Below are 56,962 nucleotides of genomic sequence, written 5' to 3'. Positions count from 1 at the left end.
CCACCATCGTGGTACGGATCATGCCCGTGCCGTACTCCGAGGCGGTCGTCAGCACGCCGAGCGTGATGATGCACATGCTGCCGAGCAGCAGCCCGAAGAAGCCGAGGGACAGCGCGTTGCCGTCGGACAGGTCGCCGGACGAGGAGGAGCTGCTGACCAGCGCGCCGGCCAGCAGACCGATGCCGACCACCAGCAGGACGAAGACGCCGAGCGTCCAGATCGTCGAACGCACCGATCTGATCTTCGTCCACTCGGAGGTGATCGCGTGCCCGAGACGGGTGCGCACCACCGGGATCGGCGAGACGTAACCGGGGTACGGGCCGCCGGGCGCCGCCTGCCACTCGGGTGCGGCCGGGGCTGCCTGCGACAGCGGAGGCTGGTGGGTGCTCATCGGGCGTCCTCGGGCTTGGTCAGGTCGGCGGGAGCGGGAGCGGGAGCGGGGGCGGGAGCGGATACCGGGGCGGGCGCGGGCGCGGCGGCGGGCGCGGGAGCCGGCATCGGAGCCGGCGCGGGCGTCGGCTGTGCGTAGGGGTTCGGAGCGGCCTGGGGAGCCCCGTACGGGCCCTGCGGGGCGCCGTACCCGGCTGCGGGCGCTCCCGGTGCCCCGTACGGCCCCGCGAACGCTGTGCCGCCCTGCTGGGGCGGCGGTGGGGCGTACCAGCCAGGCTGGCCCTGCCCGGGTACCGGCATCGGCGGCTGGGCACCGGGCGGCAGGGGCTGCTGGAGGCCGGCCTTCTGGTCGATGGTGGAGCGGTAGTCGACGGCGCCCTGCGTCATCCGCATGTACGCCTCCTCCAGCGAGGCCTGGTGCGGGGACAGCTCCCACAGCCGTACGTCCGCCTCGTGCGCGAGGTCGCTGATCCGGGGCAGCGGCAGCCCGGTCACTCTGAGCGCCCCGTCCTGCTCCGGCAGCACATGGCCGCCGGCCTCGGTCAGCGCCGAACTGAGCTTCTCCCTCAGCTGCGGCTCGGTGTCCGGGGTGCGGACGCGCGCGAAGTCGGCGGAGTTGGCCGAAATGAAGTCGGTCACGCTCATGTCGGCGAGCAGCTGGCCCCGCCCGATGACGATGAGGTGGTCGGCGGTCAGCGCCATCTCGCTCATCAGATGGGAGGAGACGAAGACCGTACGGCCCTCGGCGGCCAGGGACTTCATCAGGTTGCGCACCCAGAGGATGCCCTCGGGGTCGAGGCCGTTGACCGGCTCGTCGAAGAGCAGCACCTGAGGGTCGCCGAGGAGCGCGGCGGCGATGCCGAGGCGCTGGCCCATGCCGAGCGAGAAGCCCTTGGAGCGCTTTCCGGCCACGCCCTGGAGGCCCACCACGCCGAGCACCTCGTCGACCCGGCGGGCCGGGATGGCGGACAGCTGGGCCAGGGAGAGCAGGTGGTTGCGGGCGGACCGGCCGCCGTGCACCGCCTTGGCGTCGAGCAGCGCGCCGACGTGGCGGGCGGCGTTCTGGAGCTTGCGGTACGGGTGACCGCTGATCGTCACCGAACCGGCGGTCGGGTTGTCCAGGCCCAGGATCATCCGCATGGTCGTCGACTTGCCCGAGCCGTTCGGCCCGAGGAAGCCGGTCACGGCTCCGGGGCGTACCTGGAAGGAAAGGTTGTAGACGGCGGTCTTGTCGCCGTAGCGCTTGGTCAGGCCGACAGCCTCGATCATGCTCCGCACCCATCGAAAGGATCAGGACAGCGGGGCAGACGCCCCCCGTAAGGGTTAGGAGGATATCGGGGAGCTGACGGTTCCGCCCAAGAGCATGTAAAGACTTCCGGCCGCGGGCCGGCTCACTGGGCGTCGCGCCGCTTCAGCAGGACGTACCCGCCGGCCAGCGCGGCGATCACCCACAGCCCCATGATCCCGAGCCCGCCCCAGGGTCCGTACGGGACGTCGTCGCCCGCCCTGGGCACCACCTGCATGATGTGGCTGCCCGCCTGGTCCGGCAGGAACCGGCCGATCTTCCTGGTCGCGTCGACGTTGCCGAGGATGTTGGAGACCAGGAAGAAGAACGGCATCAGGATGCCCAGCGAGAGCATCGGCGAGCGCAGCATCGCGGCCACGCCCATGGAGAACATCGCGATGAGCGTCATGTAGAGCCCGCCGCCGACCACCGCGCGCAGCACCCCGGGGTCGCCGAGGTGGGCCCGGTGGGAGCCGAGCATCGCCTGCCCGAGGAAGAAGGCCGCGAAGCTGGTGACCATGCCGACCACCAGCACCAGGGCCGCGGCCACCGCGATCTTGCTGAACAGGAAGGTGGCCCGCTGCGGCACGGCGGCCAGCGAGACCCTGATCATCCCGGTGCTGTACTCGTTGGAGACCACGAGCACCCCGAACACGATCATCGCCAGCTGGCCGAGGGTCATCCCGGCGAAGCTGATGTTCGTCGGGTCGAAGGAGAGCCGTTCGCGGGCCGGCATGGTGGAGAACTGGCTGTTCGCGAGCGCGGACAGCAGCATCCCGAGGGCCACGGTGACCACCACGGCCAGGGAGAGCGTCCAGACCGTCGAGGCGACGGACCGGATCTTGGTCCACTCGGACCGTACGACCTGGGTGACGACGGCCATGTCATGCCCCCTTGTCCCAGCCGGCGCCCCAGGCCTGCGGCACCGGGGGCGAGTCGGCGTGCGCGTGGTACTCCACGGACTCCGCCGTCAGTTGCATGAACGCCTCCTCCAGCGAGGCCTGCTGGATGCTCAGCTCGTGCAGCACGACCCCGTTCTGCGCGGCCAGCTCCCCGATCGGCTCGGCCTTGCCGCCCTCCACCTCAAGGGCCCCGGTGCCGGTCTCCACGACGGTGATCCCGGCCCCGTGCAGCACGTCGAGCAGCCGCTCGCGCTGCGGGGAGCGGACCCGCACGTACGACCGCGAGTTGGTCCGGATGAACTCCGCCATGGAGGTGTCGGCGAGCAGCCGTCCCTGTCCGATGACGACGAGGTGGTCGGCGGTCAGCGCCATCTCGCTCATGAGGTGGGAGGAGACGAACACGGTCCGGCCCTGGGCGGCCAGCGACTTCATCAGGGTCCGGATCCAGTGGATGCCCTCGGGGTCGAGTCCGTTCACCGGTTCGTCGAACATCAGGATCCGCGGATCGCCGAGCAGCGCCCCCGCGATCCCGAGCCGCTGCCCCATCCCGAGCGAGAACCCCTTGGCCTTCTTCCTCGCCACCGCCGTCAGCCCGACGGTGTCCAGCACCTCGCCGACCCGCGCCCTCGGGATCCCGTTGCTCTGCGCGAGGCACAGCAGGTGGTTGAAGGCACTGCGCCCGCCGTGCACGGCCTTGGCGTCGAGCAGGGCCCCCAGGTACGTCAGCGGATCCCTGAGCTGCTCGTACCGCTTGCCGTCGATCCGTACCCGGCCGGCCGTGGGGTGGTCGAGCCCGAGGATCATCCGCATGGTGGTGGACTTCCCGGCACCGTTGGGCCCGAGGAACCCGGTCACGATCCCGGGCCGGACGGTGAACGTGAGGTCGTCGACCGCCGTCCTGTCGCCGTAGCGCTTGGTCAGACCCGCCAACTCGATCATGCGGCCACGCTAGGACGGGGGTGCAGGGGGTGCCACCCGAGGCCGTCGGCCGGGTGCGGATCGGTGGGGGCTGATCGCGCAGTTCCCCGCGCCCCTGAAGGGGCGCCGGCCGCAGTGCCCTTCTTTTAGGGGCGCGGGGAACTGCGCGAGCAACCACACACGGCCCGCACCCGTACGACGAAGGCCCGCACCCCCCGAAAGGAATGCGGGCCTTCGATGTCGCTACTGCTTGGCCGGGACTGCTTACCGGGACTGCTGGGCCGGAACTCCACGGGAGATCGGCTCGTCCTCGGTCGGCGAGCTGGCGGCAGCCACCGCCGCACCGGTCAGCGTGGCCAGCATCTCGCGGACGTTGGTCAGCTGGGCGTTGATGCTGTCGCGGCGGTTCGTCAGCGCGGCGAGCTCACGCTCGGATTCCGACCGGATCCGGTCGGCCTTCGCGTTCGCGTCGGCGACGATGTCCTCGGCCTGACGCTGAGCCGTCTCGACGGTCTGCCGCGCACGGCGCTCCGCGTCGGTGCGCAGCTTCTCCGCCTCCAGCCGCAGCTGCTCCGCGCGGTGCTCGATCTCCGCGAGGCGCTTCTCGGCCTTCTGCTGGCGGGACGCCAGGTCGCGCTCGGACTGCTCGCGACGCTTCGCGAGGTTCGTCTCGAAGTCGGCGGCGGCCTGCGCGGCCTTCGCACGGGTCTCCTCGAAGAGGGCGTCCGCCTCCTCGCGCTTGGACTGCGCGTCCTTCTGGGCCTCGGAGCGCAGCTGCGACGCGTCGCTCTTGGCCTTCTCGACGATCCGGACGCCCTCGTCCTCGGCCTTGGCCTTGCGCTCCGCAGCGAACGATTCTGCGTCGTTGCGCACCTGCTGGGCCGCCGACTCGGCGAGCTCACGGTGCTGCTCGGCGGCGCGACGGGCCTCCTCGCGCAGGTCCTTCGCCTCCTCCTCGGCGAGGCGGAGGATCTTCTCGACACGCGCGCCGAGACCCGCGTACGACGGCTCCGCGTCGGTCACGGCGGCCTGGGCGTTCTGCGTTTCGAGGTGGAGCTCCTCGATGCGCTTTTCCAGAGCGGTGATGCGGGCGAGAGCACTGTCACGGTCGGAGACGAGCTTGGAGATGCGTTCGTCCACCTGAGCGCGGTCGTACCCACGCCGCACAAGCTCGAAGCCGTAGGGGGAAGTGTCGCTCATGGGTTTCCTGTCGAGTGAGACCGGTGAGGTGATAGGTGGAATCCTAGGGGCCGATGCGGTGTGTCATCGAGCGGATGCGTGTTTGATCTGGAGAATGACACCACTTTTGGGTGGCCGGCTGTGAGAACGCTTGCCAAAGCCTCTGCCAAAGGTCCGGTCAAAAGCCCCAGAACAGTACAGAAACGGTCCTAGGACTCTAACCTTCTGACGGCTTGCCACCCGATCGGGGGGCGCCCACCGAACTGCCCGCCTTGACTCCGCCGTCCTTGGCGGACGACGGGGTCTCGAAGGACTCCAACGCCTCCAGGACGTCCTGGACACGGGAGATCTCGCCGTTGATGTTCTCCCGCCGGCGCTCCAGGATCTCCAGCTCGCGCTTGCCGGCGTCGACCGTGGCCCTGGCCTCGCGGATCGCCTCGGCCTTGAGCTCCTCGGCCTCCCGGACCAGCGTGGCCTTCTTCAGCTCGGCCTCCTTGAGCAGCCCCTCGGCCTTCTTGACGGCGGCGATCCGCACCTTGCCCGCCTCGGAACTGGCCTCCGAGACCAGATCCTTGGCCTTGGCCTGGGCCTTGGCGAGCTGCTCCTCCGACGCCTTGATCAGCGCGTCGCAGCGGTCGCCGGTGGACTTCATGGTCTCGGCGGCCTCGCGGCGGGCCCGCTCGTGCAGCCCCTCGATCTCGGAGGTGATGCGCTCGCGCAGCTCCTCCGCACGCTCCCTTATGGCGGTGGCGTCCCGGCGCGCGCCGACGAGCAGCTCGTCCGCGTCCGTACGGGCCTTCTCCACCATCGAGTTGCCCTCGACCGTGGCCTCGGACACCAGCCGGTCGGCCTCCTTGCGGGCCGCGCCCACCATGGTGTCGGCCTGCGACTCGGCGTCCGCGGTGGTCTTCATCGCCTGCTGCTGCGCCTCGGTGAGCAGCTTGTCGGCCTCCGCGGCCGTCTCGTTGATGAGCGTGTCGACCTGCTCGGCCACGTCCTGGCGGCGCTTGTTGGCGTCCTTGCGGGACTCGTCGAGGGTCCGCTCGGCCTCCGCGCGCGCGGAGTTCAGCATGCGCTCGACCGCCGCCTCCGCGTCCCCCTTGAGCCGCTCGGCGTCGGCGCGGGTCCGGTCGGCGTGCAACTGGGCGGAGCCGACCGTCTCGGCGGCCTCGGCACGCAGCCGCTCCGCGTCGCCGGTGGCGTCCGCGATCAGCTTCTCCGCCTTGGCGATGGCGTCGGCGCGGACCCGGTCGGCCTCGGCGATGGTCTCGTTCTGGAGCCGCTCGGCCTCGTTGCGCGACTCGGTGATCAGGGTGTCGACCTGGGTCGCCGCGTCCGAACGCATCCGGTTGGCGTCCTCGCGCGCCTCGGCACGGGTACGCGTGGCGTCCTGGTCGGCCTGGGCGATGGCGTCGGAGGCCTCGGTGCGCACCCGCTGGGCGTGCGTGGACGCCTCGGACCGCAGCCGCTCCGACTCGGACATCGCGTCGGCGACGGTCCGCTCGGCGAGCGCCTTCGCCGCCTCGGACGCCTCGGCCGCCTCGCGCCGGATCCGGGTCGCGTCCTCGCTGGCCCGCTCCCGCTCCGCGTAGGCGTCGGCGCGGACCCGGTCCGACTCCTCCTCGGCCTCCCGCCGGGTACGGTCCGCCGCGTGCTCGGCGGCCGAGCGCAGCCCGGTGATCTCGTCCTGCGCCTGCTCGTGCAGCCCGGAGACCGAGTCCCGTACCTGCTGGGCGTGGAGCTCGGCGGCCGACACCATCTCGGTGGCCCGCCGGTCCGCCTCCTCGACCAGCCGTACCGCCTCGGCCTGCGCCTCCTCGACGCGGTTGCGCGCCTGGGCCAGCAGGTCCTCGCTCTGCTCGCGGGCCCGCTCCCGCTCCTGGCCGGCCTCCTCGCGCGCCGAACCGAGCAGTTCCTCGGCCTCCCGGCGGCGCCGGGAGGCCTCCTCCTGGGCGGCGGCCAGCGTCTCGGACGCCTCGGTGGACAGCCGCTCGGCGGCCGCCTGCGCCTCGGCACGCACCCGGTCGGCGGTGTCCTGGGCCTCCTGCTTGAGCCGCTCCGCCTCGGCCGCGGCCTCGGACCGCAGCCGTACGGCGACGGTCTCGCCCTCCGCGCGCGACGCCGACGCGTCGGCGGCGGCCTCGTCGCGCAGCCGTTCGGCCTCGGTCTCGGCCTGCTGCTGGAGTGTCCGGATCCGCTCGGCGGCCTCGCCGCGCAGCCGGTCGGTCTCCTCGCCGGCCTCCCGGCGGATCCGGCCGGCCTCCTCGCGCGCCTCGGTCAGCGACCGCTCGGCGGAGGCCAGCCGGTCCTCGGCCTCGGTGTGCAGCCGGGTCAGCTCCCCGGCGGCCTCCGCGCGCCGGGCCTCGACGCCCCGCTCGGTCTCCTCGCGCAGCTCGGCCGCGGCCCGCTCGGCGTCCGCCTTGAGCCCCTCGGACTGCTCCAGGACCTCCTCGCGGTGCCGGTCGGCCTCCTGCCGGGTGCGCTCCAGGGTCTCCTCGGCCTGCCGGCGCAGCGTGGTGGCGCGCTCGATGGCCTCGGTGCGGACCTTCTCGCTGTCCGTGGTCGCGGTCTGCCGCAGCTCGTCCGCGTCGGCCTTGGCCTTGGCGAGCAGTTCCTCGGCGGACCTGGCCGCCTCCTCGATCGTCTGCACGGTCTCGCGCCGGGCCTCGGCGCGGATGGACTCGCCCTCGGCGACCGCGTCGGCGCGCAGCTGCTCGGCCTCGCCGCGCAGCCGGCGGGCCTCCTCCTGCAGCTCGACCGTCTTGGCGCGGTACTCCTTGGTGTCGTCCTTCGCCGTGCCCTTGAGCTGCTCGGCGATGTCGTGCGCCTCGGCGCGCAGCCGGTCGGCCTCGGTCTCCGCCTCGGTGCGGATCCGCTCGGCCTCCTCGGCGGCGGCCTTGGTGGTGCTCCTGGCCTCCTCGGCGGCCCTGTTCAGGACGTCCTCGGCGGTCTTGGCGGCCTTCGCCAGCTGGGAGGCGCTCTCCTCGGCGGTGAGGCTGCGGGCCTTCTCGGAGGCCTCCGCGGTGATCTTCTCGGCCTCGGCGCGGGCGTCCTCGACGATCTGCTCGGCGCTCGCCTTGGTGGCCTCCGCCTCCTTGGTGGCCTCGCTGACCAGCCGGGCGACCTGCTCCTTGGCGGTCTGGGTGCGCTGCTGGTTGGTGGCCTCGGCGCTGGAGAGGGCCTTCGTGGCGCTCGCCTCGGCCTCGGTGACCAGCTTCTCGGCCTCGGACTGCGCCTTGCGCAGCGCCTCCTCGGCCTGTGCCATCCGCTCCTCGGCGGCGCGGCTCAGCTCGCCCGCCTGCCGACGGGCCGAGTCCGACTCCGTCGCGGTGGAGCTGCGCAGCTGCTCCGCGTGGTCGGTGGCCTCCTGGGCCTGCGTGGACGCGGCGTTCAGCAGGCGCTCGGCGTCCCGGCGGGCGCGCAGCAGGATCTGCTCGGCCTCGCCGCGGGCCGCCTCGGTGTCACCGGCCAGCCGCTGCCGGGCCTCGTCGGTCAGCCGCTGGGCCTCGGTACGGGCCGCGGCCATGGCCTGCTCGGCCTCGGCCCGCGACTCGTCGAGCAGCCGGCGGGCCTGCGACTCGGTGCGCGCCCGCAGCTGCTCGGCCCACGACACGTTCTCGTTGACGTGCGACTCGACGGTCTGCCGGCGCTCGGCCAGCTCCTGGTCCAGCTGCTGGCGGCGACTCACCGCCTCCTGGTGCAGCTCGGCCTGGAGCCGCGAGGCCTGCTCGGCGTGCTCCTGGAGGATCCTCTGGGTCTGCGCCCGGGCCTCCGCGGCGACCCGCTCCGCCTCCTGGCGGATCTGGTCGGCCTGCATCTGGGCGTTACGGAGCAGCTGCTCGGTGTGATAGCCGATGTCACCGCCGTCGTACGCGGGCCGGGACATGATGGTGCGGCGCGCCTCGTGCAACTTGGCGCGCAGCACCTCGACCTGGTAGCCGAGGTCCTCGGCATGCTGGATCGCCTTTTCCCGCTCGGTCTTCAGCCGTTTCATCTCGGCTTCGAAACGAGTGAGGTGGTCGACGTCAGCCGCCGGCTCTCGCTCCTGGCTCTCGTAGCCCCGCACTGCGCGGTCCCATCCGTCCCCTGGTCGCAACCTTTTCCGAACGAGCTCCGTTCTTCCGCCGAACGGGGCCCCCGGGGAATGGTGTCAGATCAACGGCGGAGCACGGGCTGCTGCCCCGACGCTCGTCCCCCGAAACCCGGACCCCGGCATGCGGCCGCCCCGGCCCTGCGAACCTGCGAAGGGACGACCGCCCCCAACCCTACCGGCCCATATGTACGAGGGTCAGTGCTCAGGTGACTCAACAGCCGCCGAAGTGACCAGTTCTGTCAGTACGCCGTGGCAGTCCTTCGGGTGCAGGAAGGTGATTCGCGACCCCATGGAGCCGATCCGTGGCTCCTCGTACAGAACGCGTACGCCCTTGTCGCGGATGCCGGCCGCGTCGCCGTCCACATCCGCCGTACCGAAGGCGATGTGGTGCACACCCTCGCCGTTCTTCGCGAGCCACTTCCCGACCGCCGAGTCCTCCCGGGTCGGTTCGAGAAGCTGCAGGTAGGAGGCGCCGCCGTCGGACGTCTCGTTGATCTTGAGCATGGCCTCGCGCACGCCCTGCTCCTCGTTGACCTCGGTGTGGAACACCTCGAAGCCGTACGTGGCCCGGTAGAACTCGACGGTCGCGTCGAGGTCGTGGCAGGCGATCCCGATGTGGTCGATTCGCGTCAGCATGGATTCAGTGCAGCGCCATGGCGGTGGTTACGCAACGTGCCAGCGATCACACTGACGGCCCGATGACGGCACGGAGTGCCACGCAATACATTCGAAGTAAACCCTCGTTCACTCCTCGGCAGTGCAGCCGGTAAGGGGATTCGCAGCTCATGACCTCTGGAACCTCTGGAACCACCTCGGTGATCGTCGCGGGCGCGCGCACGCCCATGGGACGACTGCTGGGCTCGCTGAAGTCCTTCTCCGGGGCCGACCTCGGCGGCTTCGCGATCAAGGCCGCCCTCGACCGTGCGGGGATCGGGGGCGACCAGGTGCAGTACGTGATCATGGGGCAGGTGCTCCAGGCCGGCGCCGGGCAGATCCCGGCCCGCCAGGCCGCCGTGAAGGCCGGCATCCCGATGAGCGTCCCGGCACTCACGATCAACAAGGTGTGCCTCTCCGGCCTCGACGCCATCGCGCTCGCCGACCAGCTGATCCGCGCCGGCGAGTTCGACATCGTGGTCGCGGGCGGCCAGGAGTCCATGACCAACGCCCCGCACCTGCTCCCGAAGTCCCGTGAGGGCTTCAAGTACGGCGCCATCGAGATGCTCGACGCGATGGCGTACGACGGCCTGACCGACGCCTGGGAGAACATCCCCATGGGCGAGTCGACCGAGAAGCACAACACCCGCCTCGGGATCCTGCGCCCCGAGCAGGACGAGATCGCCGCGCTGTCCCACCAGCGGGCCGCCGCCGCCCAGAAGAACGGGATCTTCGAGGCCGAGATCACCCCGGTCGAGATCCCGCAGCGCAAGGGCGAGCCGGTCGTCTTCAGCCAGGACGAGGGCATCCGCGGCGACACCACCGCGGAGTCGCTGGGCAAACTGCGCCCGGCCTTCACCCGCGACGGCACCATCACCGCCGGCACCTCCTCGCAGATCTCCGACGGCGCGGCGGCCGTGGTCGTGATGAGCAAGGCCAAGGCCGAGGAGCTGGGCCTTCAGTGGCTCGCCGAGATCGGCGCCCACGGCAACGTGGCCGGGCCGGACAACTCGCTCCAGTCGCAGCCGTCCAACGCCATCCAGCACGCCCTGAAGAAGGACGGCCTGGAGGTCTCCGACCTCGACCTCATCGAGATCAACGAGGCCTTCGCCGCGGTCGCCGTCCAGTCAATGAAGGACCTCGGCGTGTCCACCGAAACGGTGAACGTCAACGGTGGTGCCATCGCCCTGGGCCACCCCATCGGCATGTCCGGTGCCCGGCTCGTCCTGCACCTGGCCCTGGAGCTCAAGCGCCGGGGCGGGGGCGTCGGCGCGGCCGCGCTGTGCGGTGGCGGCGGCCAGGGTGACGCGCTGATCGTGCGGGTGCCCAAGGCCTGAGTGGCTTTCCCTTCGTGAACGGAGCTGTGATGCAGGACGTCTCCTCGCTGGTGGCCGGGGCGAGAGAGGGCCGACCGCGTGCGGTGGCCCGCCTGATCTCCTTGGTGGAGGGGGCGTCCCCACAGCTCAGGGAGGTCATGGCGGCGCTGGCCCCGCTGACCGGGAACGCGTGTGTCGTCGGTCTGACGGGCTCGCCGGGCGTCGGCAAGTCGACCTCCACCTCGGCCCTGGTGGCCGCCTATCGCAAACAGGGCAAACGGGTCGGCGTGCTGGCCGTCGACCCGTCCTCGCCGTTCTCCGGGGGCGCCCTGCTCGGCGACCGCGTCCGCATGTCGGACCACGCGTCCGACCCCGGCGTCTACATCCGCTCGATGGCCACCCGCGGCCACCTCGGCGGCCTCGCCTGGTCGGCCCCCCAGGCCATCCGGGTCCTCGACGCGGCGGGCTGCGACGTGATCCTCGTGGAGACCGTCGGGGTCGGCCAGTCGGAGGTCGAGATCGCCTCCCAGGCCGACACCTCGGTGGTCCTGCTCGCCCCCGGCATGGGCGACGGCATCCAGGCGGCCAAGGCCGGCATCCTGGAGATCGGCGACGTGTACGTCGTCAACAAGGCCGACCGGGACGGCGCGGACGCCACGGCCCGCGAACTGAACCACATGCTCGGCCTCGGCGAGTCCCGCGGCCCCGGCGACTGGCGCCCCCCGATCATCAAGACGGTCGCCGCGCGGTCGGAGGGTATCGACGAGCTGGTGGCAGCCCTGGAGAAGCACCGCGCCTGGATGGAGGAGCACGGCGTCCTCGCCGAACGCCGCCTCGCCCGCGCCTCCCACGAGGTCGAGACGATCGCGGTGACAGCCCTGCGCGAACGCATCGGCGACCTCCACGGCGACCGCCACCTGGGCGCACTCGCGGAACGCGTCGTGGCCGGCGAGCTGGATCCGTACCAGGCGGCGGACGAACTGGTGGCGGGGCTCACGGAGGGCTGACGGCTGGCCCGGCCGACGTCGTGGGGGTACGTGTCATGGTGCGGGCGCGGGCCGCGGGGGGTTGATCGCGCGGTTCCCCGCGCCCCTCACGGGGCGCTACGGCAAACGGCGGACGAGACCTGAACCCTCGTCCGCCGCCTTCAGCTGCCGTCTGTCGTCACGGGCGCCCGCGCTGCCCCCGCAGGTGTTCCGCGATCGGCTTCAGGCCCTTGTCCAGTTCTGTCAGGGTCTCCGGCGACAGCAGATCGATGAAGTGCCGTCGCACGGAGGCGACATGATGTGGCGCCACCTTCTTCATCGTCTCCATGCCGTGCTCGGTGAGGACGGCATACAGTCCGCGGCGGTCGGACTCGCAGTTCTCGCGGCGGACCAGGTTCGCGTTCTCCATACGGGTGATCTGGTGGGAGAGCCGGCTCTTGGACTGGAGGGTGGCGGAGGCGAGGTCGCTCATCCGCATCCGGTAGTCCTCCGACTCGGACAGGTTCACCAGGATCTCGTAGTCGTTCATTGTCAGGCCGAACGGCTGGAGATCCTTTTCGAGCTGGTACGTCAACAGCCTGTTGACCTCCAGGTGGGTGCGCCAGGCGCACTGCTCCGCATCGGTCAGCCAGCGCGTGGCCGTCTCGGTCTCCATGAATGAAGTCTACCTAAAATGTTGAAAGGCGAACTAGTGAGGGTGGTGTGACGGTGCGCACGCGTTCGATGTCACACTCCGCAGACTACCGCTCACAGCCCGAAGCGACGCTGGAGGTCCCCCAGCTGTCCGGGAAGGCGCGGTGCGCCCGGTTGCTGTGGACGGCCTGTGGAGGGGCCGCCTCCGCCAGGCACTCCGGGCTCGTGCGGAACCGCTCCCGTGGCCTGCTCCGCCATCAGGGTCTCGGTGGACTGGAGCAGGACCGTGCCGGCCCCTACGAACTCGAACTGATGCTCCTCTCCGGAGGCCCCGCCAAGGCCTGTCAGTGCACGTAGACCGCCCATGACGCCGGTCATGTACCCATGGTCGTAATGGTGACAGGGGGAGGGGCAGTCGGCCCACCCCACCAGTGCCTGCGGGTCCACCCGGACGGGGGGTTCCATGAACACCACCGGACCGTTGGACGCGGCCACAAACTTTCCGGTTCCGATAAGGGTCAGAAAACCGGGAACGATTGATTGCTTCAGCGCGAGACTTGGCTGAAAAGCGAGCAGGTTGCCGGAGCGAATGGTCAGGTTGCCGTCGTCCAGGTCGTACGAGTTCACATCGAACGCCCGGTCGGCGAGGAGCATCCGGCCCGATCCCTCCGCCACCACCCAGTCGCTCGCGTGCAGAGGCGAATGGAACGACGTACGGACAAGTCGGTCCAAACGGCCGTGCCCGATGCCGTTGAAGTCGATCGAGCCGTAGTAGGCGATCATCTTCCCCTTCTGCAGGAACCACTGACTGCTCTTGAGCTCCACGCAGAAGGTGTACTTGTTGACGTTGTCGTCGACGGGGAGGGTCATGGGGTCGTACACCACCGGCCCGGCGGCTCCGGGGGCTCCGTATGCGCTCACAGCTTCTCCTCCGACGCCTGCACGTACACCATGCCGTTGCCGCTGAGCTCCAGCTGGAACGCCTCGCCGGAGCCGCGGCCCACCATCTCCCGCCACCCCAGCGCCGACGACAGCTTGTTGCGCACGTCGCCGTGGTGGGCGACGTAGGCCTGCGGGTCCACGTGGACCGGGCGCTGCGGAGTGACCGGGATCTCGAAGACCCCGCCGTGGGCCATCACGGCGACCGCGCCGTGCCCCTTGAGGGTGGTGGTGAACAGGCCCTGGCCGGTGACCTGGCCGCGCACCATGCCCATCACGCCGCCCTGGGAACCCATGAACATCGTCCCCTGCTGGAGTGTGCCCTCGAAGGCGAGCAGCCGGTCCGCCTCGACGTAGAGGGTGTCCCCGGTGAGGGTGATGACCTGGACGTGGTGGCCGCCGTGCCCGAAGAAGACCGTGCCGCTGCCCTCGACGGTCATCAGGGGGGTCGCCTCGCCGGCGACCCGGCGGCCGAGCATGGACATCAGCCCGCCCTGGCCGCCCTGGATGTTGGGCGTGAAGGACACCTCGCCCTTGTACGCGAGCATCGCCCCGCGCTGGCTGTAGAGCCGCTGCCCGGGGACGACGGTCGCCTCGACCATCTTCGCGTTCACCTCGCGCAGGGCCATGTCAGACGTCCCCCGCGATCGTGTTGCGCTCGCTCGGCTGTACGTACACCAGGCCGTCCCCCTCGAACCGGATCTGGAAGGCCTCCCCGCCGCCCTCCCCGAAGAAGGTGCGGAAGGTCACCCCCGACTGGAAGGACTGGCGGAGGCTGCCCTGGTGGGCGATGTAGGCGCCCGGGTCCACGGTCAGCGGGTACTGCGGGCTGACTCTGAGCACCACCGCCGGGCCGTCCGACATGATCGCCGCCTGGCCGTGGCCCTCGACGGTGGTGGTGAACAGGCCGTTTCCCTGGGAGGCGCCGCGCAGGCCGGTGAACGTCGTGCCGGTGCGCAGGCCGGCGTCGGTCGCGAGCAGGTTGCTCGACTCGACGTACAGCTTGTCGCCCCGGAGGCCGACCAGGTTGATCTCGGACGCCCGGTCCGCGAACCAGCACGTCCCGTGCCCCTTCACCTCCATCACCGTCATCTGCTCGCCGGTGAGCCGCCGGGTCACCATCCCGCGCAGCCCCTCGCCGCCACCGCTCAGCTTCTTGAACGCCATCTGCCCGTCGTACGCGACCATCGAGCCGTTCTTCGCCTTCACGGCGTCCCCGGTCATCTCGACGGCGAGCACCTTGCTGCCCTGAAGTCGGAACATCGCCACGCTGCGAAGGTAGTCGCAGGCAGACGGCGGCGACAGGTCCCACGGGTGGACGTCACCCCGGATCCGACCCCTAGGGGTGCGGCCGCCGCTCACCGGGGAGGCGTATCACGGCCGTTCCCACCGTCAGGTCGACCCTGGACCTCGGCGGCGCGCCGTCCTCCTCGTCGTCGCGCAGCACCAGCGCGCTCTGCCGCTCCTTGAGCTCGTGCCGCTTGCCCGGGAAGAGCGCCGCGTGCAGCTGCTCGAAGCCGGTCGCGGAGATCTGCCCCTGCCGCGCCGCGTTCCGCCACGGCAGCATTCCGGCCCGCCCGGCCCGGCCTCCCACCCCCGCGCCGGGTCCGCGCGGCCCCTTTGCCACAATGGCTGAACGTTTGTGCTCGCGTTCACAAAGAGTGGACGTCTCTCCCACCGAAGGTGACTCGTGGACATCAAGACCGCCACCGCCATCCGCCGCCTGCGCCTGGTCTCCGCCCCGGAGGCCGTCTCCTTCCTGATCCTCCTCGTCTGCTCGGTGCTCAAGCGGACCACGGACTTCAACGCGGTGCCCGTGATGGGCGCGATCCACGGCGTCCTGTTCATCCTCTACGTGATCTTCTGGGCCGACGCCTGGAACCGCACGAAGTGGTCGGCGAAGACCGCCGCCTTCTACTTCGTCCTCTCCGTCCTGCCGACCGGCGGCTTCTTCGCGGAGCGCAAGCTGCGCCGCGAGGCCGAGGACGCGGTCATCGCGTCCCGCGCCCGCCAGGAAGGGACCGTGAACGCATGATTGTCGCCTTCTCCGTCACGCCGCTGGGCGTCGGCGAGGACGTGGGGGAGTACGTCGCCGACGCGGTCCGGGTGGTCCGCGAGTCGGGGCTGCCCAACCGCACCGACGCCATGTTCACCTCGATCGAGGGTGAGTGGGACCAGGTCATGGACGTCGTCAGGCGCGCCGTCGCCGTCGTCGAGGAGCGCGCCCCGCGCGTCTCCCTGGTCCTCAAGGCGGACATCCGGCCCGGCATCACCGACGGACTCACCAGCAAGGTGGCGACGGTCGAGCAGTACCTGGCCGAATAGCCCCGGCAGCCCCGGCAGCCCCGGCAGCCCCGGCAGCCCCGGCAGCCCCGGCAGCCGGGTCCCCGGGGCTCGGCCTGCTGATGTGCGCGCTGCCGGTCGGCACGGTCGCCGGGGAGCTGTACGCCGGCGCCCGGCTCGGCGTACACGCCGGGCCCGGACCAGCGGTTCGTCGGGCCGTGCCCGTGGAACTGCGCGGCCGGGCCATGACCGTGCTCAGTGCCGGGCTGATGACCGTCCAGGGCATCGGCATGACGCTGGCGGGCGTGGCCGCGGAGGCGGTGGGGGTGCGGACCGCGGTGGCGGGCGCCGGAGTGCTGGGAGCGGCCTGCCGCTGTGCCCTCGCCGCGGCAGCCCGGCGTCCCCCGCCGGCTCCCGTGGCGGGCCTGGTGGCGGGGGCGACGCGCAGGTGACCGAAAGCCGAGACACGGCTGACCGCTATATGACCGGCCGGTAGGGTCGGTGGCGTGTCCAAGCCTCTCAGCCTTCCCTTCGACCCCATCGCCCGAGCCGACGACCTCTGGAAGCGGCGCTGGGGAAGCGTCCCGTCGATGGCCGCGATCACCTCGATCATGCGGGCCCAGCAGATCCTGTTGGCCGAGGTCGACGCGGTGGTCAAGCCGTACGGGCTGACGTTCGCGCGCTACGAGGCGCTGGTGCTGCTCACCTTCTCGAAGGCCGGCGAACTGCCGATGTCGAAGATCGGTGAGCGGCTGATGGTGCACCCGACCTCGGTGACGAACACCGTCGACCGGCTGGTGAGGTCCGGCCTCGTCGACAAGCGGCCCAACCCCAACGACGGACGCGGCACGCTCGCCACGATCACCGAGAAGGGCCGCGAGGTCGTCGAGGCGGCCACCCGTGACCTGATGGCGATGGACTTCGGGCTCGGGGTGTACGACGCCGAGGAGTGCGGGGAGATCTTCGCGATGCTGCGGCCGCTGCGGATCGCCGCGAGCGACTTCGACGAGGATTGAATCCTCCCCTCCCTGAAGGGAGGGGATTCCTGGCTCAGGCCGCCTCCTGGAGCAGCGCTCCAGGAGGTCTTGCGCCATCGGCACCAGCCGGGTCGAGACCAGCCCGGACGAGCATCACGCGTGCGGAGTTCCTGTCCCTGGGGGACACGGTCCGGCATGCGGTGCAGGTGTAGGTGCGCTCACCCAGCGGCAGTGCGTGCTTGGCTCTCGCTCCGCAGTGCGCGCAGTCCATCGTGGTGTACGCGGGGTGGACAAGGCGGATGTCCCGCCCGTGCTTGCGGCCCATCTCGACCAGAGCCGCCTTGGTGGCGCCGATGGCGGCGTCAGCGGCTTTACGCGCCATGGTGGTCCTGGCCAGGAACCTCGGCCTGAAGTCCTCGACGGCCGCGGCGTCGTGGTCGCGGACCACCTTCTTGGCCCACTTACGGCCGGTGTCCTCCCGCTGCCGGGCGACCTTCTTGTACGACTTCGCGCGCAGCCTCTTCGCCTCGCCGTAGCCCTTCGATCCCGGCTGTCCCTTGTCCGGTCTGCGGCGGGCCATCATCCGGTCGTACCGGGTCAGCTTCGCCTGAGCCTTCCTGCCGTGCCCGGCGTGGACCAGGTCGTGGTCATCGGACGTGGTGGTGGCGGTCTGCCTGACGCCCCAGTCGACACCGATCACCTGACCAGTCTTCGGCAAGGGTTCGGTCTGGGCGGCGACGACGAACGAGGCGTACCAGTGCCCGAGGCTGTCCTGGTACACGCGCACCGAGGACGGCTCGGCCGGAAGGGCCCGCGACCACACCACCGTCACGACGATGCCGCCCGCCAGATGCAGCCTGCCGTGACGCAGCCGGAAGCCACGCCGGGTGTAGTTCAGGCTCGCCCGCGCCTCGCGCTTCTTCTTGTGCCGCGGCATACCGGCCCGGCGCGTCATCGGCAACCGCTCCCGGATGTCCTTGTGCGCCTTGGCGCGGGAGCGTCCGAAGTCGCGGATGACCTGCTGCTGGGGAACCGACGAGCCTTCACGTAGCCACGGTGTGCGAGCGCGGGCTTCGGTCAGCATCCTGTCGAGCTGCGCCGGGCCGCACGTGGCCTTCCGCCCGGTGGCCTTGTTACGCAGGTGTACGGCCCCGGATGTAGCGACGCATTCGTTCCATACCCAGCGGCACCGGTCCCACTCCGCCGCCAGGGCACTGCGGGTGACAGAGGACACGCGCAGCCGGTAGGTGTACCGGGCATGGCCTGCGATATCGGTCCCCGCTGCTTCCGCCATGCCGAACCCCCCACCCTCGTACTCGTCATGCCCCCTGCTCTCACACGACCATACGAGCGAGATTCGCACGCGCACACCGACCTACCGCCACGGCCATCCTTATCGGCGAATACAGGCACATGCGTTCGCCTTCGCTCGGCTCGGCCGGTCGGACGCGGTGGCGCGCCGAGTCCACGGGCCGGATGCGGTCACGCTCCACGTCGCTGCCACCAGGTGAACCTGCTGCCTGCCGAGCGGTGACCCGCGGCAAGATCTCCCGGAACGGGTGGTTACGCTCGTCTCCATGAAAAAGAGCGTGCTGACCCGCTACCGCGTCCTGGCCTATGTCACCGGTGTCCTGCTGGTGCTGCTGTGCCTGAGCATGATCGCCAAGTACGGGCTGGACATCGACGGTGCGGCCGACGTCACGCGCGTCGTCGCCATCGCGCACGGCTGGCTCTACGTCGTCTACCTGGTCTTCGCCTTCGACCTGGGCTCCAAGGCGAAGTGGCCGGTCGGCAAGCAGCTGTGGGTGCTGCTGGCGGGCACGATCCCGACCGCCGCCTTCTTCGTGGAACGCAAGGTCACCCGCGAGCTCGACGCCAAGGTCGCCGAGGGCACTCCGGTGGCCGCCAAGGTCCAGGCCTAGGGCGCAGGCCCCGGGCCGTACCGCCGTACGGACACCCGTACGGCGGTTCTCCGTCGACATTTACTTGGACGTCCTAGTAAATTCGATGGTATGGACGCTGACGCCATCGAGGAGGGCCGCCGACGCTGGCAGGCCCGCTACGACGCGGCCCGCAAGCGGGACGCCGACTTCACCACGCTCTCCGGTGACCCCGTCGAGCCGGTGTACGGACCCAGGCCGGGTGACACGTACGAGGGATTCGAGCGGATCGGCTGGCCGGGGGAGTACCCCTTCACGCGCGGGCTGTATCCGACCGGCTACCGCGGGCGGACCTGGACCATCCGGCAGTTCGCCGGGTTCGGCAACGCCGGGCAGACCAACGAGCGCTACAAGATGATCCTCGGCCACGGCGGCGGCGGTCTGTCCGTCGCGTTCGACATGCCGACCCTCATGGGGCGCGACTCCGACGACCCGCGCTCGCTCGGCGAGGTCGGGCACTGCGGGGTGGCCGTCGACTCCGCCGCCGACATGGAGGTCCTGTTCAAGGACATCCCGCTGGGCGACGTCACGACGTCCATGACGATCAGCGGGCCCGCCGTGCCCGTCTTCTGCATGTACCTGGTCGCCGCCGAACGGCAGGGCGTCGACCCGTCGGTCCTCAACGGCACGCTGCAGACCGACATCTTCAAGGAGTACATCGCCCAGAAGGAGTGGCTGTTCCAGCCCGAACCCCATCTGCGGCTGATCGGCGACCTGATGGAGTACTGCGCGGCCGGCATCCCCGCGTACAAGCCGCTGTCCGTGTCGGGCTACCACATCCGCGAGGCGGGTGCGACGGCCGCGCAGGAGCTGGCCTACACGCTCGCGGACGGCTTCGGTTACGTGGAGCTGGGGTTGAGCCGCGGCCTCGACGTGGACGTGTTCGCGCCCGGACTCTCCTTCTTCTTCGACGCGCACGTCGACTTCTTCGAGGAGATCGCCAAGTTCCGCGCGGCGCGCCGGATCTGGGCGCGCTGGATGCGGGACGTCTACGGCTCCCGGTCGGACAAGTCGCAGTGGCTGCGCTTCCACACCCAGACCGCCGGGGTCTCCCTGACCGCCCAGCAGCCCTACAACAACGTGGTGCGGACGGCCGTGGAGGCGCTGGCGGCGGTGCTCGGCGGGACCAACTCGCTGCACACCAACGCCCTGGACGAGACCCTCGCGCTGCCGAGCGAGCAGGCCGCAGAGATCGCGCTGCGCACCCAGCAGGTGCTCATGGAGGAGACCGGGGTCGCCAACGTGGCGGATCCGCTGGGCGGTTCCTGGTACGTCGAGCAGCTCACCGACCGGATCGAGGCCGACGCCGAGAAGATCTTCGACCAGATCAAGGAGCGGGGGCTGCGCGCCCGTCCGGACGGGCGGCACCCGATCGGGCCGGTCACGTCCGGGATCCTGCGGGGCATCGAGGACGGCTGGTTCACCGGCGAGATCGCCGAGTCCGCCTTCCAGTACCAGCGGGCGCTGGAGAAGGGCGACAAGCGGGTCGTCGGCGTCAACGTGCACACCGGGTCCGTCACCGGGGACCTGGAGATCCTGCGGGTCTCGCACGAGGTGGAGCGCGAGCAGGTGCGGACGCTCGGTGAGCGGAAGGCCGCGCGGGACGAGAGCGCGGTGCGTGCCGCGCTGGACGCGATGCTGGGGGCGGCGCGGTCCGGCGCCAACATGATCGCCCCGATGCTCGACGCGGTACGCGCCGAAGCGACCCTCGGTGAGATCTGCGGGGTGCTCCGGGACGAGTGGGGGGTGTACACGGAGCCGCCGGGGTTCTGACGGAGGGCGCGTCGATATGTGATGTACACCTCACGATGACGTTCTGTGCCGGCCGCGGGGAGACGGCGAAGGCGCGCCGCGCAAGGCTTGCACAGGTTGTGTCGCCGATCTTCCCCGCCGGGCCGTCGGCGCCGTGGTGACCGTAGGTGAGCGGGCCAGGCAAAGGGCTCTTGATATGTAGGTCAAGCCCATGTCTATGGTGACCTGGGCGCCCGGCCGGATCTGACCAGTCCGCCAGGCCGTGACGCCCTCATCTCGGCGCGCCTGGGGGAGCGCCACGCATCCGTGACGCCGGCTGTGGCCGTGACGTGCCCTGCTTCCTCCCCTCGGCGTGCCGTCGGCACCCGCCACTTCCGAGGGGGAAGCAGTGCGCACATCAGCGCGGTCCGAAAGAGCACCGCGTCACAGACGACGGTTTCGGCAACGCCTCACCGCGGCCACCGTCCTCACCGTCTCGACCTCCGTGGTCGCCGGCCTGATATCCGTTGCTCCCGCGTTCGGCGCCCCGCGCGCCGCCGACGAGCCGGACACCGGCTTCTACCGCAACAGCATCGGCGAACAGGCCCGACTCGACCGCTGCACCGCCGGATTCGCCCTGCACGCCGGTGGTCCGACGATGAAGGCAAAGGCGATCGAGGGCCTGACGGCCGGCGACGGCCAACTCCACGCGGTCATCGGCACCCCGGCCGACGGCTACGCCCAGATGGGCACCGCGATGGACACCGACCGGGATTCCGTCTCCACCTATCTGGACCGTTCCCGCAAGCGCAAGTCGGATCTCGAAGCGGCCAACAAGGTCTACGCCCAGACCTCCGACAGCGACGAGATCACGCTGATCGCGCCGGAGTTCGACAAAGCGGTCACCGACTTCACGGTCGGCGCGGGCCTGGACCTGCTCAAGAGTTTCGGGCAGGACGGCCACGCCGTGCCGAGCAAGGCCGCCATCGACCAGGCCACCGCGGTCTACAACGCGAACAAGGGCAAGGACACCTGGAACGACCAGGCCGCCGCGGACACCCTCAGGGACGCCGGCCGGCCGGCCTACCGCGGCACGACGGCCTCCGACCTCGCCTACTACCTGCGGCACGGCGGCTATCCCGACCAGGCGCCCGCGGCGGACACCGCCGAGTTCCGGGTGGAGGTCGAGGCCCTCAAGGGCGCGTTCGGAGCCTGCGACAGCCTCAACCCGGTCGACGCGCGCAGGGTCATGAACCAGGTCGTTCTGACCGCCGGCGCCGAGTGGGAGCAGGAGTACGCGGCCCAGGCCGGGCAGCGGGCCACGATCATCACGGCGGAGTCGGACGCCTCGAAGGCCGTGCGGGACGCCACCGACGCGATGATCGACTCCGTCGGACAGGCCTGGCTCGCCGAGCAGATCCTGCTGTGGCAGAAGTACTGGGCGGGCCGGCCGGCCGACGACATCCTGCGCCCCGCCAAGAGCGTCTTCGACAAGGCCGGCAAGGATCTGACGAAGGCGCGTGCCAACGCCGCCGCGGCCGCCGACAAGGCGGTCAAGCTGGCCGCCGCGGCGAAGGCCGCCGCCGGGCGTGCCGACACCGCGCAGGGCGACGCGTACAGGATCGCCGACTCCCGTCAGGAGCCGCGCGGGCGCGGTCTGGTGTACGCGCAGCAGTCCGTGCAGGTGGCCAAGGCGTCGTCCGCCGCGGCCGAGGCGGCCTCGCAGGCGGCCCAGGCGGCGTCCAACGCGGCCAGGGCCACCGCCAAGGACACGGCCACCCTGCTCGGACTCGCGCAGACCAAGGCGCACGCGGTGAACACCGAGTTCCGCCGGGTGGCCGCCGAGGAGGCCGCACGCCAGGCCAGGAGCGCCGCGGACTCCGCCGAGGCCTATGCCGCCAAGGCCGCCCAGAACGCGACCACGGCCAAGAACGCGCAGAAGACCGCCGCCGAGCAGAAGGAGATCGCCCGTCAGCAGGCCGAGAACGCGGCTGCCAAGGCGGCCACGGCGGAACGCGAGCGGGCCAACGCCGCCGCCTACCGTGCCACGGCCGCCTCGGAGCGCGGCAAGGCGGAAGCCTCGGAACTGCGGGCCCAGGGGCTGAAGAACTCGGCGACCGGTGCCCGCGGTGACGCCGACAGCGCGGCGGACACCGCCTCCGCGAAGCGGGCCGCCGCCGAACAGGCCGAGTCCGACGCGGAGTTCGCCCGAGACAAGGCGTACGAGGCGGAACGGACCGAGAAGGCCTACGAGTCCCGTGCCGCCGCCCTGGAATCGGCCGCCGCGGCTGCCGTGGGCACCGATGCCGCCGCCGACGCCAAGAAGGCCGCCACCGAGGCGCGTTCGGCCGCCGACCGGGCCGCCGCCGACGCCGCCGGTGCCCGCAGCGCCGCCGCCGACGCCACGACGGCGGCCGTGAACGCCCGTGCCGCCGCTACCAAGGCCAAGGCGAGCGCGGCGAAGTCCCGCCAGGCCTCGGACGAGGCCTGGGACTCCTACTGGGGCGCGTTCAGCGCCGCGCAGACCGCGCACGCCGCCGCGGCCGACGCGATCGAGGCCGCCGGGGAGGCCGCCGACAACGCGCGGAAGGCCGGAGAGGAGGCGGCGAAGGCCAAGGAGCAGGCGAAGGTCGCCCACGACAACGCCGTCGCCGCGCACGACGAGGCCCTCAAGACGGCCAAGTCGGCGGCGGAGACCGTCGGCGAGGCGTACGCGACCACGCAGGCCGCGCTCGCCGCGCGCGACTCGGCCGACAGGGCACGGGCGCCGGCGACGACGGCGATCTCCATGGGCACGGCATATCAGGAGACCGACTCCGCCGCCGCGTTCGCGGTCCTCACCGGACAGCAGGCCCTGTCCCTCGCCGAGCAGCAGGCCAAGGCGGCCGAGGCCAAGTCCGCCGAGGCCCAGCGCATGGCCAAGGACGCACAGGCTCTCGCGGACAAGGCGAGCAAGGACGACAAGGCCGCGGCCACCGCGTCGGCGCAGGCGGCGAAGGACGCCTCGCGTGCGGCGACCGCCTACAAGAACGCGCAGGCCTCGGCCAAGGAGGCGCGGACGGCCGCCGACGCGGCGACGAAGCTCGCGGGCGACGCCGACGGCTACGCGGTCGCGGCCGGCGGCAGCGCGGTGAACGCCACCCTGTCGGCGAACAGCGCCGAGGCGGAGGCAGCGGCCGCCGACAACGAGGCGACGCAGGCGGAGAAGAGCGCCGCCGGGGCCCGGCAGGCCGCCAAGGACGCCACGGACCAGGCGGACGCGGCGGACTTCTCGGCGCGCAGCGCGGCGAGTGACGCCGCCGGTGCGCAGGACGCCGCCGACAACGCCGACAAGGCGGCAGGCGACGCCCAGAAGGCGGCGGATCGCGCGGAGGAGGCGGAACGCCGACGCCTGGCCGAGGAGCGCCGCAATGCCATGGAGAGCGGTGACACGGGTGTCTCCGGCGCCGACGCCCGGCTGACCGCCGACGACCGTGCCCTGCTGCTGAAGACCTGCGGACAGGCGTGCGTGGACGACTGGGACGCGGCCAGTGCCGCGGTCGCCGCGTCCGTCATCGACTGGATCAAGAAGAACGGCGCCGACGTCCTCCTGGAGGTCATCGGTGTCAACGACGCCAAGCGCTGCTTCGGGCAGGGCGACGTGGAGAGCTGTCTGTGGACCGTGGTCAACGCGGCCAGCCTGGTCGCGCTGGTGGGCAAGCTCCCGGCGGTGACGAGGGCGATCGCCCTGATCGGCGCGAAGATCGGCAAGTTCTTCGAGGAGGCGGAGTGGGGCAAGCGCACGCTGGACCAGCTCCGCAAGGCCATCGAGGCGGCGAAGAAGGAGCCCGACAAGGGCTCGATCGGCAAGTCCAGCACGCCGTGCAGTCATTCCGGGGCCGAGAGCTGCAAGAACGTCACGTTCCCGGACAAGGGCCGGCCGAAGCTCGGATCCGACGGCAAGTACCACCTGAAGGAGGGAGACTCCGAGGTCCAGATCGACAACCCGACCGATCTGAGTGACACCATCGGTGACATCGACCTGGTCAAGGACGGTGTGCTGTGGGAGAACAAGACGGCCACGCGGGTCACACTCACCCAGGAGCAGATGCAGAAGTGGGTGAACAAGCACGTCGGCAAGAAGGTCGACTCCTACCTACGGGCCCGCCCCTTCCTGCGCGGCTACGAAGGCGCCCCCATCGGCATCCGCTTCGAGGATCCCGCGATCAACACGATCAACCCCGGAATGAAGGCCCTGGTGGAGAAGCGCATCGCTGAGCTCCGCCGGATCCACCCCGACCTCGACATCCGATTCTGGTGGCCGAATTGAGTTACATCTTCACCCTGAGCGACACCGACGAGGACGTCTGGGAACCGGCCCTGGCGGTCGGCCAGCTCTTCATGGGCGGTGTCAACGCCCTGGGCTCCCTGGTCCTGAAGGTGCCGACCGGGCTCGACGACGTCTCCGGTGACTGGGTGACGGTGGACACCGGCCAGTACGCCGTGTTCGTCGGAGCCGCCCTGAAGAGGCGCGGTTCCACCGGTCACCACGAGTTCATGACCCTGCTGGACGGACTGCTCCCGGTGATGATCATGCTGGCCGACCGGAGTGGCATCGAGATCACCGGAGCCGGCCCTGCCGAACGCGCCTACCTGGAGTGGGCACGCGACCGCGACCGCGTCCTGCGCGGGCACGTCGTGGAACAGCAGGACGGCGCAGTCCACTTCTGGGGCGACGGGGCATGAGAACCACCGCGGGGATCACGGCGGTACTCGTCGGGGCCGTCCTCGTCGCCACGGCCGCCTGCGGTGCGGACGCGGACCGGGACAGGGCAGGAACGGAGCCGGCGAACGGGTCGGCGCGCACCGCGCCCGGTGGGGCGGCCCTCGGCAAGGGCGCCCTCGACAAGGCCGCCCTGGTGGGCACGGTCGCGGGTTACCGGGTGACCAGGACGGCCGCCCGGGACATCCCGCCCGAGGGCGGGTATGCCGTGAACCGCAAGGAGTGCGCGCCCATCGGCGCACTGATCGGCGGTCACCTGCCGGTGCAGCCGGCCGCGGAGGTGTTCCGCACGGTCGAGCCGGTCGACCCGAAGGACGCGACCGTCGGGAACATCTGGCTGTCCTCGTACGGCGACGGCCGTGCCGCCCGGGCGCTGGCCGCGGTCGACACCGCCGTGGACAGGTGCCGGGGCTCTTTCACGACCGTGGGACTCACCTACCACTCGGTCCGGCGCGTCAAGTCGCCCGGATCCGGGGAGGCCGCCTTCCGGGTGACCGCCGACGTGGGCGGGCAGCGGCTCACCATGAACTACCGGGTGGTCCGGTCGGGAGACGTCGTCGCCGGGTTCTACGGGGTGAACATGCTGCACCCCGAGGACGGGGCGATCCCCGATGCCGTGGTGGCCGCCCAGGTGGCACGGCTCGGCGGCTGACCGCCGCCGGACCGGCGGGCGGGGCGCGGGACGCCTACGGGGTGTCCTGCGTCCCGCCCGCCAGGCCCAGCAGCAGGACGCGGGTGAAGTCCCGCACCCACTCCGCGTCGGCCGGCTTGCCGCTCATCAGGGTGCGGTGGACCACCGCGCCCGCCACCATGTCGAAGATCAGGTCCACCGTACGGGCGGCCTCCTCCGGGTCCGGCTCGGAGGGGAGTTCGCCCCGGCACTGGGCGCGGGCCCGGCCCTCCAGGACCAGCCGCTTCTGGCGGTCCACGATGGAGGCGCGGATACGTTCCCGCAGCGCGTCGTCCCGGGTCGACTCGGCGACCGCCGCCATCAGGCCGCTGCGGGCCTCCGGGCGGTCCAGGATCGCCGCGAACTGGAGCACCACGCCCTCGATGTCGTTCGCCAGGCTGCCGCGGTCGGGGAGCTCCAGTTCGTCGAAGAGTTCCGCCACCGCGTCGACGACGAGCTCGTTCTTGCCCGCCCAGCGGCGGTAGAGCGTCGTCTTCGCGACCCCGGCCCGGGTGGCCACGTCTCCCAGGGTGAGCTTGGACCAGCCCAGTTCGACCAGTGCCTGCCGCGTCGCCGCCAGGATCGCCGTGTCCGCGGCGGCGTTGCGCGGGCGGCCGGTACGGCTGGCGGGGGTGCGGCTCTGCATCCCACGACCATAACCGGCGGTTCATGTGATGCCGTGAGGGAGATCACCGGAACGGGGTGTCGCGAGGGTCCCGGATGGTATTACGCTACGAGGCGTAGCGAAAGCTCGTGGGTGACCGCACGGGCGACGACCATGGCGTGGGGTGGGGACCCGGCGCCGCTGAGAAACAGACGTTCGGCCCGGCTTTCACAACGCTTTTCACACACGCGCGGGAACGGGGGAGGATAGACGCATGCAGCCACGGAACATGTCCATGAGCGGCGTCGTCGACCTCGCCGCGGTCAAGGCGGCCCAGGAGGCCAAGACCAAAGCCGAGCAGGCCCGCGCCGAAGCGGCCCGGCACGGTGGGGCCGGCGCCGTCTCCCCGGCCGACCTCGTCATCGACGTCGACGAAGCCGGCTTCGAACGCGATGTCCTCCAGCGATCCGCCGAAGTCCCTGTCGTCATCGACTTCTGGGCCGAGTGGTGTCAGCCCTGCAAGCAGCTGAGCCCGGTCCTGGAGCGCCTCGCGGTCGAGTACGACGGCCGCTTCCTGCTGGCGAAGATCGACGTCGACGCCAACCAGATGCTGATGCAGCAGTTCGGGGTCCAGGGGATCCCGGCGGTGTTCGCCGTCGTCGCCGGGCAGGCGCTGCCGCTCTTCCAGGGCGCGGCCGGTGAGGCGCAGATCAGGGAGACGCTGGATCAGCTGGTGCAGGTCGCCGAGCAGCGGTTCGGGCTGACCGGCCTCGTCGTCGACCCCGACGCGGACCCGGGTGCCCAGCCGGAGCCCGCGCTGCCGGAGGGGCCGCACGACGCGCTCCTCGAAGCCGCCGTCGTGGCGCTGGACGCGGGCGACTTCGCCGGTGCGGTCCAGGCGTACCGGAACGTGCTGAGCGACGACCCGGCCAACAGCGAGGCCAAGCTGGGGCTCGCGCAGGCCGAGTTGCTCCAGCGGGTGCAGGGGATGGACCCGCAGGCGGTGCGCAAGGACGCGGCCGAGAAGCCGGCCGATGCCGAGGCGCAGATCGCGGCCGCCGACCTGGATCTCGTGGGCGGGCATGTCGAGGACGCCTTCGGGCGGCTGATCGAGACCGTGCAGCGGACCGCCGGGGACGACCGGGATGCCGTACGGCGGCGGCTTCTTGAGCTCTTCGAGGTCGTGGGCACCGACGACCCCCGGGTGGTGGGCGCGCGCCGGGCGCTGGCGCGGGCGCTGTTCTGAATCACGGTCTGAACACGGTTCTGACCAGTCGCTAAACGTCACGTCATGTGATGCCCGAGTGAAAGATTTGCCGACGCGGGACCACAGCGGCCGCTCTTTACCAAATCTTGGTAATCGCGGCCGCTGTTACTTGGAGTAAATCAGGCCAGCTGATCTGTCTGATTCTGTCCACGGATCAACTGCTTTGCCCATCCCCTGGATGCCACCCAGAGTCGCGCTCCGAGACCGGTGGGTCGTCCCGCGGTTATCCGCCCGTTACTACCCAGTAACGAAGCCCCTTGTGCGGGCGGCGAGAATGCACCACGATCGGCGACGCTCGGTCCATTCCCGTACCCCGACAACCAGTCGGGCCAAGGGTTCAGGTGGGTCCCCACCGAGCAGAGTCGGCGGCAGTGACGCCGGCTCTTGGGCAGGGGGGTCTTCGCTCTTGCGGCGAAGCCTGTCCAGCAAGGTTGTGCGTGATGCGTGTCAGGCGCGACCAGTGGTTGTCGCTCGGGGGTGATCGCCGGTGATCGAGGTGCGGTTCGTGCCTCCGAGTGCGGGCGCTCCCCTTCCGAGGACGTAGCACTTCTCCCATCCCTGCCCGGCCGAGCCGCCGTTGGGGGCGATACCGGGCCAGGAGATGTACGTCCGAGAAGGAGGAAATATGGAGTCCCAGGTGCGTGGCGGGACCAGATGGAAGCGCTTCGCTGTGGTCATGGTGCCCAGCGTTGCCGCCACGGCGTGTATAGGTGTCGCCCTCGCGCAGGGTGCTCTCGCCGCGTCGTTCAGCGTGTCGGGCCAGCAGTTCAAGGTCACGGCCGACCAGCTCGAGGGCGACGGCTTCGTTCAGTACGGTGCCGTGGACTCGGGTTACACCCTCGCGGGTAAGAGCACCATCCACCCGGTGGCGGTCTCGGCGTTCAACACCGCGACCATCACCAACCTGTGCCAGTCCGTGGTCACCCCGAACGTTCCGATCTTCGGGAACGTCAGCCTGATCCTGCACGCGGGCACCGACAGCAGCAAGCCGGTCGAGGCCAGCAAGCTGTACATCGACCTCGACGACCTGAGCGCCGACGCGACGTTCACCAACATCAACATTGGTGTCGCGGCCAGCAGCTCGACCAAGGGTCCGGGCGTCAAGTCCGACGAGGTCAACAAGCAGCAGACGAACCCGTACGGGTTCGCGCAGGAGGCGGACCACGCCTCGCTGTCCGGCGTGAAGCAGACGGCGTGGGCCACCACCGCCGGAACCTTCAAGCTCAGCGGTCTGCACATGTCGATCTCGACGTCGGGAGCGGAGTGCTACTGAGCACTCTGTGACGGGCGGGGGAGCCGAAGGCACCCCCGCCCTCCACCGTCCCACGGTCTTCAACCGCGGTAAAAGGAACCACCACCGCGCCACACAGCATCACCACCACAGCAACGCCGCACCAGGGAGCTGTTTTCCATGAGCGCCGAGACTCCTGCCGCAACCGGCCAGTTCACCCGCCGGAGGCTGCAGTTCCGCTCCTGGCGGGGCACCCGGCCGTTCTGGGCCGGTCTGTACATCCTGCTCGCCGGTTTCCCGATCATGTACTTCCCGTACGCGCATCTCCAGATCGGCAACCTCACGGTGGCCATGGCCACCACCGCGGGGGCCGGATCCCTGATCATCGGCGTGCTGCTCGTCGTCCTGGGCATCAGCCTCTGGTACCAGAAGCACATCCGCACGTTCGCGGGAATCGCCGCGATCCTGCTGGCGCTGGTGTCCCTCCCCGTGTCCAACTTCGGTGGCTTCGTCATGGGCTTCCTGCTCGCCCTCATCGGCGGTGCGATGGCCGTGGCCTGGTCCCCGGGCGCGCCCCCGAAGCCGCAGCCGGAGGGCGAGATCCCGCCGGCCGGGGACGACGCGCCGGAAGAGGCCGCGTACTTCACGGGCCCGGAGGGTGAGGGCGTGGACGAGTCGAACGACCTGTCAGGAACGAGCCCGGTGAACGGGGCGAACGGGAGGCACAGTGCCGGCTGACGAGGTGACCCACGGGACTGATGTGGACGAGTCCCGTGTGAGAACCGGGCCGCGCCACGCGGCACCCAAGAAGCCGCTGTTCACCAGGTTCCACATGCCCGCGGGCAAGGCCATAGCGTCCGTGGCGATGCCGACGGCCGTGCTCATGGGCTTCGGGTTCACGTCGTCGCTGGCGATCGCCGACACCAACAACACGTCGTCCTCGTCGTCGAAGAGCCTCGCCGAGGACTACAAGGACTGTGTCGCGGCCCTGGACTCGGCCTCGCCCTCCGCCTCGGCGAGCGACGATGCCAAGGACTCGGCCACGCCGTCGGCCACGGCCTCGTCCGACGCGAAGGACTCGACGTCGTCCGGCAGTTCGTCCTCGTCGGACTCGGGTTCCGACGACACGGCCACGCCGAAGCCGTCCGCGTCCAAGTCGTCCTCGTCCTCGGACGATTCGGGTTCCTCGGACTCGTCCGGGTCCGGTTCGTCGGACTCCGGCAGCACGGCCACCCCGTCGCCGTCGGCCTCCGCGAGCAGCGGCAGCGGCGGTCTGCTGGACTCCATCGGGGACGCGATCACCAGCATCCTCAGCGGCGGCAGCACGACGAGTTCGTCCTCGTCGGACTCCACCGCGAGCGCGACTCCCTCGCCGTCGGCGTCCGCGACCGCGGACTCCTCCTCGGCGTCCTCGGAGAAGTCGGACTCGTCCTCGTCGTCCAGCGACGACAGCGGCTCCGACACCGTGTCCAAGACCGTCAAGAAGGTCACGGACACCGTGAAGGACACCACCGACACGGCGACCGAGGCGGCGGCCGACGCCACCAAGGCGGCCGCGGATGCCACGTCCAGTGCGTCGCCGAGCACCTCCGCGAGCTCCAGCACGTCGGCCGACGACTGCGAGGCCGCCACCGACGATGTGAGCGGTGTCGACAACAAGGTCGCGGTCGCGGACGACCCCTGGTACCTGAGCGCCAGCTCGCTGACGCTGAAGAGCGCCGACTACCAGGGCATCGTCACGGTGAAGACGGCCGACGGCAAGACCAAGAAGGTGCTGAAGTACGTCATCTCCGGTGGCACCGACATCGGTGACCTGCACCAGACGGTCAAGGACAAGACCATCGGCAAGACCTACCACGTGCAGGCCGCGTCCGGTTCGACGTCCACGATCCGCGGCGGCACCACGACGATGTACACGGAGTCCATCTCCGGCAACCTGTTCGGCCTGATCCCGATCACGTTCGACGTGGACAACCCGCCGCCGCTGAACATCCCGCTGATCTACTTCACCAACGTGAAGGTCGTCCAGGCGGCCCAGTTCGGCGGCACCCTGCACGTGCCCGGGATGCACCTCTACACCACCGACGGAACCGGCTGACCGCCACCACAGACCCGTCCGGGAGCCGCGAGAAGACTGTGCCCCGCCGAGTGCGAACCCGGCGGGGCACAGTCCTGTCCTCCTACGGCAGCGTCACTTGTTGATGCCGCCGATGTGGTGGACGCGGAGCATGTTGGTGGTGCCGGAGACACCGGGGGGCGAACCGGCCGTGATGATGACGGTGTCGCCCGGGTTGAAGCGGTTGATCTTGGCGAGCTCCTGGTCGACCATGTCGACCATCTCGTCCGTGGTGTTCACGAACGGCACCACGTGCGACTCCACGCCCCAGCTGAGGGTGAGCTGGTTGCGGGTGTTCTCGTCGGTGGTGAAGGCGATGATCGGCTGCTGCGCGCGGTAGCGGGACAGCCGGCGGGCGGTGTCGCCGGACTGGGTGAAGGCCACCAGGCCGCGGCCGCCGAGGAAGTCGGCGATCTCGCACGCGGCACGCGCGACCGAACCGCCCTGCGTGCGCGGCTTCTTGCCCGGGACCAGCGGCTGCAGGCCCTTGCTGAGCAGCTCCTGCTCGGCCGCCGAGACGATCTTCGACATCGTCTTGACGGTCTCCACCGGGTACGCGCCCACGCTGGACTCGGCGGAGAGCATGACCGCGTCGGCGCCGTCCAGGATCGCGTTGGCCACGTCGGAGGCCTCGGCGCGGGTCGGCCGGGAGTTGGTGATCATCGACTCCATCATCTGGGTCGCCACGATCACCGGCTTGGCGTTGCGCCGGCACAGCTCGATCAGGCGCTTCTGCACCATGGGGACCTTTTCGAGCGGGTACTCGACGGCGAGGTCACCACGGGCGACCATCACACCGTCGAACGCCATCACGACGTCCTCCATGTTCTCCACCGCCTGCGGCTTCTCCACCTTGGCGATGACGGGGACCCGGCGGCCCTCCTCGTCCATGATCCGGTGGACGTCGTTGACGTCCTTGGCGTCCCGGACGAAGGACAGGGCGACCAGGTCGCAGCCCATGCGCAGCGCGAACCGCAGGTCCTCGATGTCCTTCTCGCTCAGCGCGGGCACGTTGACGGCCGCGCCGGGCAGGTTGATGCCCTTGTGGTCGGAGACGACACCGCCCTCGATGACGATCGTCCTGACCCGCGCGCCCTCGACGTCCAGGACCTTCAGCTCGACGTTGCCGTCGTTGATGAGGATCTGGTCGCCGCGCGAGACGTCGCCCGGCAGGCCCTTGTAGGTCGTACCGCAGATGGTCTTGTCGCCCGGGACGTCCTCGGTCGTGATGACGAACTCGTCACCGCGCTCCAGCTCCACCGGTCCCTCGGCGAAGGTCTCCAGACGGATCTTCGGGCCCTGGAGGTCGGCGAGCACACCGATGGCGCGGCCGGTCTCCTTGGCGGCGGCCCGGACGCGGTCGTACCGCCCCTGGTGCTCGGCGTGCGAGCCGTGGCTGAAGTTGAACCGGGCCACGTTCATGCCGGCCTCGATCATGGCGACGAGCATGTCGTGGGTGTCGACCGCGGGGCCGAGAGTACAGACGATTTTCGAACGGCGCATGGGGCGATCCTATCGGTTTGTTTCGCTACGGAATATTCCGTCTGGTGGAAGATACAAATGGGCGCTAATGTGCTCAGCTGTTATTTCCGACGGGTGCCGATCCGGTGCCGACGAGCGCGTACGTCTGGGTCGCGATCTCCAGTTCCTCGTCCGTCGGCACCACCGCGACGGCCACGCGCGCGCCGGCCGGGGATATCAGCCGCGCCTCGTCCGCCCGTACGGCGTTCAGCTCCGGGTCGACCGCGAGCCCCAGCCCCTCCAGGCCCGCCATGGCCGCCGCCCGCACCGGGGCCGCGTTCTCGCCGACGCCCGCGGTGAAGGCCACCGCGTCGACCCGGCCGAGGACGGCGCAGTACGCGCCGATGTACTTCTTCAGGCGGTGAACGTAGACGTCGAAGGCGAGGCGTGCCGCTTCGTCGCCCTCGTCGATCCGGCGCCGGATCTCCCGCATGTCGTTGTCACCGCACAGACCGAACAAACCACTCCTCTTGTTGAGAAGAGTGTCGATCTCGTCCATGGACATTCCGCCAACTCGCGCCAAATGGAAAATGACGGCCGGGTCCAGATCGCCGGAACGGGTTCCCATCACCAGCCCCTCCAGAGGCGTCAGGCCCATCGAGGTGTCCACGCAGCGCCCGCCCCGGACGGCCGACGCGGACGCCCCGTTGCCGAGATGCAGCACGATGACGTTCACCTCTTGCGGTGTCCTTCCCAGCAGCCTCGCGGCCGCCCGGGACACGTACGCGTGCGAGGTGCCGTGGAAGCCGTAGCGGCGGATCCGGTACCGGTCGGCGATCGCCGGGTCGATCGCGTAACGCGCCGCGGACTCCGGCATGGTGGTGTGGAACGCCGTGTCGAAGACGGCGACCTGCGGCAGGTCCGGGCGCAGCGCCCGCGCGGTGCGGATCCCGGTCAGGTTGGCCGGGTTGTGCAGCGGGGCGAGCGGGATCAGCCGCTCGATCTCGGCGAGCACCGCGTCGTCGATCACGGTCGGCTCGGTGAAGGACATCCCGCCGTGCACCACCCGGTGCCCGATCGCGGCCAGCTCCGGCGAGTCGAGCCCGAGGCCGTCCGCGGTCAGCTCCTCCGCGACGGCCTTCAGAGCGGCCTCGTGATCGGCGATCGGCCCGTACTGCTCACGGGGGTCGGCGGCCGGGCCGGTGTGCCTCAGCCGTGAGGTCCGCTCGCCGATCCGCTCGACGAGGCCCGTCGCCGGCCGGCTGCCGTCCCGCATGTCCAGCAGCTGGTACTTCACCGACGAGGAGCCGGAGTTGAGGACGAGGACGCGACTGGGACTCACTGGGCGGTCGCCCTTTCGCTCGGGTTCTGGGCCTGGATCGCCGTGATCGCGACGGTGTTGACGATGTCCTGGACGAGGGCGCCCCGGGACAGGTCGTTGACGGGCTTGCGCAGCCCCTGCAGCACCGGCCCGACCGCGATCGCGCCGGCCGACCGCTGCACGGCCTTGTAGGTGTTGTTGCCGGTGTTGAGGTCCGGGAAGATCAGCACACTGGCCTGTCCGGCGACCTCGGAGCCCGGCAGCTTGGTGGCCGCCACCGACGGCTCCACGGCCGCGTCGTACTGGATCGGCCCCTCGATCTTCAGGTCCGGCCGCCGCGAGCGCGCCAGCTCGGTCGCCTCCCGCACCTTGTCCACGTCCGCCCCCGAACCCGACGTACCCGTGGAGTACGACAGCATCGCGATCCGCGGCTCCACACCGAACTGGGCGGCCGTGGCCGCCGACTGGACCGCGATGTCGGCGAGCTGCTCGGCGTCCGGGTCCGGGTTCACCGCGCAGTCGCCGTAGACCAGCACCTGGTCGGCGAGGCACATGAAGAAGACGGACGAGACGATCGACGACCCCGGCCTGGTCCTGATGATCTCGAAGGCGGGCCGGATGGTCGCCGCCGTCGAGTGCACCGAACCCGACACCATCCCGTCCGCCAGCCCCTTCTGCACCATCAGGGTGCCGAAGTAGTTGACGTCGGCGACCACGTCGTACGCCAGCTCCACCGTCATCCCCTTGTGGGCGCGCAGCAGGGCGTACTGCTCGGCGAAGGCGTCGCGCCAGGCGGAGGTGACCGGGTCGATCAACTGGGCGTCGCCGAGGTCGATGCCGAGATCGGCGGCCTTCTTGCGGATCTGGTCGACCGGCCCGAGCAGCGAGATGTCACATACCCCCCGGCGCAGCAGCACCTCCGCCGCGTGCAGCACCCGCGCCTCGGTCCCCTCCGGGAGCACGACCCGGCGCTTGTCGGAACGCGCCTGGTCGAGGAGCTTGTGCTCGAACATCATCGGGGTGAGCCGGTCGCTGCTCGGCGCCGAGACCCGCTTCTTGAGGCCGGTGGTGTCGACGTACCGCTCGAACAGGCCGAGTGCGGTCTCCGCCTTGCGCGGGGTGGCCGCGTTCAGCCTGCCCTCCAGGGAGAACAGCTGGGCGGCGGTCGGGAAGCTGTTGCCGGGCACGGACAGCACCGGGGTGCCGGGGGCCAGCCGGGCGGCGAGGGTGAGGATCTCGTCGGTGGGCCGCTCGTTCAGGGTGAGCAGCACGCCGGCTATCGGCGGGGTGCCGGCGCTGTGCGCGGCGAGCGAGCCGACCACCAGGTCGGCGCGGTCGCCGGGGGTCACCACCAGGCAGCCCGGGGTCAGGGCGGGCAGGAAGTTCGGCAGCGTCGCACCGCCGAAGACGAAGTCCAGCGTGTCCCGGGCCAGCCCGGAGTCGTCGCCGAGCAGCACCTTCGCGTCGAGCACCTGTGCGATCTGGGCAACCGTCGGCGCGGACAGCGCGGGCTCGTCCGGCAGCACGTACACCGGCACCGGCAGCCGTCCGTCGATCCGCCCGGCTATCTCGTCCCGGTCCTCGCGGGCGACCCGGTTGGCGATCATCGCCAGCACGTCGCAGCCGAGACCGTCGTACGCCCGGAACGCGTTGCGGGTCTCGGCCAGCACCGACTCCGCGCTCTGGTCGCGGCCGCCGACCACCGGGATCACCGAGGCACCGAACTCGTTGGCGAGCCGGGCGTTGAGGGACAGCTCGTCCGGGAACTGGGTGTCGGCGAAGTCGGTGCCGAGGACGAGGACCACGTCGTAGTCGCGGGCGACCAGGTGGAAGCGGTCGACGAGGGTGGAGACCAGTTCGTCGGCGCCGCGCTCGGCCTGGAGGGCGGACGCCTCGTGGTAGTCCATGCCGTAGACGGTCGCCGGATCCTGGGAGAGGCGGTACCGCGCACGCAGCAGCTCGAACAGACGGTCGGGACCGTCATGGAGGAGGGGGCGGAACACCCCGACCCGGTCGACCTGCCGGGTCAGCAGTTCCATCACGCCCAGCTCGACCACCTGGCGGCCGTCGCCGCGGTCGATCCCGGTCACGTACACGCTGCGCGTCACGTGTGCACTCCGTTCCGTCCTCGCCATGCCACAAAAAGCCGGGTATAAAAATCGCCCGCCGGGGTGAGCGGGACCCTCTTGACAGTACCCCCGGTGCCGGATAAGGCGCCCGTCAGGATTTCGGTGCACCGTACGGCATGAAACAATCGGATCGGCTCACCGGTCACGACAGCGAGCAGGAGACACACCACCATGCGCATCGGAGTTCTCACCGCAGGCGGCGACTGCCCCGGCCTGAACGCCGTCATCCGATCGGTGGTACACCGGGCTGTCGCTCAGTACGACGACGAGGTCATCGGTTTCGAGGACGGCTTCCGGGGCCTGCTCGACGGCCACTACCGCACCCTCGACCTGGACGCCGTCGGCGGCATCCTGGCCCTCGGCGGCACCATCCTGGGCTCGTCGCGACTGGAGCGGGACCGCCTGCGCGAGGCGTGCGACCGGGCCACCGACATGGTGGCGGAGTTCGGCATCGACGCGCTGATCCCGATCGGCGGCGAGGGCACGCTGACCGCGGCCCGCATGCTGTCCGACGCGGGCCTGCCGGTCGTCGGCGTCCCGAAGACCATCGACAACGACATCTCCTCCACCGACCGCACCTTCGGCTTCGACACCGCGGTCGGTGTCGCCACGGAGGCGATGGACCGGCTGAAGACCACCGCCGAGTCCCACCAGCGGGTGATGGTCGTCGAGGTGATGGGCCGGCACGCCGGCTGGATCGCCCTGGAGTCCGGGATGGCCGCCGGCGCCCACGGCATCTGCCTCCCCGAGCGGCCCTTCGACCCCGCCGACCTCGTCAAGATGGTCGAGGAGCGGTTCTCCCGCGGCAAGAAGTTCGCCGTGGTCTGCGTGGCCGAGGGCGCGCATCCCGCCGAGGGCACGATGGACTACGGCAAGGGCGCGATCGACCAGTACGGCCACGAGCGCTTCCAGGGCATCGGAACGGCCCTGGCGTACGAGCTGGAGCGGCGGCTCGGCAAGGAGGCCAAGCCGGTCATCCTCGGGCACGTCCAGCGCGGCGGCACCCCCACGGCCTACGACCGCGTCCTCGCGACCCGGTTCGGCTGGCACGCGGTGGAGGCGGCCCACCGGGGCGACTTCGGCAGGATGACGGCGCTGCGGGGGACGGACATCGAGATGGTGCCGCTCGCGGAGGCGGTGACCGAGCTGAAGACGGTGCCGAAGGACCGGATGGACGAGGCGGAGTCGGTTTTCTAGGGCCGGGTCCCGTCTCGTACCGCGGATGCGCGGAGCCGCACACCGAACACGGCCCGCGCTTCTTCCGGGCGCGTCCGGACCGGGCCCGTCCGGACCGGGCGCGTTCTCATAACTCGGTCCACCCCGCGCGGCTCCAGAAGTGCTTGACGATCCGGGCCAGGAACTCCTGCCCCTTGTCGTGGGCGTCCTCGCCGACCACGGTCGTGCCGCGCCAGGCCGGCGTCGCCGTCATCTGCCACTGGTAGTCCTCGAACAGGACCCGCAGGGTGTGCTCGATCAGCCGTTTGTCCAGCGGTACCACCTTGCCCACCCGGCGGATCTGGGTCTGCCAGCGGGTGGTGACCGCGCTGCGGAGCAGTTCGGCGAGTTCCTCCTCCCGGCCCGTGATGGTGACGAAGTCGGGCATGGAGAGCCGCAAGGTGTCGGCCAGGACGGCCGACTGGCGTTCCGTGCCCTGCCAGTCCTCGTGCTCCTCCATCCTGAGATACGCGAGGACATCGATGTCAACGGCCAGCGCCACCTCCTCCGGGGCGAGGCCCCGGGCGATCCGGTGCTCGCGCAGGGTGCGGGGGCGGTCGATCAGCTCGCCCGGTGAGCACCACAACACGCCTGCCAGCGCTATGAGTTCGGGCCTGCTCGGAACCGCTTCCCCCTGCTCCCAGGCGAGCACGAGATCCACGGAGGCGTAGGACAGGTCGAAGGAGGCCTGCAGATGCTGGGCCACGTGCTCGGGCCCCATGCCGAGAGCGGCCCGGAGTCTGCGGGCGGTGAGGGCGTTGAAGGGAGGACCTGGCTGGTTCGGCAGAGCTGGGGGTCGGCGCACAGCCGACAAGCTAGGCGCACCCAAGGGGACTTGACACGGTCCGTCCGGCCAGGAACACGGATTGCGCGAACGGGCTGTTTCGCCCGTACACCTGACCTGTTCATCCCTTGACGGCGCCGCCCAGGGTGAAACCGCTTCCCATCCGGCGCGCGACCAGGAGGTACAGCAGGATCACCGGCGTCGAGTAGATGACGGAGAAGGCGGCGAGCTGACCGTAGGCGACGCTGCCGCGGTTGCCGAAGAAGTCGTTGATGCTGACCGAGGCGGGCATCTGGTCCGGCGAGAGCAGCAGCATGAACGGGACGAAGAAGTTGCCCCACATCATCACGAAGGCGAAGACGGTGACGACGGCGAGACCGGGTCCCATGAGCGGCAGCACGATCCGCACCAGCGACTGGGCGGCGTTGGCGCCGTCCGTCCAGGCGGCCTCCTCCAGTTCCTTCGGTACGCCGTCCATGAAGTTCTTCATCAGCCAGATGGCGAAGGGGAGTTGGGAGGCGGTGAAGAACAGGATGGTTCCCTGCACGGTGTCGATCAGGTTGATCTGTACGAACAGCGCGTACACCGGCACCATGATCGCGGTGATGGGCAGGCTCGTCGCGAAGAGGATGGAGAGCAGGAACGGCCGGTTGAGCCGGGAGCGGTAGCGGGAGAGCGGGTAGGCGGCGAGGGCGGCACAGCCGACGGTCAGCACGGTGGCGCCCCCGCACAGGATCAGGCTGTTGAGGAGCGGGGTGTAGGTGATGTCGGGGGTGAGGACGGCGTCGAGGTTCCCGAAGGTGAACCCGTCCGGGATCTTCACCCGGAGATCGGCGTGCGGGTCGACGGCGGAGAGCAGCACCCAGGCGAGCGGCAGCACGAAGGCGGCGGCCACGACGAGGAGCCCGAGGTCGGCGGCGAGCCGCCGGGAACGGCGTTGACTCCGGGGCACGGTTGTCTCACACCTCCGTACGCAGCAGCCGCATGTAGACGACGGAGAAGAGCGAGCCGACGAGGAGCAGCAGCAGGGCGACCGCGGTGCCGTACCCGATCATGCTGTTCTGGAAGGCCTGTTCGTACATGAAGAGGGGCAGGGTCTGGCTCCGGTCGCCGGGCCCGCCGCGGGTCATCACCCAGATCAGCCCGAAGACGGAGAGCGTCTGGAGGGTGTTGAGCATCAGGTTGGTGCCGATGGACCGCCGGATCATCGGCAGCGTGATGTGCCACATCCGGCGCCAGCCGCCGGCGCCGTCGACCTCCGCCGACTCCTCGATCTCGTTCGGTATCTCGTCCAGGGCGGCGGAGTAGACGAGCATCGAGAAGGCAGTGCCCCGCCAGACGTTGGCGAACGACACGGCGAGGATCGGCAGTGTGAACAGCCAGTTCTCGGACGGGAGATGGAGGAGGCCGAGGAGGGCGTCCAGGGTTCCCTCCCGCCGGAAGAAGGCGTACAGCAGGAAGCCCGCGACGACCTCCGGCAGCACCCAGGCCGTGATCACGATCCCGCCGGTGAGCGTCCGCACCGGCTTGGACGCCCGCCGCATCAGCGTGGCGAGCGCCAGCCCCAGGGTGTTCTGCCCGACGAGCGCGGAGAGCACGGTGAAGACCAGGGTCAGCCAGACGGCGTTCAGGAAGGCGTCGTCGTGGAACGCCCTGCGGAAGTTGGCGAGGCCGACGAAGGAGGAGTGCGCCTGGCCGGTGAGCTGGAGGTCGGTGAAGGCGAGGTAGGCGCAGTAGACGATGGGCCCGCCGAGGAAGAGCAGGAGCAGGACCAGGGCGGGGGCGAGCGGCAGGACGCGCAACACCCGCCGGGTGAGCGGGGAACGGCTGACCGGGTGACTCGCCGGGTGGCTCACCGGGTGACCACCTGGCCGTCGGTGACGTCCTTGAGTGCCGAGTCGTACTGGCTCGCCGCCTTGTCCACCGACGCGTCACCGGTGGTCACGCTCTCCATGGCCTCCTGGATGGCGGTGGAGACCTTCGGGTAGGCCGAGTAGGCGGGCCGGTAGTGCGTACTGGCGACCAGATCGGTGAAGAACCCGATGCTGGGCTGGGCGGACGTGTACGACGGGTCGCTCGCGACGTCCTTGCGCACCGCGATCCCGGAGTTGGCGATGTACCACTTCTCGGCGTTCGCCTTGGTCTGCATGGTCTTGATGAAGTCGAAGGCGAGGTCGGGATTGCCGGCCTTGGCGGGTACGGCCCAGGTCCAGCCCCCGGACATGCTGACCTTGCCGGGAGCCTGGCCGTGCTGGGTGGGCATGTAGGCGAGCCCGAGTTCCTTGGACCAGTCGGGCCACTCGTGCCCGCTGCCCCTGCCCCACGACTGCGGCAGCCAGGACCCGTCGAGGTTGATGCCCAGTCTGCCCTGGGGCATGAGCTCACCCCAGACGGTGTTCCGGTAGTTGGGGTCGAGCGCGTCGGAGACGTCCGGGCCCAGCTTCTCCTTGTACACGGTCCCGACGAACGACAGCGCGTCCTTGAACGCCTGGCTCCCGGCGATCCACTTCTTGCCCGCCTTGTCGTAGAGCGGGTCGCCGGTCCCGTCGCCGGTGCCGTACAGCAGCATCTCGAACCCCTGCATGCTGGCGGTCTCGCCGGCCGGTTTGCCGGTGTAGACGTTGAGGGGCGTGACGCCGGGGACCTTGTTCCTTATCGTCCGGGCGGCGGCGAGCACGTCGTCCCAGCTCTTCGGCTGCCAGTCGGCCGGCAGCCCGGCCTTCGCGAACACGCGCTTGTCGAACCACAGGCCGCGGGTGTCGGTGCCGTCGGGGACGCCGTACGTCTTCCCGTCCTCCCCCTTCGCGGCCGTCTTCGCGGTGTCGATGAACTGCGCCCAGTCGCCCCACTTGGCGAGGTAGGCATCGAGGGGCTTCAGATACCCGCTGGTGATGTCGGAGTTGATGAGGAAGGTGTCCTCGTAGACGAGGTCGGGCGCGGTTCTCGGCGACCGGAGCATCTGCTCCAGCTTGGTGTAGTAGTCGGCGTCCGAGGCCTTGACGGGGACGAGTTCGACCTTCTTCCCCGGGTACTCCTTCTCGAACTGCTTCTTGATGTCCGCGAGGTAGTTGTCCGTCACCTTGACGGAGTTGTCCATGGACTCCTTGAAGGAGACCTTGACGGTGTCGGGGCTGCTGGATCCGCTGCCGCACGAGGTGAGGGACGCGGTGGCGGCTGTGGTGACGAGAGCGAGGGCAAGGATGCTGACGGCGGTGGGGCGCACGGGCACGACCTCCTCGGGGCGCACTGCGCTGTGGCCTGGGGGTTCGTCTCTCTTGCGCTGTGAAGGTAAGTGGAGTGGTCTAGTCAGGTCAATGCGTCTGCGGGGGTTTGCTGTGTGCGGGAGGGATGACGGGCTCAGTCGAGTTCGGCGATCCAGGCGCGGGTCTGGGCGGCTTCGGTCGGGGCGTTGACGCGGGTGAAGGCGTCGACTGCTCGGAGCAGGCAGGCGCGGACGTCGGCCGGGCGCCGGGCGGTCTGATGGGTCACGGCCATGTTGTGGAGGGCCTGGCCGGCCCTGTACCAGTCGTCGAACTCCTCGTGGATGCGCAACGCCTTCCCGTGGGCCTCGATCGCCTCTTCCAGCCGGCCGGCCTTCCGCAGGGCGATGCCGAGGTTGCCCCACACCATGGCCTCGCCGTGCCGGTCGCCGATGTCCCGGTCCAGGTCGCGGGCGTGGGTGTGGGCCTCGATCGCCTCCGCCACCCGGCCCGTCTCCTGGAGCGCGATGCCGAGGTTGTTCCACGCGGTGGCCTCGCGGCGCCGGTCGCCGGCGTGCTGGTTCAGGTCGCGGGCGTGGGTGTGGGCCTCGATCGATTCCGCCACCCGGCCCGCGTGCCGCAGGGCGAGGCCGAGGTTGTTCCACGCGATGGCCTCGCGGCGCCGGTCGCCGGCGTGCTGGTTCAGGTCGCGGGCGTGGGTGTGGGCCTCGATCGCCTCCGCCACCCGGCCCGCCTCCCGCAGGGCGATGCCGAGGTTGTTCGACGCGATGGCCTCGCGGCGCCGGTCTCCGGCACCGTGTGCGGCCTCCCGTGCCGCACCGGCCACGGTGATCCAGTCGTCGAAGTACCGCCGCCAGGCGAGGTACTCCGACAGACACTCGGCCAACCCCGCCGCCGCGTCCCTGTACCGCTCCTCCCGCGCCCACCCCACCGCCGCGACCAGCCCCGCCCGCTCCCCGTCGAACCAGGCCAACGCCCCGCCCCGGTCCCCGAAGCGCTCCGGCTGCGCCCTCCCCGGCAGCCAGCGCAACCGGTCGTCCGCCGCGTCCGCCCACCGGCGGTAGAAGTCCAGCACCCGCTCCCGCGCCGCCTCCCCCTCCTCCCGCGACCCCGCGTCCCCCGCCACCACACCCACCCCGTACGCCCGCACCAGGTCGTGCAGCCGCCACCGCACCTCCGAAGCCGCTCCCTCGCCTTCCCGGACCGGCGTGACGAGATGGGTGGCGGCCAGGTCCTCCAGCAGGGACAGCGCGGTCCCCTCGGCCAGGTCGGCCAGCGCGCCCACCGCCTCCGTACCGGTCTCCGCACCCGGTGCCAGGGCCAGCAGCCGCAACAGCCGAGCCTGGTCCGGGGGGAGCCGGCGGTACGAGGTCTCCAGCACCGGCCGGAGAACCAGCGAACGGCCGTACTGATCCGTACCGCGGCTGCCGTTGTCGAGGACGGTGGTCGGGTCCTCGGTCTCCTTGATCTCGGCGACCAGCGAGGCGATGCTCCGGTGCCGGCGACGGCGGAGCATCGCCGCCGCGATCTGCAGGGCCAGCGGCAGGTGGTCGCAGAGGTCCGTCAGTTCGCGCAGGGCGTCCGCCTCCCGCGCCGGGCGGACGTCGCGCTCGTCGGTGTCGTACAGGGCGCGGCCGACCAGGGCGACGGAGTCGTCCGGGCCGAGGATCCCGAGGTCGACGAGGCGTACCGGCAGGGCGTCGGGGCGGTCACGGGAGGTGATCAGTACACGGTGGTGGTCCGTGCCCGGCAGCAACGGGAGGTACTGGGACGGGTCCGAGGCGTTGTCCAGGATCAGCAGCATCCGGTCCCGCTGCGCGGCGAGGAGCGCGCGGTAGGTGTCGTACCGGCGTTCCGCGGTCGGCGGCAGGTCCTGCCCCCGGACGCCGAGCGCGTCGAGAAGGGCCAGGACCGCCTGGTCGGCGGTGACCGGGTCGGCGTCGTAGCCGCGCAGGTCCACGAAGAGGGTGCCGCCGGGGAACCACCCCTTCGCGCGCGCCCGGTGCGCCGCCTCCACGGCCAGCGCGGTCTTGCCGATGCCGCCCATGCCGGTGACGGCGAAGATCAGGAGCGGGAGGGCGTCCTCGTCGGCCTCGCCCGAGGTCAGGTGGGGGAGCAGCCGGTCGAGTTCCGCCGACCGGCCGGTGAAACCCAGGGGGCGGGCCGGCAGGGTCGCCGTCGCGTGGGGTACCGGACCGTGGGCCGTGCCCTTACCGCGGCCGTCCGGTCTGCTTGCCGATGACGGGACCGTGGAAGGTGCCGCCTTTGAAGTCGATGTGGTCGCCGCCGTACGTGGAGCCGCCCCCGCTTTGTTGGGGCCCCTCCTCGTTGTCGGAGCCGCCGCGCGGCCGGTGTTTCCGCAACACCGCCACCGCTACCGAGGCCGCCCGCTCGGCGGCCCGCTGCTGCGAGCCCGAGGCGTCCGCCAGGTGTTTGTCGCGGTTCGCGCGATCGCTGATGCCACGGATCACCAGGGCGTCCAACTGGCCGTTCAGGTGGGCGGCGTGGACAGCGCCGGAACCCTCCATCTCGATGGCGCAGGCGTCGTTGTAGGTGTGCCGGATCGTGTCGGCGAACGTGGACCTGTCGTCGGCGAGGACGACGTCGGCGCACGCGATCGGCTTGAGGTGGGCCCGCAGTTCCCGGATCTCCCGCACGGCCGAACGCGCGGCCTGCACCAGACGGTTGGAGCCGGGCCAGCTCCTGGGACGTGCGTCGAACCCCTCGGGGGTGTGCTTGCCGCCGTGAACGGCGTAGACCCACGTCCCGACCACGACGTCACCGATCTCGACGTCGTTCCTGAGGCTGCCCGCGATCCCGACGAAGAGCAGCGCCTGCGGGCGCAGCCAGCCCACGATCCGGGTGGTGAGCGCGGCGGCGTTCACGGCACCCTCGCCCAGCTCCGCGAGGGCGAGATCCCAGGACGTGCCTTCGAGCGAGCCCACCTCCACCCGGGTCCCGTCGTCATGGACCAGTTCCCTGAGGTCGCCCGACAGATGGGCACGGACGGCGTCGTACTCCACGGGCAGCGCCGTGAGGACGACGACGATGGGCTGATTCGCGGGCATCCGTCCACGGTAGCGCCAAGTCCGCTGTGGGGCTGGCCCGTTGGCGTAGGTCGAGGATCACCCGGTGCCCGGTGTCACGACTGCCGGGAAAAGCGAGAAGGGTGGCGAATGGCCAGGTGGGAGGCGGTATGGTCGTCCGGCGTGGGTCGGCCCGTCGGGTGGGGGAGAGCCGTATGCCGGAGCAAGGCGTCACTGTCGGGCAGCTGCTGCTCGCCGAGTACCAGAGCGTCAAGGACGAGCAGAAGGCGCGGATCGGGTTCCGGGACAATCTGCTGTACGTGACGCTCGGGGTGGTGGCCGCCGTCATCGCCGCGGCGGCGCAGGCCAAGCAGGCGTCGATGCTGCTGGCGCTGCCTCCGGTGTGTGTGGTGCTCGGGTGGACGTACCTGGTCAACGACGAGAAGATCACGGCGATCGGGCTCTACGTGCGGGACGAGTTGGGCCCCCGGCTCGCCCGACTGACCTCCGGGGACGGGGATTTCGACACCTTCGGCTGGGAGGCGTACCACCGGACCGATGTCCGGCGGCGGACCCGCAAGCTGATCCAGGCGCTGATCGACCTGACCGCGTTCTGCGCGGTGCCGCTGGCGGCGCTGGTGGTGTTCTGGGCGGGCCGGGACGGTGGTGGGCTGCTGGTCGGGCTGTCGGTGCTGGAGGCGCTCGCGGTGCTGGGGCTCGCGGCGCAGGTCCTGCTGTACACGAGACCGGCGAGACCGGCCCGGACACCCGCCTGACCCCGGTCTCAGCGACGCCCCCACCGATAGACCAGCTCCGGCCTCCCCACCTGCCCGTACAACGGACTCCGGCCGGCTCGGCCCGCCTCCACCAGGTGCTCCAGGTAGCGGCGAGCCGTGATGCGGGAGATCCCCACGCTCTCCGCCAGCGCCGCCGCGGTGAGCCCCTCCTCCGACTCCCGCAGCGCGACCGTCACCCGCTCCAGCGTCGGCGCGCTCAGCCCCTTGGGAAGCGCCGCGGGCGAAGGCGCGCGCAGGGCCGCCAGCGCCCGGTCCACCTCGTCCTGGCCGCTCGCCTCCCCCGCCGCCGCCCGGAACTCCGCGTACCGGGTCAGCCGGTCCCGGAGCGTCGCGAAGGTGAACGGCTTGAGGACGTACTGGACGACCCCCAGCGACACACCCTCGCGCACCACCGCCAGATCGCGTGCCGACGTCACCGCTATGACGTCCGCCTGATGCCCAGCCGCCCGCAACGACCGCGCGAACTGCAAGCCGTGCACATCGGGCAGGTGCAGGTCCAGGAGCAGCAGGTCCACGGCCGTACGGTCCAGGATCCGGCGCGCCTCCGCCCCCGTGTGCGCCTTGCCCACCGCCACGAACCCCGGCACCCGGCCCACGTACATGACATGCGCGTCGGCGGCCACCGGGTCGTCCTCGACGACCAGGACTCTGATCGGCTCCCCGGTCATCGGGCCTCGCCCCCCGCCAGCGACGCCCGCAACGGCAGTCGTACCTCGAACACCGCTCCGCCCTCCGGCCCCTCCGCCACTGTCAGGGTCCCGTCCAGTCGTCCGACCGCCTGCCGTACCAGGGCCAGGCCCAGGCCCCGGCCGCCCGGTCCCGCCGGCTTCGTCGAGAAGCCGCGCTGGAAGACCAGCTCGGCGTGGGCGGGGTCCACCCCCGCACCCGTGTCCGTCACCCGCATCACCAGCTCGGCGTCCTCCGCGTACGCGGTCACCGTCACGCGTGCCCGTACCGTGCCCTGGGCCGCGTCCACCGCGTTGTCGATCAGGTTGCCGAGGATGGTGACCAGATCCCGTGCCGACAGGCTCTCCGGTAGCAGACCGTCATCCAGCCGGCTCTCCTCCGAGACCACCAGCTCCACGCCCCGCTCGTTCGCCTGGGCGGTCTTGCCCAGCAGCAGCGCGGCGAGGACCGGTTCGCCGACCGCGGCCACCACCCGGTCGGTCAGCGCCTGAGCCAGCTCCAGCTCCGCCGTCGCGAAGTCGACGGCCTCCGACGCCCTGCCGAGTTCGATCAGGGACACCACCGTGTGCAGCCGGTTCGCCGCCTCGTGGGCCTGCGAACGCAGCGCCTGCGTGAAACCTCGCTCCGAGTCCAACTCGCCCATCAGGGACTGGAGTTCGGTGACATCTCGGAGCGTGACCACGGTGCCCCGGCGCTCGCCCCCCGACACCGGGGAGGTGTTCACCACCAGCACCCGGTCGGCCGTCAGATGCACCTCGTCCACCCGGGGCTCGGAGGCCAGCAGCGCCCCCGTCAACGGTGCCGGCAGGCCCAGCTCGGCCACCGAGTGACCCACGACCTCCCCCTCCGGGCCCACCCCCAGCAGCTCCCGCCCGCCGTCGTTGATCAGCGCCACCCGGTACTGGCCGTCCAGCATCAGCAACCCCTCGCGGACCGCGTGCAGCGCCGCCTGGTGGTAGTCGTGCATGTGGCTCAGCTCCGCCGCGTTCATGCCGTGGGTGTGGCGGCGCAGCCGCGCGTTGATCACGTACGTGCCGATCCCGCCCAGCGCCAGCGCGCCCGCGGCAACCCCCAGCAGCGCCGTCACCTGCTCCTGCACCCGCCGGCTGATCGCCTCCACCCTGATACCGGCGCTCACCAGGCCGATCACCCGGTTGTTCTCCTCCACCGGGGTGACCGTGCGCACCGAGGCGCCGAGGGTGCCCTTGTAGGTCTCGCTGAAGGTGTGGCCCCGCTGGGCCGCCTCGATGTGGCCCAGATAGTGCTTGCCGATCTCGTTCTGTTCGGGGTGCGTCCAGCGGATGCCGTCCGGGGTCATGATCGTGATGAAGTCGACCTCGGTGTCGCGCATCACCTGGAGGGCGTACGGCTGGAGCTCCTTCGAAGGGTTCCTCGTGTGGATCGCCGCGCGGACCGAGGGCGCGTCCGCGACCGACCGGGCCACCGCCGTGGCCTGCCGGGCCGCCGCCGCCTCCGCCTGGTGACGGTCGCTGACGTAGGTGAACAGCGCGTAACCGGCGACCAGCACCGCTATCAGCACGGCCTGCATCGCGAAGAGCTGGCCGGCCAGGCTGCGGGGGCGGGGGGCGGACGGAAGACGCATGTCAGCAGTGTGCCTCGTGGAATTGGCGTGAACTCAATGAACGGAAGGGTGACCGCCCTCACAGCCCGGGAGATAGTCACGGCATCCCCCACAACCCCCGGACGTGAGCCGCACGCCGGTCATACCGACGAAGACGTCAAGGAGGCGAGCCGTGACGACGATGCCTGCGGCACCAGCCGCACCCGCCGTAAAGAGAGACCGCACCCACTACCTCTACATCGCGGTGATCGTTGCGGTCGCCCTCGGGATCGCCGTGGGGCTCATCTGGCCCGACGCCGGGGTCCAGCTCAAGCCCCTCGGCACCGGCTTCGTGAACCTCATCAAGATGATGATCTCGCCGATCATCTTCTGCACGATCGTGCTCGGGATCGGGTCCGTGCGCAAGGCCGCCAAGGTCGGTGCCGTCGGCGGTATCGCGCTCGGCTACTTCCTGGTGATGTCCCTGGTCGCGCTGGCCATCGGCCTGGTCGTCGGCAACATCCTGCACCCCGGTGACGGGCTGCACCTCACCAACGCCCTCAAGGCCACCGGACACAGCCAGGTCGACTCCGAGGCGCTCGGCCCCGTCGACTTCGTCCTGTCGATCATCCCGACCACCTTCGTCTCCGCCTTCACCGAGGGCCAGGTGCTGCAGACGCTGCTCATCGCGCTGCTCGCCGGGTTCGCGCTGCAGGCCATGGGGTCGGTCGGCCAGCCGGTGCTGCGTGGTGTCGAGCACATCCAGCGGCTCGTCTTCCGCATCCTGGGCATGATCATGTGGGCCGCGCCGATCGGTGCGTTCGGTGCCATCGCCGCCGTGGTCGGGTCCGCCGGGCTCGACGCGCTCAAGAGTCTCGCCGTGCTGATGCTCGGCTTCTACGTGACCTGTGTGCTGTTCGTCTTCATCGTGCTCGGCGCGCTGCTGCGGATCGTCGCCGGACTGAACATCCTCACGCTGTTCAAGTACCTCGCCCGTGAGTTCCTGCTGATCCTGTCCACCTCCTCCTCGGAGTCCGCGCTGCCGCGGCTCATCGCGAAGATGGAGCACCTGGGTGTCAGCAAGGCCGTGGTCGGTATCACCGTCCCGACCGGCTACTCCTTCAACCTCGACGGCACCATGATCTACATGACCATGGCCTCGCTGTACATCGCCGACGCCCTCGGTACGCCGATGTCGGTCGGCGAGCAGATCCCGCTGCTGCTCTTCCTGCTGCTGGCCTCGAAGGGCGCGGCCGGTGTCAGCGGGGCGGGGCTCGCCACGCTGGCCGGCGGTCTGCAGTCGCACAAGCCCGCGCTGGTCGACGGCGTCGGCCTGATCGTCGGCATCGACCGCTTCATGAGCGAGGCGCGCGCCCTGACGAACTTCGCGGGCAACTCCGTCGCCACCGTCCTGATCGGTACCTGGACCAAGGACATCGACAAGGACCGGATGCGGCAGGTGCTCGCGGGTGAGCTGCCGTTCGACGAGACGACGCTGCTCGACGAGGGCGGGGCCGGCACGCCCGAGCTGCCCGAGCAGCGCGAGGAACTGGCGAAGGCCTGAGCATCCGCCTGGTTGCCGCCGGTGCGCGAGTGCCGGTCGCACGTGGCTGGTCGCGCAGTTCCTCCCCCGGCCTTCGGCCGGGGGTACCCCCAGCGCCCCCTCGGGGCGCCGCAGAACCACCGGACGTCCGGCCCGGCCTGAACCCGGGCCGGCCGTCCGGTCACCGCTCTCCGGGCGGCTGAGGACTCCCCCCGTGTCTCAGCCGCCCGGAGGCATGTCCACCGGTGCGCCCCGGCGCCGACCCCTGGCCAGCGGTTGTCACCCGTATCCACTAACGTGCCGCTCCGGACCAACCGGAACGGCACCTGTACATGTCTGCATGGAGGCACGGGGGATGAAGATCGACTGGGATCGGCGGCACTGCGCGCGCAAGGGGCATGTGACCTACGCGCCGGACGACCCGCGGCTGCGGGTCAGGCTGCACGCGCAGACCGCGGTCGGGGACGTGTGGCGCTGTCTGCGCTGCGGCGACTTCGTGCTCGGCGAGCCGCACGGTTCGGGACCGGCCGCGGACGCCCCGCTGGTGCCGCGCGGGAAGGTGCTGCGGGACCTGTTCATCCTGCGGTTCCTGGCGATCGAGCGGGCCGTGCGCGGGGTGTTCATCGTGCTGGTCGCGGTCGCGGTGTGGAGATTCAGCAACAGCCAGGACGCGGTGCGCAGGCTGTTCAACGAGTACCTGGACACCTTCCGGCCGGTCTTCAGGCATTTCCACTACGACCTGGACCATTCACCGGTCGTCGGGTCCATCCAGAAGGCGTTCGGCTACAAGCACTCCACGCTGCTGCTGGTGGCCGGGCTGCTGCTGGCGTACGCGCTGATCGAACTCGTCGAGGCGGTCGGTCTCTGGTATGCGAAGCGTTGGGCGGAGTACCTGACCGTGGTCGCCACCGCCGCCTTCCTGCCGCTGGAGATCTACGAACTCACCGAGAAGGTCAGCTATCTGAAGATCGCGACCCTGGTGCTGAACATTCTCGCGGTGCTCTACATCGCCCTCGCCAAGCGGCTGTTCGGGCTGCGCGGTGGACGCCGGGCCTTCGACGAGGAGCGGCAGAGCGCCTCGCTGCTGGAGGTCGAGGAGTCGGCGGGGGTCCAGCCGGGCGTGTCGTGACGCCGGGACCGTCGCCGGGCTTGCCTTGACGCCGACGTCAACGCCTACGGTCGTACCCATGCGAATCGGCGAGCTGGCCGCACGGGCCGGGACCACCACGCGTGCCCTGCGGTACTACGAGGCGCGCGGGCTGCTGCCCGCGCGGCGGGCCGGGAACGGACACCGGACGTACGACGAGAGCGATCTGAGGCTGCTCACGCAGATCCGGACGCTCCAGGACTTCGGGTTCGAGCTGGAGGAGACCCGGCCGTTCGTGGAGTGTCTGCGGTCCGGGCATCCGGAGGGCGACACCTGCCCGGCCTCGCTCGCGGTCTACCGGCGCAAGCTGGCGGAACTGGACGCGCTCATCGGCGAGTTGCAGGCCGTGCGGGCGACGGTCGGGGCCCAGCTGGCGCGGGCCGAGCGGGCGCGGGACGCGCTGGCCGTCGAGGCGCGGGTTCCGGGGGGTCCGGAGCCGACCTGTGAACTGGGAGGGACCGGGCGATGAGCAAGGCGGCGGGTGTGGCCGAGGTGACGGACGCGGACTTCGCGGCGGAGGTGATCGGGGCGGAGCTGCCGGTGCTGGTGGAGTTCACCGCCGACTGGTGTCCGCCGTGCCGGCAGATGGGGCCGGTGCTCACGGCCCTCGCGGCGGAGGAGGGCGCGCGGCTGAAGGTGGTGCAGCTGGACGTGGACACCAACCCGGAGACGACGAACGCCTACAAGGTGCTGTCGATGCCGACGTTCATGGTGTTCCGGGACGGCGAGCCGGTGCGCTCGATGGTGGGCGCCCGGCCCCGGCGGCGACTGATGGAGGAGCTGTCGGAGGTGCTGCCCGACCTGCTGCACTGAACCGGCCGGTTATATGAAGAATCCCCCGGGCAATTGCGCTCGGGGGATTTTTTTGCGTATATTCAAGAGTTCGCGACTTCAGGCCGACATTGAAGTCGATGAAGTCGCGGAGAAGTTCAGTGGGCACAGTATATCCGGGCGGGAGCGGAATTGTCAAACACCGAATTTCCGGACGATGAATTGCGGAACGAGCAGGAATTCATCGACGGACTGTACGCACGGGTGGACGCCCTGCGCGGCGACACCGAGGACTCGGTCGCGGGCGCCCTCGCCCTCGGCGACAAGCCGATGCAGGCCCGCCTGGAGCGGGACATCCTGGTCGCCGAACGCTCCGGACTGCTCGCCGCCCTGAACGCCGTGGACGGGTCCCTGTGCTTCGGCCGGATCGACCTGACCTCCGGGACCAGGCACTACATCGGACGGATCGGGCTGCGCCTGGACGACACCGAGCGCACCCCGGTCCTCATCGACTGGCGCGCCGAGGTCGCCCGCCCCTTCTACCTGGCCACCGGCCACACCCCGATGGGCCTGCGCCGCCGCCGGCACATCGCCACCGACGGCCGCCGGGTCGCCGCCCTGCACGACGAGATCCTCGACCTCGGCGACCGGGAGCGCACCGGCCACGAGGACCCCTCCGGCGACGCCGTGCTGCTCGCCGCGCTGAACTCGGCCCGCACCGGCCGGATGAGCGACATCGTGCAGACCATCCAGGCCGAGCAGGACGAGATCATCCGGGCGCCGTACCGCGGGGTCCTGGTGGTCGAGGGCGGCCCGGGAACCGGAAAGACGGCGGTCGCGCTGCACCGCGCCGCCTTTCTCCTCTACGAATACCGGGAACTGCTCGCCAAACGGGCCGTGCTGATCGTCGGCCCGAACCCGGCCTTCCTCGGCTACATCGGCGAGGTGCTGCCCTCGCTGGGCGAGACGGGGGTGCTGCTGGCGACGGTCGGCGAGCTCTTCCCCGGTGTGCGGGCGAGGGCCGCGGACACCCCCGAGGCCGCCGCCGTGAAGGGCCGTGCCGACATGGCCGAGGTGCTCGCCGCCGTCGTACGCGACCGGCAGGCGCTGCCCGACCCGGTCGTCACCGTCGAGCACGACCGCGAGGTGCTGATGCTCGACGACGGCCTGGTCAACATGGCCCGCGAGCGCACCCGGGCCGCCGGGCTCCCGCACAACGTGGCCCGCGAGCACTTCGAGGGCCACATCCTCAACACCCTCACCGACCTGTACGCCGAACGCGTGGGCACCGACCCCTTCGACGGCAGCAGCCTGCTGGACCCCTCCGACATCACCCAGATCCGCGACGAACTCGCCGAGAACCCCGAGGTCTGGTCCGCCATCGACCAGCTGTGGCCGCTGCTGACCCCGCAGCGCCTGGTCGCCGACTTCCTCGCCGGTCCCGAGGGCTACCTGGACGACGCCGACGCGGCCGCGGTCCGCCGCCCGGTGACCCGGACCTGGACCGTCTCGGACGTGCCCCTCCTGGACGAGGCGGCGGAACTGCTCGGCGTGGACGAGCGGGTCGCCCGCGCCCGTGCCGAACGCGAACGCGAGACCCAGATCGCCTACGCGCAGGGCGTCCTCGACGTCTCCTACGCCTCCCGCACCTACGAGTTCGACGACAAGGAGGACAGCGACCCCGACTCCTCCGAAGTGCTCTCCGCGCACGACATCATCGACGCCGAGCGGTTCGCCGAGCGCCAGGAGGAGGAGGACTTCCGCAGCGCGGCCGAGCGCGCGGCGGGCGACCGCACCTGGGCGTTCGGGCACATCATCGTGGACGAGGCGCAGGAGCTGTCGCCGATGGCCTGGCGGCTGCTGATGCGGCGCAGCCCGACCCGCTCGATGACCCTGGTCGGCGACCCGGCCCAGACCGCGGAGGCGGCGGGCGTCGGCTCCTGGGCGGACATCCTCGGGCCGTACGTCGAGGACCGCTGGGACCACACCCGCCTCGGCGTCAACTACCGCACCCCGTCCGAGATCATGGACCTCGCGGCGGCCGTGGTCCGCGCCGAGCACCCGGACTTCGAGCCCCCGAGCTCGGTCCGCTCGACGGGCCTACGGCCGTGGATCCGCCCGGCGTACGACGACCTGCCCGGCGCCGTCGAGAAGGCCGTCGCCGAACTCACGCCCGCCGAGGGCCGGCTGGCCGTGATCGCCCCGCGCGACCTGCACCGCTCCCTGGCCGCCCGCCTGGACGGCGTCACGGCCGGCGCCGACCCCGACCTGACCCGGAGCGTCGTCCTCCTCGACCCGCGCCAGGCCAAGGGCCTCGAATTCGACTCGGTCCTGGTGGTGGAACCGGGCCGCTACGGCACCAGCGACCTGTACGTGGCCCTGACCCGCGCGACCCAGCGACTGGGGGTGCTGCACACCGGCGACCTGCCGGCCGGACTCAGGCAGGCCGCAGCCACACCGTAGCCAGCGGGGGCAGGGTCAGGCGGATGCTCGCGGGGCGGCCGTGGCTGCCCTGTGGCTCCGGTTTCACCGGGTCGGGGTTGGTGACACCGCTGCCGCCGTAGCCCGCCCCGTCCGTGTTGAGGGTCTCGTGCCAGGCGGGGATCTCGTCCGGGACGCCCAGGCGGTAGTCGTGGCGGACCACGGGGGAGAAGTTGGAGACGGACAGCAGCGGCGTGCCCTCGGCGTCCAGGCGCAGGAACGCGAGGACGTCGTCCTCGGCCGCGTTCCCGGCGATCCACTGGAAACCGTCGGGCGCGGTGTCCCGCTGCCACAGGGACGGGGTCGCGCGGTAGACCCTGTTGAGGTCGCAGACCAGGTCGCGTACGCCCCGGTGGTCGGCCACGGCGCCGTACTCCGGGTCGAGCAGCCACCAGTCGGGGCCGTGCGCCTCCGACCACTCCGCGCCCTGGGCGAACTCCTGGCCCATGAAGAGGAGCTGCTTGCCGGGGTGGGCCCACATGAAGGCCAGGTAGGCACGGAGGTTGGCGCGCCGTTGCCACCAGTCGCCGGGCATCTTCGAGACGAGCGAGCGCTTGCCGTGCACGACCTCGTCGTGGGAGATGGGCAGGACGTAGTTCTCGCTGTACGCGTAGACCATCGAGAAGGTCATCTCGTGGTGGTGGAACTTGCGGTGCACGGGTTCGTGGGACATGTACTCCAGGGAGTCGTGCATCCAGCCCATGTTCCACTTCAGGCCGAAGCCGAGACCGCCGCCGTCGGTGGCCCGGGTCACGCCCTCCCAGGCCGTCGACTCCTCGGCGATGGTGACGACGCCAGGCGCCCGCCGGTAGACCGTCGCGTTCATCTCCTGGAGGAACGCCACCGCGTCCAGGTTCTCCCGGCCGCCGTGCTCGTTCGGCGTCCACTGGCCCGGCTCGCGCGAGTAGTCGAGGTAGAGCATGGAGGCGACCGCGTCGACGCGCAGGCCGTCGATGTGGAACTCCTCGCACCAGTACACGGCGTTGGCGACCAGGAAGTTGCGCACTTCACGGCGGCCGAAGTCGAACTCCAGGGTGCCCCAGTCGGGGTGGGCGGCGCGGAGCGGGTCCGCGTGCTCGTAGAGCGGGCGGCCGTCGAACTCCGCCAGCGCCCAGTCGTCCCGCGGGAAGTGCGCCGGCACCCAGTCCATCAGCACACCGATGCCCGCCCGGTGCAGCGCGTCGACCAGGTACTTGAAGTCGTCGGGGGTGCCGAGCCGGGCCGTCGGCGCGTAGAAGCCGGTGACCTGGTAGCCCCAGGAACCGCCGAAGGGATGCTCGGCGACCGGCATCAGCTCGACATGCGTGAAGCCCAACTCGCCTACATAGGCCGGTAGTTGCTCGGCCAGGTCGCGGTAGGTCAGGCCGGGGCGCCAGGACGCCAGGTGCACCTCGTAGACCGAGAAGGGCGCCTCGTGGACGGGGGTGTCGGCGCGGTGCGTCATCCACTCCGCGTCGGTCCACTCGTGGCGGGACGCGGTGACGATCGACGAGGTGTGCGGCGGCACCTCCGTGCGCCGGGCCAGCGGATCCGCCCGCAGCGTCCGCGAGCCGTCCGGGCGGGTGATCTCGAACTTGTACAGCTCGCCCTCGCCGATGCCCGGCACGAACAGCTCCCAGACCCCCGAGGAGCCCAGCGAGCGCATCGGATACCCGGTGCCGTCCCAGAAGTCGAAACCGCCGGCCAGCCGTACGCCCCGCGCGTTCGGCGCCCACACCGAGAACCGGGTGCCCGGCACGCCCTGGTGGGTCGTCGGATGCGCGCCGAGCGCCTCCCACAGCCGCTCGTGCCGGCCCTCGCCGATCAGGTGCAGGTCCACGTCGCCGAGCGTGGGCAGGAAGCGGTACGCGTCCTCGGTCTCCTGGACCGTCCCGTCGTACTCCACCAGCAGCCGGTAGACCGGCACCTCGGAGAGGGGGAGCAGGGCGGAGAAGAAGCCGTCGCCGTCGTCGTGCAGCGCGACCCGCAGGTCCTGCCCCGCGACGGCCGTCACCGCGTGGGCGTACGGGCGGAACGCGCGGACGGCGATCCCGCCCTGGACCGGATGCGCGCCCAGCACCGAGTGCGGGTCGTGGTGGGTGCCGTGCAGCAGCCGGTCACGGTCGTCTGCGGCCAGGGGTACGGGGTTCTTGGAGGTCACGGACGCGTCTCCCGGAGATCAGGTCGGGTCGGGGGTGGCGAGGCGGTGTACGGCCGACAGCGGGACGGGAAGCCAGTCGGGGCGGTGCCGGGCCTCGTAGACGACCTCGTAGACGGCCTTGTCGGTCTCGTAGGCCCGCAGCAGGACGGGATCGGTGCGCGGGTCGACGCCGGCGAACTCGGCGTATCCGGAACAGTAGGCCGCCCGGCACAGCCGTGCCCAGCCGGGCACCGCCGGGGTCACCGAGTGGGCCGCGTAGTCGAAGGAGCGCAGCATCCCGGCGATGTCCCGCACCGGCGGCTGCGGCATCCGGCGCTCGGCCAGCGGGCGGGCCGGCTCACCCTCGAAGTCGATCAGCGACCACTGACCGGACGGCGCCCGCAGGCACTGCCCCAGGTGCAGGTCGCCGTGGATGCGCTGGGCCGTCCAGGTGCGGCCCTCGCCGGCCAGGTCGGCCAGCGCGGTGTAGGCGGACCGCAGCCCGTCCTCGTACGGCCGCAGCGCCGGTACCGCCTGCACGGCCGCCGCCAGCCGCGCGGTCATGCCCGCGACCTGCGGCTCCAGTTGGCTCTGCCCGAGGGTGACGGTCGGCAGAGTCCGGGCCAGTGCCGTGTGCACCTCGGCGGTGGCCCGCCCCAGCGCCCGCGCCTCGGCCGTGAAGTCCTCGCCCTTGGCCAGCTCGCGCAGCGCCAGCTCCCAGCCGTCGGTCGCGCCGCGCACGAAGGGCTGCAGGACGGCCAGCACGTACGGTTCCCCGCCCAGCTCCGCCCGCAGCCAGGCCGTCGGGGCGGGCACCCGGGCGCAGCCCTCGCGGGCCAGGGCCAGGGGTATCTCCAGGTCGGGATTGACGCCGGGCACGACCCGGCGCAACAGCTTCAGGATGAACGCGTCTCCGTAGACGACCGAGGAGTTGGACTGCTCGGCGGTCAGCAGGCGGGCCACCAGCCCGTCGCGTATCTCCCGGCCCGGGTCCCGCTCGAAGCGCAGCCCGCCGATCCGGGCCCCGGTGCGCAGGGCCTCCAGGAGCACCTCGGCGGGCCGGGGGTCGTACAGCGCGTCGTAGACCGTGTGCCCGGCCAGCGGGCCCCTGGTCACGTGTCCGATCAGCGCGGGCGCCAGCCGGGGCGGCAGCGCCTCGCGCGCGCCTATGAGGAGCTGGTAGCAGTCGCCCACCTCGGCGGGGGCGGGCGGCTGATGGACACGGACCAGCAGATGGTGCAGGCCCAGCCGGCCGTCCGACGGCAGGAGTTCGGTCTCGGCGACCGCGGAGAAGCCGATGACCGGGGCCCCCTTGCCGGCGAACCAGCGCTGCCGGGGCAGCCACTCACGCAGCAGGGGGTCGAGCGAGGCGAGGAGAGCGGGCGTGGAGGGGCTGACCGTTTCCGCCATGGCGGTACGTCCTTTCCCCGGGTCGTCGGGGGCGTTAGTGATGCGTGCCCCGGGCGGGCCGGTGGAAACCAACCGCCGCCGCTCGGGGTGGACTGTGCCTTCGCGCTCCGCTGGGTGCGCTGTTTTTCGACCGCGGGCCGGTGGGGGCTGGTCGCGCCCACGCGGCGGCAGCCGCATGTCCGATACCGCCCCGCGCCCCTTGGGGCGCGGTTCCGGCTAGGCCGGCTCCGCGCGCAGCCGGAACCAGTAGAAGCCGTGCCCGGCCAGCGTCAGCAGGTACGGCAGTTCGCCGACCGCCGGGAACCGCACCCCGCCGAACAGCTCGACCGGATGCCTGCCGTCGAAGCGCCGCAGGTCCAGCTCGGTGGGCTGGGCGAAGCGGGAGAAGTTGTGCACGCAGAGGACGAGGTCGT

The 56,962-nt window shown here is 70.8% G+C and carries 49 protein-coding genes and 1 pseudogene (1 of these 50 cut by a window edge); 22 read left to right on the top strand and 28 right to left on the bottom strand.

The window, feature by feature from the left end; all coding sequences use genetic code 11:
• From IEZ11_RS42820 to mce, 7 genes are all read right to left on the bottom strand, one after another.
• Positions 1–391: the 5' portion of an ABC-2 transporter permease family protein gene (locus tag IEZ11_RS42820; RefSeq protein WP_189268487.1), read on the bottom strand. It extends 491 nt beyond the left edge of the window; the window shows 391 of its 882 coding nt (coding positions 1–391); its start codon is at positions 389–391; its stop codon lies off the left edge, out of view.
• Positions 388–1,659, bottom strand: coding sequence for an ABC transporter ATP-binding protein (locus IEZ11_RS42815; protein ID WP_189268486.1), 1,272 nt, complete (start codon positions 1,657–1,659; stop codon positions 388–390). The genes IEZ11_RS42820 and IEZ11_RS42815 overlap by 4 nt, the downstream gene beginning before the upstream one ends.
• A gap of 122 nt (positions 1,660–1,781) precedes the next feature.
• Positions 1,782–2,558 carry an ABC transporter permease gene (locus tag IEZ11_RS42810; protein ID WP_189268485.1) on the bottom strand — a complete coding sequence of 259 codons (777 nt, stop codon included), beginning with the start codon at positions 2,556–2,558 and terminating at the stop codon, positions 1,782–1,784.
• 1 nt (position 2,559) lies between these two features.
• Positions 2,560–3,516 carry an ATP-binding cassette domain-containing protein gene (locus IEZ11_RS42805; protein ID WP_189268484.1) on the bottom strand — a complete coding sequence of 319 codons (957 nt, stop codon included), beginning with the start codon at positions 3,514–3,516 and terminating at the stop codon, positions 2,560–2,562.
• A gap of 243 nt (positions 3,517–3,759) precedes the next feature.
• Entirely contained in the window at positions 3,760–4,695 is a 936-nt protein-coding gene (locus IEZ11_RS42800; RefSeq protein WP_189268483.1) for a coiled-coil domain-containing protein, read from the bottom strand.
• Positions 4,696–4,891: 196 nt separating this feature from the next.
• Positions 4,892–8,740, bottom strand: a complete 3,849-nt coding sequence (scy, locus tag IEZ11_RS42795) for a polarized growth protein Scy (protein ID WP_189268482.1) — start codon at positions 8,738–8,740, stop codon at positions 4,892–4,894.
• Positions 8,741–8,962: 222 nt separating this feature from the next.
• On the bottom strand, positions 8,963–9,403 hold the full coding sequence (gene mce, locus IEZ11_RS42790; RefSeq protein ID WP_189268481.1) for a methylmalonyl-CoA epimerase: 441 nt from the start codon (positions 9,401–9,403) through the stop codon (positions 8,963–8,965).
• Between the two features lie 149 nt (positions 9,404–9,552).
• Between mce and IEZ11_RS42785 the strand changes: the two genes are divergently transcribed.
• Together IEZ11_RS42785 and meaB are read left to right on the top strand one after the other, a co-directional pair.
• Positions 9,553–10,758 carry an acetyl-CoA C-acetyltransferase gene (locus tag IEZ11_RS42785; RefSeq protein WP_189268480.1) on the top strand — a complete coding sequence of 402 codons (1,206 nt, stop codon included), beginning with the start codon at positions 9,553–9,555 and terminating at the stop codon, positions 10,756–10,758.
• Positions 10,759–10,787: 29 nt separating this feature from the next.
• The gene (gene meaB, locus IEZ11_RS42780) at positions 10,788–11,744 is read left to right on the top strand and encodes a methylmalonyl Co-A mutase-associated GTPase MeaB (RefSeq protein WP_189268479.1); all 957 of its coding nucleotides are present in this window, start codon (positions 10,788–10,790) and stop codon (positions 11,742–11,744) included.
• A 157-nt stretch (positions 11,745–11,901) separates the two neighbouring features.
• Here meaB and IEZ11_RS42775 read toward each other — a convergent pair whose 3' ends face one another.
• The 5 genes from IEZ11_RS42775 to IEZ11_RS42755 form a co-directional block, all read right to left on the bottom strand.
• Positions 11,902–12,378, bottom strand: a complete 477-nt coding sequence (locus IEZ11_RS42775; protein WP_189268478.1) for a MarR family winged helix-turn-helix transcriptional regulator — start codon at positions 12,376–12,378, stop codon at positions 11,902–11,904.
• A 92-nt stretch (positions 12,379–12,470) separates the two neighbouring features.
• A complete protein-coding gene (locus IEZ11_RS42770) occupies positions 12,471–13,277 on the bottom strand; it encodes an AIM24 family protein (RefSeq protein WP_189268477.1) in 807 nt (268 codons plus the stop codon).
• Positions 13,274–13,924: an AIM24 family protein gene (locus IEZ11_RS42765; RefSeq protein ID WP_189268476.1), complete on the bottom strand. Its 651-nt coding sequence runs from the start codon at positions 13,922–13,924 to the stop codon at positions 13,274–13,276. Before IEZ11_RS42765 ends, IEZ11_RS42770 begins: the two co-directional genes overlap by 4 nt.
• Position 13,925: 1 nt before the next feature.
• Positions 13,926–14,558 carry an AIM24 family protein gene (locus IEZ11_RS42760; protein WP_189268528.1) on the bottom strand — a complete coding sequence of 211 codons (633 nt, stop codon included), beginning with the start codon at positions 14,556–14,558 and terminating at the stop codon, positions 13,926–13,928.
• A 76-nt stretch (positions 14,559–14,634) separates the two neighbouring features.
• Entirely contained in the window at positions 14,635–14,889 is a 255-nt protein-coding gene (locus IEZ11_RS42755; protein ID WP_229713703.1) for a DUF6191 domain-containing protein, read from the bottom strand.
• A 96-nt stretch (positions 14,890–14,985) separates the two neighbouring features.
• On the opposite strand from IEZ11_RS42755, the gene IEZ11_RS42750 reads away from it, so the two are divergent.
• The 4 genes and pseudogenes from IEZ11_RS42750 (at position 14,986) to IEZ11_RS42735 (ending at position 16,594) form a co-directional block, all read left to right on the top strand.
• A complete protein-coding gene (locus tag IEZ11_RS42750) occupies positions 14,986–15,330 on the top strand; it encodes a DUF3817 domain-containing protein (RefSeq protein WP_189268475.1) in 345 nt (114 codons plus the stop codon).
• A complete protein-coding gene (locus IEZ11_RS42745; protein WP_189268474.1) occupies positions 15,327–15,620 on the top strand; it encodes an MTH1187 family thiamine-binding protein in 294 nt (97 codons plus the stop codon). Before IEZ11_RS42750 ends, IEZ11_RS42745 begins: the two co-directional genes overlap by 4 nt.
• Positions 15,617–16,074 (top strand): annotated as a pseudogene (locus tag IEZ11_RS42740) (MFS transporter); the annotation flags it as partial. The gene IEZ11_RS42745 and the pseudogene IEZ11_RS42740, both read left to right, overlap by 4 nt.
• A gap of 10 nt (positions 16,075–16,084) precedes the next feature.
• A complete protein-coding gene (locus IEZ11_RS42735) occupies positions 16,085–16,594 on the top strand; it encodes a MarR family winged helix-turn-helix transcriptional regulator (protein WP_189268473.1) in 510 nt (169 codons plus the stop codon).
• Between the two features lie 34 nt (positions 16,595–16,628).
• Here the strand turns inward: IEZ11_RS42735 and IEZ11_RS42730 are convergent, their stop codons facing one another.
• Complete coding sequence (locus IEZ11_RS42730) at positions 16,629–17,849, bottom strand: RNA-guided endonuclease InsQ/TnpB family protein (protein WP_189268472.1); 1,221 nt, start codon at positions 17,847–17,849, stop codon at positions 16,629–16,631.
• 283 nt (positions 17,850–18,132) lie between these two features.
• On the opposite strand from IEZ11_RS42730, the gene IEZ11_RS42725 reads away from it, so the two are divergent.
• From IEZ11_RS42725 to IEZ11_RS42705, 5 genes are all read left to right on the top strand, one after another.
• Positions 18,133–18,477 (top strand): DUF3817 domain-containing protein, encoded by a 345-nt coding sequence (locus IEZ11_RS42725; RefSeq protein ID WP_189268471.1) that lies wholly within the window; start codon positions 18,133–18,135, stop codon positions 18,475–18,477.
• A gap of 90 nt (positions 18,478–18,567) precedes the next feature.
• Positions 18,568–20,268, top strand: coding sequence for a coenzyme B12-dependent isobutyryl-CoA mutase large subunit (gene icmA, locus IEZ11_RS42720; RefSeq protein WP_189268470.1), 1,701 nt, complete (start codon positions 18,568–18,570; stop codon positions 20,266–20,268).
• Positions 20,269–20,731: 463 nt separating this feature from the next.
• Entirely contained in the window at positions 20,732–24,535 is a 3,804-nt protein-coding gene (locus tag IEZ11_RS42715) for a hypothetical protein (RefSeq protein WP_189268469.1), read from the top strand.
• Positions 24,523–24,951 carry a DUF6086 family protein gene (locus IEZ11_RS42710; RefSeq protein WP_189268468.1) on the top strand — a complete coding sequence of 143 codons (429 nt, stop codon included), beginning with the start codon at positions 24,523–24,525 and terminating at the stop codon, positions 24,949–24,951. Before IEZ11_RS42715 ends, IEZ11_RS42710 begins: the two co-directional genes overlap by 13 nt.
• Positions 24,948–25,640 (top strand): hypothetical protein, encoded by a 693-nt coding sequence (locus IEZ11_RS42705; RefSeq protein ID WP_189268467.1) that lies wholly within the window; start codon positions 24,948–24,950, stop codon positions 25,638–25,640. Before IEZ11_RS42710 ends, IEZ11_RS42705 begins: the two co-directional genes overlap by 4 nt.
• Positions 25,641–25,674: 34 nt before the next feature.
• On the opposite strand, the gene IEZ11_RS42700 is transcribed toward IEZ11_RS42705, so the two are convergent.
• Complete coding sequence (locus IEZ11_RS42700; protein ID WP_189268466.1) at positions 25,675–26,304, bottom strand: TetR/AcrR family transcriptional regulator; 630 nt, start codon at positions 26,302–26,304, stop codon at positions 25,675–25,677.
• Between the two features lie 232 nt (positions 26,305–26,536).
• On the opposite strand from IEZ11_RS42700, the gene IEZ11_RS42695 reads away from it, so the two are divergent.
• The 4 genes from IEZ11_RS42695 (at position 26,537) to IEZ11_RS42680 (ending at position 30,858) form a co-directional block, all read left to right on the top strand.
• Positions 26,537–27,508 (top strand): tetratricopeptide repeat protein, encoded by a 972-nt coding sequence (locus IEZ11_RS42695; protein ID WP_189268465.1) that lies wholly within the window; start codon positions 26,537–26,539, stop codon positions 27,506–27,508.
• 646 nt (positions 27,509–28,154) lie between these two features.
• Entirely contained in the window at positions 28,155–28,802 is a 648-nt protein-coding gene (locus IEZ11_RS42690; RefSeq protein WP_189268464.1) for a DUF6230 family protein, read from the top strand.
• A 138-nt stretch (positions 28,803–28,940) separates the two neighbouring features.
• A complete protein-coding gene (locus IEZ11_RS42685; protein WP_189268463.1) occupies positions 28,941–29,498 on the top strand; it encodes a DUF6114 domain-containing protein in 558 nt (185 codons plus the stop codon).
• Entirely contained in the window at positions 29,488–30,858 is a 1,371-nt protein-coding gene (locus tag IEZ11_RS42680; protein WP_189268462.1) for a hypothetical protein, read from the top strand. Before IEZ11_RS42685 ends, IEZ11_RS42680 begins: the two co-directional genes overlap by 11 nt.
• A 93-nt stretch (positions 30,859–30,951) precedes the next feature.
• Here IEZ11_RS42680 and pyk read toward each other — a convergent pair whose 3' ends face one another.
• From pyk to pta, 3 genes are all read right to left on the bottom strand, one after another.
• Positions 30,952–32,379 (bottom strand): pyruvate kinase, encoded by a 1,428-nt coding sequence (gene pyk, locus IEZ11_RS42675; RefSeq protein WP_189268461.1) that lies wholly within the window; start codon positions 32,377–32,379, stop codon positions 30,952–30,954.
• A 73-nt stretch (positions 32,380–32,452) separates the two neighbouring features.
• Positions 32,453–33,679, bottom strand: coding sequence for an acetate kinase (locus IEZ11_RS42670; protein ID WP_189268460.1), 1,227 nt, complete (start codon positions 33,677–33,679; stop codon positions 32,453–32,455).
• Complete coding sequence (pta, locus tag IEZ11_RS42665; RefSeq protein WP_189268459.1) at positions 33,676–35,766, bottom strand: phosphate acetyltransferase; 2,091 nt, start codon at positions 35,764–35,766, stop codon at positions 33,676–33,678. The genes IEZ11_RS42670 and pta overlap by 4 nt, the downstream gene beginning before the upstream one ends.
• Before the next feature lie 192 nt (positions 35,767–35,958).
• On the opposite strand from pta, the gene IEZ11_RS42660 reads away from it, so the two are divergent.
• Positions 35,959–36,984 carry an ATP-dependent 6-phosphofructokinase gene (locus IEZ11_RS42660; RefSeq protein WP_189268458.1) on the top strand — a complete coding sequence of 342 codons (1,026 nt, stop codon included), beginning with the start codon at positions 35,959–35,961 and terminating at the stop codon, positions 36,982–36,984.
• A 106-nt stretch (positions 36,985–37,090) separates the two neighbouring features.
• Here the strand turns inward: IEZ11_RS42660 and IEZ11_RS42655 are convergent, their stop codons facing one another.
• The 6 genes from IEZ11_RS42655 to IEZ11_RS42630 form a co-directional block, all read right to left on the bottom strand.
• On the bottom strand, positions 37,091–37,807 hold the full coding sequence (locus IEZ11_RS42655) for a helix-turn-helix domain-containing protein (protein ID WP_189268457.1): 717 nt from the start codon (positions 37,805–37,807) through the stop codon (positions 37,091–37,093).
• 100 nt (positions 37,808–37,907) lie between these two features.
• Positions 37,908–38,738 carry a carbohydrate ABC transporter permease gene (locus tag IEZ11_RS42650; RefSeq protein ID WP_189268456.1) on the bottom strand — a complete coding sequence of 277 codons (831 nt, stop codon included), beginning with the start codon at positions 38,736–38,738 and terminating at the stop codon, positions 37,908–37,910.
• Positions 38,739–38,745: 7 nt separating this feature from the next.
• The gene (locus IEZ11_RS42645) at positions 38,746–39,642 is read right to left on the bottom strand and encodes a carbohydrate ABC transporter permease (RefSeq protein ID WP_189268455.1); all 897 of its coding nucleotides are present in this window, start codon (positions 39,640–39,642) and stop codon (positions 38,746–38,748) included.
• Positions 39,639–41,015, bottom strand: coding sequence for an extracellular solute-binding protein (locus IEZ11_RS42640; RefSeq protein WP_373295044.1), 1,377 nt, complete (start codon positions 41,013–41,015; stop codon positions 39,639–39,641). Before IEZ11_RS42640 ends, IEZ11_RS42645 begins: the two co-directional genes overlap by 4 nt.
• Positions 41,016–41,143: 128 nt before the next feature.
• A complete protein-coding gene (locus tag IEZ11_RS52640) occupies positions 41,144–43,114 on the bottom strand; it encodes an ATP-binding protein (protein WP_373295046.1) in 1,971 nt (656 codons plus the stop codon).
• Positions 43,115–43,217: 103 nt separating this feature from the next.
• Positions 43,218–44,075 carry a 5'-methylthioadenosine/S-adenosylhomocysteine nucleosidase gene (locus IEZ11_RS42630; RefSeq protein WP_189268452.1) on the bottom strand — a complete coding sequence of 286 codons (858 nt, stop codon included), beginning with the start codon at positions 44,073–44,075 and terminating at the stop codon, positions 43,218–43,220.
• Positions 44,076–44,248: 173 nt separating this feature from the next.
• Between IEZ11_RS42630 and IEZ11_RS42625 the strand changes: the two genes are divergently transcribed.
• The gene (locus IEZ11_RS42625) at positions 44,249–44,809 is read left to right on the top strand and encodes a hypothetical protein (protein ID WP_189268451.1); all 561 of its coding nucleotides are present in this window, start codon (positions 44,249–44,251) and stop codon (positions 44,807–44,809) included.
• Between the two features lie 8 nt (positions 44,810–44,817).
• Here IEZ11_RS42625 and IEZ11_RS42620 read toward each other — a convergent pair whose 3' ends face one another.
• Both IEZ11_RS42620 and IEZ11_RS42615 read right to left on the bottom strand, forming a co-directional pair.
• Positions 44,818–45,498 (bottom strand): response regulator, encoded by a 681-nt coding sequence (locus IEZ11_RS42620; RefSeq protein ID WP_189268450.1) that lies wholly within the window; start codon positions 45,496–45,498, stop codon positions 44,818–44,820.
• A complete protein-coding gene (locus IEZ11_RS42615; protein WP_189268449.1) occupies positions 45,495–47,120 on the bottom strand; it encodes a sensor histidine kinase in 1,626 nt (541 codons plus the stop codon). The genes IEZ11_RS42620 and IEZ11_RS42615 overlap by 4 nt, the downstream gene beginning before the upstream one ends.
• A 160-nt stretch (positions 47,121–47,280) precedes the next feature.
• On the opposite strand from IEZ11_RS42615, the gene IEZ11_RS42610 reads away from it, so the two are divergent.
• The 5 genes from IEZ11_RS42610 (at position 47,281) to IEZ11_RS42590 (ending at position 53,002) form a co-directional block, all read left to right on the top strand.
• Complete coding sequence (locus tag IEZ11_RS42610) at positions 47,281–48,642, top strand: cation:dicarboxylate symporter family transporter (RefSeq protein WP_189268526.1); 1,362 nt, start codon at positions 47,281–47,283, stop codon at positions 48,640–48,642.
• Between the two features lie 334 nt (positions 48,643–48,976).
• The gene (locus IEZ11_RS42605) at positions 48,977–49,750 is read left to right on the top strand and encodes a DUF2127 domain-containing protein (protein ID WP_189268448.1); all 774 of its coding nucleotides are present in this window, start codon (positions 48,977–48,979) and stop codon (positions 49,748–49,750) included.
• 58 nt (positions 49,751–49,808) lie between these two features.
• Positions 49,809–50,237: a MerR family transcriptional regulator gene (locus IEZ11_RS42600; protein WP_189268447.1), complete on the top strand. Its 429-nt coding sequence runs from the start codon at positions 49,809–49,811 to the stop codon at positions 50,235–50,237.
• Positions 50,234–50,581 carry a thioredoxin family protein gene (locus IEZ11_RS42595; protein ID WP_308426589.1) on the top strand — a complete coding sequence of 116 codons (348 nt, stop codon included), beginning with the start codon at positions 50,234–50,236 and terminating at the stop codon, positions 50,579–50,581. The genes IEZ11_RS42600 and IEZ11_RS42595 overlap by 4 nt, the downstream gene beginning before the upstream one ends.
• A 150-nt stretch (positions 50,582–50,731) precedes the next feature.
• Positions 50,732–53,002 (top strand): HelD family protein, encoded by a 2,271-nt coding sequence (locus IEZ11_RS42590; RefSeq protein WP_229713701.1) that lies wholly within the window; start codon positions 50,732–50,734, stop codon positions 53,000–53,002.
• Here the strand turns inward: IEZ11_RS42590 and glgB are convergent.
• From glgB to IEZ11_RS42575, 3 genes are all read right to left on the bottom strand, one after another.
• On the bottom strand, positions 52,977–55,160 hold the full coding sequence (gene glgB / locus IEZ11_RS42585) for a 1,4-alpha-glucan branching enzyme (protein ID WP_229713700.1): 2,184 nt from the start codon (positions 55,158–55,160) through the stop codon (positions 52,977–52,979). The two genes, IEZ11_RS42590 and glgB, sit on opposite strands and share 26 nt — an antisense overlap.
• Before the next feature lie 18 nt (positions 55,161–55,178).
• Complete coding sequence (locus IEZ11_RS42580; RefSeq protein ID WP_189268445.1) at positions 55,179–56,549, bottom strand: maltokinase N-terminal cap-like domain-containing protein; 1,371 nt, start codon at positions 56,547–56,549, stop codon at positions 55,179–55,181.
• A 216-nt stretch (positions 56,550–56,765) separates the two neighbouring features.
• A partial coding sequence (locus IEZ11_RS42575; RefSeq protein ID WP_189268444.1) for an alpha-glucosidase C-terminal domain-containing protein occupies positions 56,766–56,962 on the bottom strand: 197 nt, incomplete at its 5' end.

It is taken from the genome of Streptomyces fuscichromogenes (assembly GCF_014645815.1).
Lineage (GTDB): Bacteria > Actinomycetota > Actinomycetes > Streptomycetales > Streptomycetaceae > Streptomyces > Streptomyces fuscichromogenes.
This window is presented reverse-complemented; position numbering and strand designations above follow the sequence as displayed.

What these genes read in the sequence shown, in the direction of transcription:
- IEZ11_RS42730 (WP_189268472.1), bottom strand. Translation starts at nt 17,849, where the DNA reads ATGGCGGAAGCAGCGGGGACCGATATCGCAGGCCATGCCCGGTACACC.
- IEZ11_RS42625 (WP_189268451.1), top strand. Translation starts at nt 44,249, where the DNA reads ATGCCGGAGCAAGGCGTCACTGTCGGGCAGCTGCTGCTCGCCGAGTAC.
- IEZ11_RS42785 (WP_189268480.1), top strand. Translation starts at nt 9,553, where the DNA reads ATGACCTCTGGAACCTCTGGAACCACCTCGGTGATCGTCGCGGGCGCG.
- IEZ11_RS42690 (WP_189268464.1), top strand. Translation starts at nt 28,155, where the DNA reads ATGGAGTCCCAGGTGCGTGGCGGGACCAGATGGAAGCGCTTCGCTGTG.
- IEZ11_RS42610 (WP_189268526.1), top strand. Translation starts at nt 47,281, where the DNA reads ATGCCTGCGGCACCAGCCGCACCCGCCGTAAAGAGAGACCGCACCCAC.
- IEZ11_RS42805 (WP_189268484.1), bottom strand. Translation starts at nt 3,516, where the DNA reads ATGATCGAGTTGGCGGGTCTGACCAAGCGCTACGGCGACAGGACGGCG.
- meaB (WP_189268479.1), top strand. Translation starts at nt 10,788, where the DNA reads ATGCAGGACGTCTCCTCGCTGGTGGCCGGGGCGAGAGAGGGCCGACCG.
- IEZ11_RS42765 (WP_189268476.1), bottom strand. Translation starts at nt 13,924, where the DNA reads ATGGCCCTGCGCGAGGTGAACGCGAAGATGGTCGAGGCGACCGTCGTC.
- IEZ11_RS42745 (WP_189268474.1), top strand. Translation starts at nt 15,327, where the DNA reads ATGATTGTCGCCTTCTCCGTCACGCCGCTGGGCGTCGGCGAGGACGTG.
- IEZ11_RS42760 (WP_189268528.1), bottom strand. Translation starts at nt 14,558, where the DNA reads ATGTTCCGACTTCAGGGCAGCAAGGTGCTCGCCGTCGAGATGACCGGG.
- mce (WP_189268481.1), bottom strand. Translation starts at nt 9,403, where the DNA reads ATGCTGACGCGAATCGACCACATCGGGATCGCCTGCCACGACCTCGAC.
- IEZ11_RS42695 (WP_189268465.1), top strand. Translation starts at nt 26,537, where the DNA reads ATGCAGCCACGGAACATGTCCATGAGCGGCGTCGTCGACCTCGCCGCG.
- IEZ11_RS42630 (WP_189268452.1), bottom strand. Translation starts at nt 44,075, where the DNA reads ATGCCCGCGAATCAGCCCATCGTCGTCGTCCTCACGGCGCTGCCCGTG.
- icmA (WP_189268470.1), top strand. Translation starts at nt 18,568, where the DNA reads ATGGACGCTGACGCCATCGAGGAGGGCCGCCGACGCTGGCAGGCCCGC.
- pyk (WP_189268461.1), bottom strand. Translation starts at nt 32,379, where the DNA reads ATGCGCCGTTCGAAAATCGTCTGTACTCTCGGCCCCGCGGTCGACACC.
- IEZ11_RS42620 (WP_189268450.1), bottom strand. Translation starts at nt 45,498, where the DNA reads ATGACCGGGGAGCCGATCAGAGTCCTGGTCGTCGAGGACGACCCGGTG.
- IEZ11_RS42605 (WP_189268448.1), top strand. Translation starts at nt 48,977, where the DNA reads ATGAAGATCGACTGGGATCGGCGGCACTGCGCGCGCAAGGGGCATGTG.
- IEZ11_RS42700 (WP_189268466.1), bottom strand. Translation starts at nt 26,304, where the DNA reads ATGCAGAGCCGCACCCCCGCCAGCCGTACCGGCCGCCCGCGCAACGCC.
- IEZ11_RS42685 (WP_189268463.1), top strand. Translation starts at nt 28,941, where the DNA reads ATGAGCGCCGAGACTCCTGCCGCAACCGGCCAGTTCACCCGCCGGAGG.
- IEZ11_RS42600 (WP_189268447.1), top strand. Translation starts at nt 49,809, where the DNA reads ATGCGAATCGGCGAGCTGGCCGCACGGGCCGGGACCACCACGCGTGCC.
- IEZ11_RS42815 (WP_189268486.1), bottom strand. Translation starts at nt 1,659, where the DNA reads ATGATCGAGGCTGTCGGCCTGACCAAGCGCTACGGCGACAAGACCGCC.
- IEZ11_RS42725 (WP_189268471.1), top strand. Translation starts at nt 18,133, where the DNA reads ATGAAAAAGAGCGTGCTGACCCGCTACCGCGTCCTGGCCTATGTCACC.
- IEZ11_RS42810 (WP_189268485.1), bottom strand. Translation starts at nt 2,558, where the DNA reads ATGGCCGTCGTCACCCAGGTCGTACGGTCCGAGTGGACCAAGATCCGG.
- IEZ11_RS42800 (WP_189268483.1), bottom strand. Translation starts at nt 4,695, where the DNA reads ATGAGCGACACTTCCCCCTACGGCTTCGAGCTTGTGCGGCGTGGGTAC.
- IEZ11_RS42580 (WP_189268445.1), bottom strand. Translation starts at nt 56,549, where the DNA reads ATGGCGGAAACGGTCAGCCCCTCCACGCCCGCTCTCCTCGCCTCGCTC.
- IEZ11_RS42705 (WP_189268467.1), top strand. Translation starts at nt 24,948, where the DNA reads ATGAGAACCACCGCGGGGATCACGGCGGTACTCGTCGGGGCCGTCCTC.
- IEZ11_RS42775 (WP_189268478.1), bottom strand. Translation starts at nt 12,378, where the DNA reads ATGGAGACCGAGACGGCCACGCGCTGGCTGACCGATGCGGAGCAGTGC.
- IEZ11_RS42595 (WP_308426589.1), top strand. Translation starts at nt 50,234, where the DNA reads ATGAGCAAGGCGGCGGGTGTGGCCGAGGTGACGGACGCGGACTTCGCG.
- IEZ11_RS42660 (WP_189268458.1), top strand. Translation starts at nt 35,959, where the DNA reads ATGCGCATCGGAGTTCTCACCGCAGGCGGCGACTGCCCCGGCCTGAAC.
- IEZ11_RS42615 (WP_189268449.1), bottom strand. Translation starts at nt 47,120, where the DNA reads ATGCGTCTTCCGTCCGCCCCCCGCCCCCGCAGCCTGGCCGGCCAGCTC.